The following is a 57671-nucleotide window of genomic DNA, read 5'->3' as shown; positions in this document are numbered from 1 at the left end:
TTATACTTTAAAATTTCGCTATACGGTACCGGTCCATAAATCATGTAAGGCTGATACACGCGGTTTTCTACATTAATCGGGGTAAATGTTGTTCCGGTAATGCTTGCTCCCTGGGCCACCTCGTTCAGGCTGGCATTCCACCTGCGCAGATCCCAGAAACGGAAGCCTTCAAAACACAGTTCCAGGCGGCGTTCGTTGCGGATCAGTTCTCTCATTTTAACCTGATCTGATTTGATCGATTCGAGGTAAGCATCGTTATTATTGGTACCTACACCTGCTCTCCTGCGGATAGCCTTAATTACATCATAAGCTGAATAAGCATTGGTGCCGCCATTTAAAGGACCCCAGGCTTCATTCGCAGCCTCAGCATAAGAAAGGTAAATTTCTGTATACCGGATCCGTGGGTTATAATGTTTCTGATTGGTGGTTGATGAAGGGTTCAGGTTCACATCCTGTCTGAGGAGTTTTCGCATGTAATATCCGGTACGGGTAGAAGTTTCTACTTTATTCAAAGCATCATTCGTAGGCCCGTTAAGCGTTGTATTAATAGCGCTACCAGCAGTTCCTGCTGTACCACCGTTCACCAGGATGTACAATTTCAACCTTGGATCACGGTTATCGTAAGGACTGGATGCCGAAAAACCGCTATTGGCGTCTGCTATCGGATAGCCGTTGGCCATTGGGAATGCATTCACCAGATTTTGTGTCGGATTGATCCGGCCGCTGCCAAAAAGTGTTGGAGGAAAGTTATTTCTTTCCAGGTCATTGCTATTGCCCACATCACTCCGCCATAAAATTTCAGAAGGGTTTACACCCGATGCCAATCCATCAATACCGGCATCTTTATCATACCATTTAATATCATTCGCAGTCAGGTTTACCAATCCACCCCTTAAATTGATTACAGCTGCAGCATCATTTGCTGCTTTTTCCCATTTGGCAAGCGTTGAAGGATTAAATGCCGGACTTGCAGCCAGCAACGAGGCTTTAGCGCGGATGGCTTTTGCTATACGTGCTGTTACACGTCCCCTGAAATAATAACCAAAAACCCGGTTATAGTTATCTTTTCCTACTCCCGAATATTTAGCAGGCACCTGTGCATCAGTGGCGATATCCTCAAAATCGGTAGGCAGCAGTTGCTCAGCCATATCCAGATCGCGATAAATTTGCTCCATAGTTGCATCAAATGTGGCTCTGGGTTTATTGAAATCGGCATCCTGGCCTTCTGGTTGCAATACAACAGGAACACCAAGTAATTGCCCGTTATTTCCTTTACCAGCATGCGCCTGCAGAAGGTAGTAATTAAACATGGCACGGAGTGCATAACCCTCTCCTTTCATACGATCGTTAAACATGCGGTTGATATTGGGTTCAACGGCCCATTTCACCTGGTCTGTTACCGAAAAAAACAGGTTAAGGTATTGTATAGCAGCACGCGAATTGGTCCACTGGGAAAGTGGATTGTTTATCGCCGTCCATTGCCCCGTAGCAATTTTCAGGTAAGCATTATTGCGGTCATTGCTTACGGCATCATCAGTCGCTACATCATTAAACGACCAGCTATTGGTGGGTATGCGGGCATAACCGTTCAGCAGTAAACCCTGTGCATAGGTTGCATTGTTGTAAGTGCTTTCCAGATCGAGATTGTTCTCGATTTCAGGTTTTAACATATCCTTGCAGCCAACAGAGAAAAGCAGTACTGCCAAACCGATCAGAAGTTGTATTTTTTTCATATCTATTTGTTATCAGGGTTAAAACAAAGCCTTTACACCGAGGTTATAAAACCGGGTTTGAGGTGAAGTATTGACATTGAGTTCCAGTATATCACGTTCCGGAGAAATGGTAAGCAGGTTCATACCACTGGCATAAATACCTAATTCCCTCACAAATCCGTTACGGAACAGGTTGGCCGGAAACTGGTAAGACAACTGCACTTTCGACAAATCAAAACGGTTCGTACTGTACAGCCAGAAGTCTGAAGAGCGGAAATTATTATCGCTGTTTGCTGTGGTTAACCGTGGATACGTCGCTGTAGCTTGCGTTTCAGGAGTCCAGCGGTCTCTAACCACTACGGAATATTTATCCTCGCCGTCTACCCAGAAATAACTACTGTTTTTCATGGCTTTGGCGCCATAACGGCCGGTACCCAATACAAACAGGGTTAAATTTTTCCATTTCGCAGTCAGGTTAACACCCAAAGTCATTGGTGCTCCCATCCATCCACCTTTACCCAGGTAAACTTCATCCCTCGTATCAATAATACCATCACCATTCTGGTCTTTGTACTTTAAATCTCCGGGTTTAACCTGGCCAAAAGACTGGGCAGGCGAAGCAGCGATATCAGCAGTGCTGGTAAAAAAGCCCATACTTTGCAGCCCCCAAAGCGCATCAAGTGGTTTTCCTGTACGGTTCAGGTAATCAAACTGGTAAGATTCAGCACGTTTGGTGGCTTTGGTATCGTAATAGGTACCGGTTACCCCCAGGGTCCAATCTATCTCGCCGGTTCTTTTATTCATCCTGATGCCAAAATCGAATCCTCTGCGCTGATCGTTATCGTAGTTTACAAACGGGATATCAGAATATACCGGAAATCCGGTAGTCAGGTAGGAAGGATAAAGTACACCTGGCTGTACTACATTGCCGCGCATTTGACTGAAAAATGCAGAAGCCGTAAAGTTGATCAGGTTTTTGTAGAACGATCCTTCCAGACCGATATTAATCTCTCTTCTCTGCGGAAACTTTAAATTAGGGTTATCTCCTCTTCGACGGTCAAAAGTATGTACCAATCCGCCATCACGCCAGCTGTACCAGGCCGCATCGTTATAGGTAAAGTAGCCCTGGTAAAGGTTATAGTTGTTGATGTCGAGGTCGGTATTCAGGATTCCTGCAGAAGCCGTAACCTTCAACTGATCAACGATTTCTGAATTTTTAAGAAACGCTTCTTCACTAAGACGCCATCCTAAAGATAATGTTGGCGAGAATGCGCCACGGTTAGCTATTGGCAATTTTGCCGAATATACATATGCACCGCTGAAATCGGCATAGTAACGATGATCATAGTTGTAACCCAACTGCAAACCCAGATTGGCGTTGTTGGTAGCATGATAAACCGAAGATTCGCTGATGTTAAAACCATAACCCAACAATGATCCGGTAACATTATGCTTTTGTTTAAAAGTACGTGCATAATTAAACTGACCTGAAAAAGAGATGGTTTGGCGATAGGCACTTCCGCTCACGTTCTGTACGCCCGATCTGGCATCAATACCATACTTTGTTAAACTCGAAATCTGGTCAATGCCTGCATAATTGTTCCATGTTGCTTCGTAAACCGAATAGGTATTATTATACGATTGATTAAAAGCACTTGAATAATCAACCGCTAGCATGGTTTTAAAGCTCAGTCCCTGCATCAGGCTGTTAAGGTCAAAATTTATCCCGGTATTAAACTGGAACTGGCGGGATACGTTACGGTTGTAACCTCCTGCATAAATACTGGCAAAAGTATTCGTCTGGTCCAGCTGGCTTCCGCCCAAAAGATAGCTACCATTGATGATATTATTGCTATTATTGGCCTGTGCCAGCGAAGCCACATCGCCAGGCTCGATCATACTGATGGGAATAAGCGGCGCAAAACGATACGGACGAACCGTAGCTGCGCTGCCCCAATAATCTGTATTTACACCTTTTCCGGTATAGAAACTGGCCGTAGCATCCACATTTAGGGAAATGATCTTATTCAGTTTTACATCAATATTTCCACGTACATTAAACCGGTTGGCACCACTGTTTTTTACGGCTTCACCAAAATTCAGCAGCGAACCAATCGACCAGTAACCGAGGTTGGTGTAATAACGCGTGCGGTTGTTTCCGCCCGAAATTTCTGCAGTAAGGTCGTTTCGTCCATAGCTGTTTCTCAGATAATCTGAAGAATAGTAATCTACATTCGGGTAGCGGTAAGGATTTGCCCCGGAGGCATAGTTGTATATGGTCTGCTGGGTATAAAGGTCTGGCAATCCGTCATTGCGGCGCGCTTCATTATATAAGGTCATATATTCTGCAGAACCCAGAAACTGTGGATAGCTTTTAGGAACATTTAAACCTGTATTGGCCCTTACATTTACTTTTTGTTCATAATTACCTCCTCTTTTAGTGGTAATGTACAATACGCCTTTAGCTGCACGGCTACCATACAATGCTACCGCATTAACACCTTTAAGTACGGTTACCTGGTCAATTTCCGTTGGCATAATATTGTTAATGTCTCTCGGAATTCCGTCTACCAATACGAGGTAGCCACCCATCCCCCAAATGTTACCGTTAAAACCCGGCAAAAGGGCATCAAGGCCTTCAAGGCTGGAGGTAGTATAGTTTTTTTCCAGCATTTGAGATAGATTTATGGCCGAAACATCACCTAAAAGGTCGCGTTTAGCCACTTTTCTGAATGCAACCTGTACAGAATCTACCTGAGGCATTACAAATATGGTATCTTGTGACTGGCGTTCTTCGCTTTTATTAACGGATTTATTATTTTTTCTGGCCTGCCTGTTGGTTTGCGCTGATCCTGCTGCCGGCAGTAAAAAGGCAACGGCAAGGCATAAGGCTGATATTATCTTGATCTGTTTCATTTCATTCGTTTGAATTAGTTTACGCCCTTACCAGCCTGGATTTTGTTTAAATTCCATATACATGTTTACATCGGCATTTTTGAGTGGCAGCCAATAATGTTTCTGACTAAACTTCCGCTCCAGAATAACCACTTCTTTCAGGTTAACAACCCGGTTAGCTGTAGGGTCGGTAGTGCTGAAAGTTCCGCTACGATCAAACTCAACCGATGTTTTCAACGTGTATGGTTTTTCAATCAATAGCAACCAGCGGCGCAGATCGTTAAAGCGGTGGCCCTCAAATGATAATTCTACGGCGCGTTCTCTTCGTACTTCACCCAAAAATCCATCTACCGAAGTCAGGAACTTAGCTGCCACATTAGCTACTCCGGCCCTGGTACGGATCACGTTGATGGCATCAACCGCTGTTTTGGAAAAACCAGGATCTTTACCTGTAGGCGAATTGTAGCCCATCAGCGCAGCCTCAGCATACATCAGGTAGATATCGGCCAAACGCATATAAGGAACATAAATGTGAAGGCTATTGCCATACGAATAACCATTATCATATTTGTTAGCCGTAATCGGAATAAATTTGCGCAAAACATAACCGGTTCTGCTTCCTGTACTTACATCGCGGTAACTTCCGCTGGTGTATAAATTGGCATACCTGTTTTTCTCATCACTGGCACCCATCGCACCTTGTACAAATTTTACACCGTCATAAACGATGTCATTATAAAACCTTGGATCTCTACCTTTCCATGGATATTCAGGATTGTAACCCGATTCACTGTCGGCCTTGGTAATATCCTGGATCGGCAAGCCGTTGGCCATACCGTAATAATCTACATAATTAGCCGTAGGCGTAAACTTAAGGTCGCCTTCTGAAATCACTACCGGTGTATATTGCTTACTGGTTCCCCAGTTGGAATTATTGGCACTGAAGAACGGACCACGGAATATAGCTTCGGTGCTTCCTGGTAAATCCCAGTTTTGCCCGCTGGTGTAAAAATTACGATAATAGTTTTTGAATTCTACCAGCGCATATTGCGTAGTACCGCTTTCGGTAAGGGTAAGCAGTTCGGCAAATGCAGCTGCTGCTTTTTTACAGTAGTCGGCATCGTAGGTCTTGCTACCGGTGGATTCGAAATTCATCAGCGGACTTCCTGCCCACAGGTAATTTTTACCCAGGTAACCCAAAGCCATGATTTTATTGATGCGCAATGCGTTTTTTCCCAGGCTACGTTTACCCGCTGTGGTATTGTCCCAGTTAACCGGTAAAATATCTGCAGCAGCCCTAAAATCTGCAGCAGCTTTGTCGGCACACGCTTTATAGCTTAGGCGTGGAAGGGTGAGTTTTGAATCGGTAGGCAAAACGGTATCTATATAAGGTAAGCCACCAAAATATTCCATCAGCCTGTGGTGAAACCAACCGCGGAAAAACAGCAGCTGCCCCTTGATCAGGTTTCTTTCCTCATCCGTAGCATCTGTCATCTTATCCATATTGGCCAGGCCCATGTTCACTTTACTGATCCCATACCAGGCCGCTTTCCAAAGGTCCTTGTTAAAACGATCGTTATTAGTGCTAAAATTATTATGGTTCATCCAACCTGAGCCCCAGCCATCAAACTCAGCTTGCCAGCCCCAGAAATTTCCATCGTCTATTTTATGGATAAAATGAAAGTTTCCGGCGGTTGAAGTAATCTCATCCTCTCCCCAATTCCAGGAGTTGGTCCAGTAGTTTGTGCTAAAATTTACAATACAGTTGTAGAGTTCTTCGGTATAGCCCTGAAAATTAACAAAATTCTTAAAAGCCTCTTTTTCCGAAATCACGGTTTCATCGGCTTTATCCAGGTATTTTTCACACGAAGAAAGGGATACTGTCGACCAGATAATGGTACAACATACTAAAGTTTTGATATATTTTTTCATGATTGTAGCATTAAAAAGTAATGTTAGCCCCAATGTTAAATCGCTTTACAGTTGGATAAGCACCTTGAGATGCCCAACCTGTTCCGGCAAAATTGGACTCCCGGTCATCAGGCATTTTGGTCCATACATACAGGTTATTTCCGTTTACATATACCCGCAGCGATTCCATGCCGATACGTTTGATGAAACTTTTACTTTTTTCGAAAGTGTAAGCCAATTCTGCATTTTTTAACCTGATGTAAGATCCGTCGTACATGTAGCGGTTACCGGAAGTATAGCCACTGGCCGTAGATAGCCACCGTGGTAGCGGTACATCGGCATTTGGGTTATCTTTGCTCCAGTAAGACCCCTCATTATATACCAAATGATTCTGGCCGGCTAAACTGCTAAATACCACCTGGCGGGTTACATTGTTTACGCCATAGAGCTGAACAAACAAACTGAAACCTTTCCAATCTACACCAAATGTAGCGTTGTAGGTATTTTGAGGGTTTGATGGAAAACCATAAGGAATATTATCTTTTGAATCGATAATACCATCACCGTTATAATCGATGATATAATAATTCCCCGGTAACTTTTGCCCGTCGTTATTGTCGTGGATAGTGCTGCCATAAAGTTCATCCCAGGTATTGTAATTTCCGGCACTCACGTAAGAATAACTCTGGCTGATTTGTTTATTGGCCCTTTTCTGATATTCGGGTAACAATTGGGCATCATCAGCTTCGATCACTTTATCTTTTGCATGGGTATAGTTCAGGTTGGCCCAAAGTCTCCAGTTCTGTCCCAATCTTTTGTTAAAGGCCAGTTCCAGCTCATAACCCTTGTTTTCTACAATACCGAGGTTGGCCACCGGTGCATCAACACCGAAATAAGAAGGGATGGCGCGGTTAGCACCGAGAATCAGGATGTCGGTACGGCGGTCGCGGAAAAAGTCAGCCTTTCCGGTAACCATACCTTTAAAGAAACTATAATCAATACCAAAATTGGTTTTCTTTACCTTTTCCCAATGTACATCAGGATTGCCAAGCGCTGATATTTTATACCAGGTGTACGGACTTAATTCAGAACCCTCGCCGGTTACGCCAAGTTTGGTCTGACCGCCGTACGCCCACTGTGTAAGATAAAGCCAGCGACCGCTTACATTATCATCACCAATGGCTCCGTACGAAGCACGCAATTTAAGCATATCAATGAACTTCAGCGGTTTCATAAATTTTTCCTCACTTAACATCCAGCCCAGTCCTCCTGATGAAAAGAATGCGAAACGGTTTTTCGTACTGAATTTCTCAGAACCATTGTACGCACCATTATATTCGATCATGTATTTATTGGCATAATTGTAGGTGGTACGGAAAACCCAGTCTTCGCGGTAGTTTGGAATCTCACTTCCTGTTGCTACTTCATTCCGGTTGAAAAGGCCCATAGCTGTAATGTTATGGTTGGTACCCAGTTTTACAGCATAATTGAGTTGGCCCTGGTAGAACAACCTGCGTTGGGTAGACCAATCCTGCACGGTACCTCCGCTTGTGGTCCAGTTGATCCCATTCTGAAAGTCGAAGCGGTTGGTTCCGTCAAATGCCTGCTCATAAGTAGTTAATCCGGTTTTTGGATCGATCCATTTGCTCTGAATACCATTGTACAAATCATTAATTCCCCTGTTTCCTTCTATAAAAGAATTATCCAGCGCAATGGTACCTTTGAAGTTTAAGCCCTTTACCAGCGATCCCAGGTCCTGGTCAAGTGTAAAATCGGTTGTAATCCTGCTTGTGGTGGTATAGCCTACCCCACTAACGGCCAGGTTTCGGGCAGAGTTTAAACCTTTTTGCACATTTGGTGCATAATAACCCCATGTACCATCCGAATATTGCGGCATAAATACATCAGGAGCGGTAGAATAAGCAGAAATCCAGTAAGAATAATCGCTGTTGGAATTGCCCCATGGACTTTTCTTCACCCCTCTGGAACCTGACAAATTCACTTTAAAAAGGGTGGATTTACTCAGTTGAAAATCGAGGTTACTTCTCACATTTAACCTGTTAAATCCGTAACCTGGCTCGTAACCACGATCGTTTTTAAAAGTGCGGAACAAATCTCCCTCATACAGGTAATCAGCATTGGCAAAATATTTCACTTTAGCGGTTCCGCCCGAAATGTTTAGGTTAACATTGTTGGACAGGGCATAATCTTTAAACAATACCTCGTCCCAGTTTACATTCGGATAGCGTTCTGATTCTGCTAAATTTGCAGGATAACGGTATTTATTAATCGTAGCCTGCGGCAGATAATCTGCCCAGCTTTCAGGCTTAAGGGAAAGTTCATTTTCTATAGCCTGGTTTTTTATGGTCAGGGCATCATAAGAATCATATTTCCCCGGTAAACGTGATGGAGATTTAATTACATTATTGATGGTACCCCTGATAGATGCCTGTCCTTCACGGCCACGTTTGGTGGTAATCAGGATTACGCCATTGGCTCCCCTTACCCCAAATACTGCTGTTGCAGAAGCGTCTTTCAACACCGATATGGTTTCTACAGAACCGATATCCACACTATTCATTGTCCGTTCAATACCATCTACCAGGATTAACGGACCGGTATTGTTCCATGTACTACGACCACGGATCAATATTTGAGGATCTTCCTCGCCGGGCATTCCTGTACTGGCAGTAGTGATCACCCCCGGCACATTACCGGTTAATGCAGCACCTATGCTCGATACCCCACCGGCACGTTCCAGTACCTTACCCGTAGTTTGCGCAATGGCGGCTACCACACTGGCTTTTTTCTGTGTACCGTAACCGATTACCACTACATCATTAAGGGCAGATTGATCTTCTGAAAGGACAATTTTGAGGTTGTTTTTCCCTTTTGTAGAAACTTCCTTAGTTACCATACCCACGTAACCAATTACCAGAATGGACTGATCGCCAGGTACATTAATCACAAACCGGCCATCGGTGTCCGTTTGGGTACGGATCTTTGTGCCTTTAACAGTAACTGTGGCACCTATTATTGGCGTTTGCTTATTATCGGAGATGGTTCCGGTCACCTTTGTCTGCTGTGCAAAAGTGATTTTAATCATCAGCATTAAGGTTAGCATTGTTAAACAACATCTTTTAAAGAGTTGTCTTTTCGGGCCCAGGTTATCCCCAGCAAAATGCAATAGTATAATTCTTTTCATTTTTCGAAATCATTTATTGAGCATGATGGGTAAAATTGATGACGTCTGTTTGATATGGCATTCCGGAACATTTTATTCCCGATAAGACGTTTCGAAAGGAAGTAGTTTTCCTAAATGGAATTTTAAGTAAATCTCTTAGCATTATTATTTGGTTAGGGTTTTTAAATAGGAAGAAAAGTTGATTTTAATTCTTTCTTCAATAATGATTAGCTTCACGATGTGGTAACGGTTACTCTTCAATTTAACTGATACGGATAGGCACGCTATCTTTTGAGCATGATTTTATCATTTGGCTATTAATTGTGTAATCAGTTAAGTGCATACCGAAGCCTTAAAAAAGTTACTATGTTGGTGGTTTCATCCAATTGCGTTTTAGCATACCTATTTTTGTAATCAGCATTTCCGGTCTGGGTAATCTAACTTCCGTTTGTATCTTGTGTGCAAATGCCACCTGGCATCTACCTCTCATCGTCGGTAATTTTTAACCAAAGCAATAGTGCATTTTAGCTTTGATGAATTTCAGGTCGACTTGTTATGGCTCAATACCTTCATGTAAATGAAAGTCATTTTTCAACTTATACAGCAAGCCATTGCTTAGCCATTACAGCGCTTGTTCTACCTATCGCTCAATGGAATTAAAAGTGTGTAAACCGAAGTTTTGGATTGGTATTGATTTGACATCGCCGGCAAATTTGTCCCTTTTTGCAGGGCCAGATTGCTTAAGCCTTCCTCATAGAAGTTGATCAGTTGATTAGTCATGGTTTATAAGTTTTATTTGGTTAATCCAAACATAGCCCAAAAACGAATTTAAAGGTTAGAAGATTTGTGCATAAATCAGATACAAATGTTCTATCAACTCAAATAGCTGAAATACAATCATTTAGATAAGTAAAAAACCGCTACTTATACTAATACTCGAAATATTATATTTGATAAAACGATTTTACCAGCGCAAAACAATCGATTGCATAATAGTAAATTTCAGCTAATTACCCGCATCAGGAGCATGATCATGCTTACGGTAAAGGTTCAAATATTCTGAAGGTTGCATACCAAATTTTGATTTAAAAGACTTGGCAAAATAGTTTGGTGTAGCAAAGCCTACCAGGTAAGCAATCTGCGAAATATTCAGGTCGCTTTTTATGAGTAAAGCCGCAGCTTTATCAAGCTTTACCGAGCGGATATACTCCACCGGCGAAAGCCCCGTTAATTCCAGCACTTTGTGGTAGAGCGAGCCACGGCTCATCCCTACATTTTTGCTTAAATCTTCTACAGATAATTGTGAATTATTGATGTTATCCTCAATGTACTTCAAGATATTCTTAAGTAACTTATCACCATGCGATTCAACCGAAATCTCCGCTGTTTCCATCTTGATCTGTTTGGTATAGGTATTTTTCAGGGTACGGTTAAGGAGCAAAAGGTTTTTGATTTTAATATTGAGGATATCAATATTAAAAGGCTTGGTGAGGTAATCGTTTGCGCCAATTTCGAGTCCCGTCAATTGTTCCTGTTCTCCTGTAAGCGCAGTTAACAGAATAACCGGAATATGTTTTGTTCTTTTATCTTCTTTTATCTTTTTACAAAGTTCAATACCCGACATATTTGGCATACTGATATCGCTTACGATAAGCTCAGGATGGTTTGCCAGTGTTTTTTGCCAGCCCTCCTTACCGTCGGCCGCTTCTACAATACGGTAATGCGCTTTCAAATTATCTTTCAGGTATTCCCGAAGGTCCTGATTATCCTCTACGAGCAGAATGGTGTGAATTTCTCCATCCGTTTCGCTCATGGCTTTAGCTGAAACTTCTTCTTCAGTCTGTATTGGGGTTTCGGGGCTGGAAAAATCAACGTTAAGTTTTTCGATATGGTCTAGCAGCGGTAAAGGCAGGGCAATCATAAATTGTGTGCCCTTTCCAACTTCGCTTTGCAAATCAATGGTCCCACCCTGAATTTTGACAAACTCTTTGATGATGGAAAGCCCGATTCCACTTCCCTGGTTCAGGATAGATACCTCGGTATCGGCCTGAAAAAATCGTTCGAATACTTTCTGCTGCTCTTCTTCGCTGATGCCAATGCCCGTATCGCTTACCGTGATCAGAACAGTCTCTTCCTGCCCGTTACGAGGTGTTCTTTTTAAATCAACGGTGATGGTACCACCTGATGGCGTAAACTTAAAGGCATTGGAAAGCAGGTTGAATAAAATACGTTCCAGCTTGTCATGGTCAAACTCCGTTGGATAGCTATCGAACTGGGTCTGGAAAGTAAGACTTATCGATTTCCGTTCGCTTAAATCGTTGAAAGATTCGATTACATCGGCAATAAAGGAAACCAGTTCACCCGGGGCATTATTGATCTTGAGTTCATTTTCTTCAATTTTACGAAAATCGAGGATTTGGTTCACCAGGTTGAGCAAGCGGCGGGCATTCCGTTTTACTATTTTAAGCGATGCGTTTTTGGTCTCATCGCCCTGTTGCGAAAGGAGTTTCTCGACCGGCCCCAGGATAAGCGAAAGTGGTGTACGGAACTCATGGCTCAGGTTGGTCAGGAATTTAATTTTTAGCGAATCCAGCTCATGCAATCGCTCGGCCTCTTTTCTATCCTGCAAAATCTGCTGTTCAATTTTTGTTTTTTCCTGCACCAGCGCGAACTTTCTCTCCAGGTTTTTGATGCCCCGGTGACGGATGTAAAGTAAAGTACCGGCAATAGCAACCAGGTAAAAAATATAAGCATAGATGGTTCTCCACCACGGTGGATGAACAATTATCTTTATCGAAGATTCGGTTGTATTCCAAACGCCATCATTGTTGCTTGCCCGTACATGGAAGATATATTCTCCCGGATCGAGATTGGTATAAGAAACCGTTTTAGCTGTACCGGCATCAATCCATTCCTTATTAAAACCTTCAAGCTTATAACTATAACGGTTTTGTTCCGGAGCCGTGTAGTTTACACTTACAAAGCTCAGTGAAAAATTCTGCTTATAATCCAGGTCGATTTTTTTGGCAACCGAAATATGGTCGGTTATGGGTCCGTCCTCGCTCGCCTCGATCACATTATTGGAAATTTTTAGCTCGGTAAAAAGTACAGCGGGAACATTTTTGTTTTTTCTGAATCCGGCCGGGTTGAAGTAATTCATCCCTTCTGCCCCACCAAAAAATATTTCACCGTCTTTACATTTTAAGGCTGCTCCCCTGATAAAGCTATTGTTTTGCACACCATTGTATATGCCGTAATTGCTAAATTTTTGTGTCTTTGGGTCGAAACGGCTGATCCCTTTGCTGGTACTCAACCAAATATTATGATTGTCGTCTTCAACAATGGCATCAATAACATCATTTGCCAAACCATTACGTTCGGTAAAATTGATGAACTTATTTGTCCTTTTATCCAATAGGTTTAAGCCGCCTCCAGCTGTACCGATCCAGATCCGCCCCTTTGAATCTTCCAGAAAGGCCTGAACAATATCGCCCTTAAGGCCTGAGTTAAGTTCGTTATAATGTTTAATACTGGTCTTATCAGCACTAATCATGGCTACACCAGAACCATGAGAGCCTACCCAAATGTTTGCAAAACGGTCTTCTTTAATAAAACGGATATAATTATTAAGTGGAAATTTGCGGTCTGTGGGCGACTGTACCTTATCAACATACCTAAAAACAACCTTATGGTTAGCATCCATCACATTAATTCCCCCTCCATTGGTGCCAACCCATATCAGCCCGTTTTTATCCTGGGTAATGCAAAATACATCATCAGAATTAAGACCGGAATCCGTATTGCTTTTCCGGTAAGAGGCCGCTTTGCTTAGCGTCGAATCCAGCACGATCAAACCATAGCCAAAAGTACCCAGATAGAGTTTCTTAGCTGAACTGACAAATAGCGACATCAGGGTTAAACGCGGCGGCAAACCCAACTTCTCTAAATTAACTTTGTGGAACAGACCAGTATTTCTGTTGAAAATACTCAGTCCGCCGCCCTCTGTAGCTACATATATCTCCGTAAGGTTTTTCGGTGCAAATGAAGTTACTACAGGTGCGTTTAACCCATATACATCGAACACATTGCTCTTAATGAGGTTAAAGAGGTTGAGGTTGCTATCAAATTTATTGATTCCCTCACGGTATAACCCTAACCAGTATATACCCTCTTTATCTATATACACATATTTTACACTGGTGCCCCTTAGGCTGTAGGGATTGCGGGGATTTGGCCGGTATACCCTCACTTTTTTGGTACGGAGATCAAAAACATTAAGGCCATCTTCGGTACCCAGCCATAACTGACCGTTTGGCGATACAGCAATACTTTGAACATTGTTATCACTTAGTGAATTGGGATCGCCAGGAACGTGTTGATAGTTTTCAAATCCCATACCATCCGATTTGAGCATACTTAAGCCTGAGGTAGTACCAACCCAGATATTGCCATCACCATCTTCGGCTAAAGACTTCACTATAGTTCCTGCCAGTTGTACAGGTTTATCTGCTGCAGATCCGATCCGGATAAAAGAAGCATTTTTCCGGTTAAAAAGAAATAATCCATCCTCTGTTCCTATCCACATCCGATGTTTGCTATCTTCCATCAGGATGTTGATTATGGTTGGCGGAAGTTTACCCAACTGGCCGGCTGCAATTGGGAATTTAGACACTTTTTTGGCATCCGGATCAAAAAGATCAAGTCCGGTAAAGGTGGCCACCCATATTTTACCCAAATAATCACTGGTAATATACCTGATCAGGCTGTGACTGAAACCTGTTGGGCCATTTGAAGCACGATAATTAATGAAAGAATTTTTTCTTCTATCAAAAAGGGCCAGTGAACCCCCACTGGTACCAAACCAAAGGTTTCCCCTGCGGTCTTCATGAATGGCCTTAACCTCATTAGCCTGAATACTTGTAGAATCGTTTGCCTGATATTTATAAGTGGTAAAGTTGGTACCGTCAAATTTATTTAATCCATCTTCTGTACCAAACCACATCAATCCGTACCGATCTTTAAAAATTACGGTTACATTGTTAGACGATAACCCGTTTTTAGAGGTCAGAGAGGTGAAACGCAATTCAGGCTGTTGCGTTTTAGGCTGTGCTATAATATCGCCCGCATTAAAAAGCAGGTAAACAAGTAGAATGAAGGATAGATAAGCAGAACCCCTGAGCATATTTAATGATTTTGCTGTATTAATAAAATTTCAACTTCAAAAGGTGTAGAAAAGCTAAACAATGCGCTAAAATCTAAGGAAGATTCAAAATTATCTGGATACATGATCTATTTGGCTTAGTGGCGGTAAGATAAAAAAACTAATTTAGTTCATTGCATCATTACCGCTTTCACAGTATTATTTTCTTTATTATCAGCTTAAAAAACTGATTATTTCCTGAAATCAACCACACTCCAATAGGCTTTTTTTCTTTGCAGGTTTTGATCAAAAAGCAAGGGATAGTTTTTTCTTCCGGGTACGGGGTATTGATCGAGCCATGTAGAACGATCAGAAAGATTCCAAAAAGTTACACTGCTGATTTCCTTTTTAAAACTTCTGAAAATAGAAAAAATCCGGGTGTATCGGTCAATTTGCTTTTTTTCGAGCGCTGCTGTGAAACGGTCTTGCTCATCTGGTTTCTTAGCCCTTAAGTTTTTCTCCCATGGATAGATGGACAGATCCAGTTCTGTGATCTGAATTTGCAGACCAAGAGATGCGTATAATTTTAATGATTCCCGTAATTCGGTATCATCAGGTTCAAAAACAGACCAATGCCCCTGCAGCCCTACCCCGTGAATAGGGACCTTGTTATCGACAAGTTTTTTCAGCATTTTATAAATCTTGGCTCTTTTTACAGGTCTCTCAGAATTATAGTCATTATAAAAAAGCAATGCATCAGGATCAGCCTCATGCGCATATTCGAAAGCCCTGGCAATAAACTCTTCTCCACAGATCTCATTCCATAAAGAAGGCCTCAAATATTGGTCATCTTCATCGCCGATCACTTCATTAACAACGTCCCATGCATATACCTTTCCCTTATAACGGCCCACCACGGTTTTAATATGATCTTTAAGCCTTTTGAGCAATAGGGCTTTATCTACCCGGCCTCCGGAACTGTTTTTAAAAATCCATGCCGGCACCTGCTCATGCCAGCATAAGGTATGCCCCCTTATTTTAAGTCGGTTATCATGTGCAAAATTAACCAGCGCATCGGCATCCGCCCAGTTATAAACATCTTCGCGCGGATGAATAGGTTGCATCTTCATGGCGTTCTCCGGCGTTATGCTATTGAATTCCTTTAAAAGCAATGCGCCCTGCTCCCCTTTAATGGTTTGGGGCGAAACCGCTACGCCAATGTTGAAGTAAGACTGATAATAATCTTTCAGGCCTTGATTACTTTTTTTAACTTTAGGGTAACTGCCGCAACTGGCAAAAACCGCGAAAACAGCAATAGTAAAAATGGCAATATGAAATTTAGTTGTACGCATTTATATTTGGTTGAATGGCAAGGTCGATTTTATCCTCATCAGGGTAGCGGAAAAATCCAGTAAATTTAGACCTAAGTAAATACACCGGCAGTCATATTTGTCAAAACAATAAGAACAGATGTTCAAAAAAGCATCAAATCGCTCAAAATTGGTTAAATTAATAACCCAATAAGCAGCGAGGCCATCATGTCATAAATTCATTACATGACATTTGTTTCCTTAAATTGACGATAAGAAGCTTGGTCAGCACAAAAAACCTGCGATTTTGCAACTTTATCGCTTACCTGATCAAATATGAGAAAACCGAAAATCTTCCCTTACCTGGCCGTTTTACTTTTGGTTACTGGCATCATGTTCAGTGCATATAAAAACAAGGAGTTTAACACCAAAGGATTAAAAGACTATTACCGAAAATATTTTCCCATAGGTGTGGCGGTTACCCCATGGGACCTTAGCGGTGATAAGCGGAATTTAATTCTTAACCAGTTCAACAGCATCACAGCTGAAAATGCAATGAAAATGGGCCCGATCCATCCTATGGAAAACACCTATAACTGGAAAATGGCAGATTCTATCGCATCGTTCGCCAGGATAAATGGACTGAAGCTGCGTGGGCATTGTTTGGTATGGCATAATCAAACCCCTCGCTGGTTATTTAAAAATGAAGATGGAAGTGTGGTATCCAAAGAAACTTTGTTAAAAAGAATTCAAACGCACATTAATACTGTTGTAAGCAGATATAAAAAAGATATATATGCCTGGGATGTGGTTAACGAGGTTATAGCAGATGATTCTGCCTATTTCCGCAAATCGCCGCTATACCAGATCGCAGGCGAGGATTTTGTAGAAATGGCTTTCAGGTATGCCCACCAGGCTGATCCCAATGCCCAGTTGTTTTACAACGACTATAACACAGAACAGCCATCTAAACGTGAGAAAATTTACAAAATGCTTAAAGGTTTGCTGGCTAAGGGTGTGCCAATCCATGGCGTTGGATTACAGGGCCATTGGTCTGTAAATAATCCAAGTCGTTCTGAACTGGAAAAATCCATCGCCCTATTTTCCTCATTAGGGCTTAAAATTCAGATTACAGAGCTGGATGTATCGGTTTATAGCGGCAATCAGGGCGGACGGTTAATCCAGGGCAATAAAAGTAGCAATACCGAACAGTTTACACCTGAAATGGAAGAAAAGCAGCGCCAGCAATATAAAATGATTTTTGAAGTGCTGCGTAAATATAAAGCTAACATCACGGGTGTAACTTTCTGGAATTTATCAGATCAATACAGCTGGCTGGACAACCGTGGCCGGAAAAATTTTCCGCTGTTATTTGATCAAAATCTGATGCCCAAAAAAGCATTTTATGAGGTGGTAAAATTTTAACTAACAGTCTTACCTTGAGTCGTTTGAACATATAAAAAAAATGACTTTTACAGTCATACTGAGGATATAAAATTTTAATTTAAAAACGCTTTACGTCTACATACAGGCACTATTAACCAGATCAATCTAAATCATCGAATCTTTTAATCTGCAATAACAAACAGATACAAAAAAATTCTTAGCAGTAAGCTTTTAGCAGCACAGTTATGAGAGAACACAACGACCTTAAAAAATTATTTCTTGCAATCTTGCTCTGCAGTTTCTGCGGTTTCGCCGGCGCCCAGGAGTATCCATTTCAAGACTACAAACTTCCTTTTGAAAAGCGGGTAGATGATCTGGTTTCAAGACTTAGCCTGGATGAAAAGGTTATGCAAATGCTTAACTCGGCACCGGCGATTCCCCGCTTTAAGATTCCGGCATACGACTGGTGGAACGAAACTTTACATGGAGTAGCCAGAACGCCTTTTAAAGTTACTGTTTTTCCTCAGGCCATTGCCATGGCTGCAACTTTTAATCCATCTGCACTTTATAAAATGGCCGATTATTCTGCTTTAGAAGGTAGGGCTATTTACAATAAAGCGTTAGCACTGGGAAGAACAAATGAACGTTATCTTGGCCTGACCTACTGGACTCCGAACATTAATATTTTCCGGGATCCGCGCTGGGGAAGAGGCCAGGAAACCTACGGTGAAGATCCTTACCTGACAGGCACGCTCGGCGACGCTTTTGTTAGAGGCCTGCAAGGTGATGATCCAAAATACCTTAAAGCTGCTGCTTGCGCCAAGCATTATGCGGTACACAGCGGTCCGGAACCACTTCGGCATGTTTTTAATACCACAGTAAGCGCTTTCGATTTATGGGACACCTACCTGCCCGCATTTGAAAAACTGGTTACACAATCTAAAGTTGCGGGTGTAATGTGCGCTTATAACGCCTTTCAAGGCCAGCCTTGTTGCGCCAATGATCTTTTAATGACCGATATTCTACGCAGAAAATGGAACTTTAAAGGTTATGTTACCTCTGATTGCTGGGCGATAGACGACTTTTATAAAAACCATAAAACCCATCCAAATGCAGCATCGGCGGCAGCCGACGCTGTTTTTCACGGAACGGATCTGGATTGCGGTACCGAGGCCTACAAGGCGTTGATCACTGCAGTAAAAACGGGCATCATTAAAGAAAAAGACATTGATGTTTCGGTGAAAAGACTATTTATGATCCGGTTCCGGTTGGGCATGTTTGACCCGCCTTCCATGGTTAAATATGCCAATACCCCTGCTACTGTGCTTGAAAATAGCGAGCATAAAGCACATGCCCTTAAAATGGCCCGCGAATCGATGGTGTTACTCCGGAATGAATCACATACCCTGCCATTAAAAAAGAACCTCAGAAAAATTGTTGTATTGGGCCCTAATGCTGATAATTCAATTTCAGTATTGGGTAATTATAACGGAATTCCTTCAAAAATTACCACAGTTTTAGCGGGCATCAGGGAAAAGGTTGGCCAGCAGACCAATGTAGTTTACCAGCAGGCCATTTCATTCACCAATGATACGTTATTAAGTTACCTTGATTTAGACAACGAATACAGAATAAACGGCGTTCAGGGATTTAAGTCAGAGTATTTTAACAACACTACGCTTGAAGGCGAACCAGTATTAACCCGTACAGAACCCAGAATTGAAAACAATTGGCAGGAAGGTGAAAAAATTGCCGATAAATTAACAGCCAACCATTTTTCTGCCAGATACAGTACCACATTTAAACCATCCGCCTCAGGTTCGATCACTTTTGAATTGAATGCTGATGACGGCTATCGTTTTATGATTAACGGTAAAAATGTAATTGATGCCTGGTCGAGGAACCGATGGGGCGCTAAAACCTATAAACTAGAGACCGTAAAAGACTCGGTTTACAATCTGGTTGTAGAATACTGGCAAGGAGAAGGAAGTGCAAACATCCGCTTTAAGGCTGGCACCTTTGTAAAAACCGATTTCAATGCGCTGACCAAAAGCCATGCAGATGCTGATGCCTTCGTATTTGTAGGCGGGATTTCTCCACAACTTGAAGGAGAGGAAATGAAAGTGGATTATCCTGGATTTAGCGGAGGGGACAGAACTTCTATCATGCTACCTGCCGTTCAAACGGCCTTAATGAAATCGCTTAAAGAGACTGGAAAACCAATTGTTTTCGTGATGATGACCGGTAGTGCCATCGCCATACCATGGGAAGCTGAAAACATTCCGGCTATTCTGAATGCGTGGTATGGTGGTCAGGCTACAGGCGAAGCCGTAGCGGATATTCTGTTTGGCGATTACAGCCCATCCGGGCGATTACCAGTTACCTTTTACGCAAGTGATCAGGACCTTGGTGATTTCAGCGATTACAGCATGAGCAACCGAACTTACCGTTATTTTAAAGGTAAACCACTCTATGGATTTGGCTATGGACTTAGCTATTCTTCTTTTTTATATGAAAAGTGTGTTGCTCCTGCGGTATTAAAAGCTGGAAAAGGCATGGAGATATCGGTTCAGGTTAGTAATAAAGGAAGTGTGAAGAGCGACGAAGTTGTTCAATTGTACCAGCTCAATAACCAAAAATCAATCAAATCAGCAGCTAAAGCTTTAAAAGGCTTCAAGCGAATCAGCCTTGAACCCGGAGAAAGTAAGCTGGTTAAATTCAGCTTAAAAGCCAATGATCTTGCTTATGTTGACCAGAATGGATCGAAACAATTTTACAAAGGCAGTATTACATTGGCAATCGGTGGTAGCCAACCAGATGAGTTAGCTGCCAACAGCGGAAATATCATCAAAAAAGTTATTCGAGTAAACTAATCTGTAACTAAGATAACTCATTAATTCTTGCAATAAACCATTAACAATCTACAACAATGATAATGAAACAAGCAAACCAAAAATACCCTAAACTCACGCTCCTATTTTGTCTATTATTCATGCTGGCTAAAAATTCTTATGCTGATGACCATATTGCCAGCCATCGTCACCTTGCAGACCCGGCCACGCTGGTTTATAACGGAAGGGTTTACCTGTATGCCTCAAACGATGATGACAATACCGATGATAAGGATAGTGGTTATAAAATGAAATCCATTGTTTGTATTTCCAGCAGTGATATGAAAAACTGGACCGACCATGGTGTGGTGTTTGAGGCGCCACGTGATGTAACCTGGGCCAGCAGAACCTGGGCGCCTTCAGTTATTGCAAGAAATGGTAAAATTTACCTGTATTTTGGTAATGGCGGCTCAGGAATTGGTGTAGCTACCTCCTCCTCTCCTATCGGACCATTTAAAGACCCATTGGGCAAAAAGTTAATTGATAATGAGACGCCTGGTGTACAGCCTGCAAAAAATATGTGGTTATTCGATCCGATGGCCTTTTTAGATGATGACGGACAGGCCTATTTATATTTCGGAGGCAATGGCGAAGACAATATGCGCGTAATTAAATTAAATGAAGATATGATCAGCGTGAATGGGCGCGCAACTTCATTTCATGTGCCTGCTTTTTTCGAAGCTTCATGGATGCACAAGCGAAACGGCAATTACTATTTTTCGTATTCCTCTAATCCTAAGGCAGAAATGAGGATTGATTATATGATGAGTACAAATCCGACCACCGGATTTGTTTACAAAGGTGTTATTGGCGCACAACCACCCAACAATAACAATAATAATCACCACGGCATATTTGAATTTAAAGGAAAATGGTACCATGCTTATCATAACAGAGTTGTGGCTATTAAAAAAGGTATTCCTCCGGTTTACAAAAGGAATCTGGCAATTGAAGAGTTAAATTATAAGCCGGACGGTTCGATTGTTCAGATTAATTATACTGTAAATGGCGTAACGCAAATTGGCGCAGTAAATCCTTACCAACGTAACGAAGCCGAAACCCTGCAGGATCAGGAGGGGATCATGACTAAAAATACGGCTGATGGCGGAATGCAGATTTCGGGCATGAAAAATAATAACTGGATCAAAGTTCAAGGTGTAGACTTTGGCAAAAAAGGTCCAAAGCTATTTAGCGCCCAAATCAGCGGCCTCTCACCGGGTATAAGCCTTGAGGTGCGCGCAGGCAGTTTAGATGGAAAACAGATTGCAAAACTGGTTTCGACCGGAAAACAGGCAGCTGGTTTACAACTGCATACCGGAAAAGCAGAACTTATCAAGGGGAAACAAGATCTGTATCTGGTAGTATCTGGGGTTGATTCGGCTAACGGAATTGATATAGACTGGTGGCGTTTTCAACAGCGTTAAACATTCCGGCATTTATCTCAATAAAAGAAAAAGATTCGGCCTGAGCAGCTGAAAATTAGATCAAATATATCATAGCATAATTGTAAAAGGAAAAATGGCATATATTAAAAGGATCATTATCGTTGCATTGCTGATGCTAAACCAGGCCACAGTATTAAAAGCGGAAGATGGCCACGCCCTATGGCTTAGAAACCATTCTGCTATAAAAGTTAATATTTCAAGCACAGTACGCTCCGCTACTGTAGATCTTGCCATAGCTGAACTCAGAAATGGCTGGTTGGGTAAGGAAAATATGACCATTAAACTTAATTTAACTAAAAATCCGTCGATCAAGCGTGATGGATTTCAATTGGAAGAAACAGCAATTAACGCCCGCACAGAACTGGGTTTATTATATGGCACCTACGAATTATTAAGGCGCCAATACCTTAACCTGCCGCAACGCAACGTCATTTCAAATCCATCCTACTCCAGAAGAATCCTGAACCATTGGGATAACCTGGATGGCAGCATTGAAAGAGGTTATGCCGGAAGTTCGATATTTTGGGGCAATACGGCGAATGGATTAAATATTACAAATCAGGACCGAGAAAAATGGAAAGCTTATGCCAGGGCAAATGCATCAATTGGCATTAACGGTGCGGTTTTAAACAATGTAAATGCTTCTGCAAAAATCCTGTCTCCGGCTTACCTGGAAAAGGTAAAAGCCATTGCAGAAAGTTTGCGTCCTTACGGAATAAAAACCTATTTATCTGTTAATTTTTCATCACCGGTGCTTATTGGCAAATTAAAGAAGGCAGATCCATTGGATCCTTTGGTTAAACAATGGTGGAAAGATAAAGCAGCAGAAATCTATAAACTCATTCCTGATTTTGGAGGATTTCTGGTTAAAGCCAACAGTGAGGGGCAACCTGGTCCGCAGGATTACGGAAGAACCCACGTGGATGGTGCGAATATGCTGGCCGACGCCCTGGCTCCTTTTAACGGAATCGTGATGTGGCGCGCCTTTGTTTACAACCCATCACCAGAAGACAGGACCAAACAGGCTTATAAAGAATTTTTACCGCTGGACGGAGCCTTTAAGAAAAATGTAATTTTGCAGGTAAAAAACGGACCGCTTGATTTTCAGCCCAGAGAACCCTTTAGCCCATTATTTGGCGCCATGTCGGACACGCCGGTGATGCCTGAATTCCAAATCACCCAGGAGTATCTGGGCGCTTCCAGGCAACTCGTTTTCCTCTCTACCTTATGGGAAGAATGTTTAAATAGCGACACTTACAAAAACGGAAAGGGCAGTACAGTAGCCGCCTGCACCGATGGCTCATTAAGCAAAACAGATTTTACCGCCATTGCTGGTGTGGCCAATATTGGCAACGATGTAAACTGGACCGGACATACTTTTGCCCAGGCAAACTGGTATGCTTTCGGACGCCTGGCCTGGAACAACAAACTCGAAAGCAAAACAATTGCTGAGGAATGGCTAAAACAGACTTTTCTGGATGATAAAGAAAAGAAAACCGACGCCAACTTCATTAAAACCATCCAGGAAATCATGCTTGACAGCAGAGAAGCAGCCGTTGATTATATGATGCCATTGGGTTTACACCATATTTTTGCGGAAGGTCATCATTATGGACCGGCACCTTGGTTTTCCAATGATAAAATCCGCCCCGACTGGACCTCTGTTTATTACCATAAGGCAGATACAGCAGGAATAGGTTTTGACAGGACCAGAAGCGGAAGTGATGCGGTTGATCAGTATCATGAGCCATTAAGCTCAACCTTTAATAGCCTTTCCAGCTGTCCGGAAATTTACCTGCTGTGGTTTCATCATGTACCCTGGTCTTACCGTTTAAAAAACGGCAGGGATTTGTGGACGGAACTATGCATCCGTTATGACCATGGCGTTCAACAGGTGAGGTCTTTTCAGAAAAACTGGGACAAAATAAAGGGATCGATAGATAGCGAACGTTTTGCAGAGGTGCAATCTAAACTCCGAACACAGAGCAGAGATGCCCAAATCTGGAAAGATGCCTGTTTACTTTATTTCCAGCAGTTTAGCAGAAGAGAAATTCCATTTGAAATTGAACGCCCGGTCCACGATCTTCAGTCGCTGAAGGAGCTGACCAAAAGCCGGGATTATGAGTAGGAATACAATGTTGAATCATGTCCCTAAAGATTTATTTCACACTTCGAGTTCGTCCTTTCGAGCGAAGTGCAACGTAGTCGAGAAATCTATTTCAATAGATCTCTCCACTTCGCGTTGCTTCAGTCGAGATGACGACTTTACTAATGGATTCTACCAATGAAAGTGCAACACAATCAATAACCCGAGTTTCAGCGAAGCTAAATCCATTCAGTAATTCCTCCAAGATATCGTCACCCTGAACTAGTTTCAGGGTCTTTAGCAAGTAAAGATCTCTTCCCGCCTGTACGGGCGGGCATTTTACTGCGTTTCAGTCGAGATGACGATTATTTCATTGTTATTAGAAGTGCAATTAATATACCCATAATCTTTACCTCCTTCGCGTCAAAAACTTTGCGAACTTTGCGGTAAAACAGAGATTTTTTATTTTTTATAAATCGTATAGGTTTTCCCAATAGCTGTTTTAATATCATACAATTGAGTTTCAGGCAAATCAATAGTTACAGCTGGCGCCAGCTTGGAAATTACCGGTTTTGGTGTCTTGTTAACGAAGAAAAAAGGATTTTCATTGTCACCAGTGGCCTTTTTAGCTTTGAGTTTGGATAAATTTAATTCATTAGGTACCCTGATCCTTAAATTTCCGCCTAAGTGCGATTTAATCACCAATTTGGTAACCATACCGTTCACCCATTCCAGTTCAACAATCTCAAATCCACCTTTCGCTCTTAAGCCGTTAACATGTCCGCTTGGTTTCCATACATCGGGCAGTGCAGGTAAAAGTTGAATGGCGCCGTTATCTGATTGCATCAGCATTTCTGCAATACCCGAAGTACAACCAAAATTACCATCAATCTGAAAAGGCGGGTGCGCATCAAAAAGATTATTGTAAGTACCACCGCTTGCACGGTTTCCTCCCACAGGTGTTAACTGGCTCTGAATAAGCTGGTAGGCATGGTTTCCATCCAGCAGCCTTGCCCACCAGTTCACTTTCCATCCCATGCTCCAGCCAGTAGAAACGTCGCCCCGTTGCAAGAGTGTTTTCCGGGCCGCTGCATACAAATCCGGTGTTAGGTATGGCGATATCTGAGCAGATGGGAATAAGCCATATAAATGAGATACATGCCGGTGATGATCATTTGGATCGTCGATATCATCAATCCATTCCTGCAACTGCCCATATTGTCCAACCTGCATTGGCGGGAGCTGGCTGCGCATCTTTTTCAACGTATCAACCAGGGCCTTATCTTCACCCAGAATCTCTCCCGCACGGATTACCGAACTAAAAACATCATATACAATTTGATTACTCATGGTTGTTCCGGCATCGAGCGAAGAGCCCTGATGCGCAGGAGGGGCATTTTCAGGAGACATATCCGGATTAATGACTAAAAACCCTCTTTTAGGGTCTTTAACCAGGAAATCAACATAAAACATAGCTGCCCCTTTTAAAGTTGGATAGGCTGATTTGAGAAATGACTGATCGCCACTGTAAAGATAGTGTTCCCAAAGGTGCTGACTCGCCCAACCACCACCATGAGTCCATGCGCCCCAGAATGCGCCATCAACAGCACCAGTTGTTCTCCAGATATCTGTATTGTGATGCGCCATCCATCCCCTCGCTCCGTACATATCATGGGCAGTCTGCTTTCCGGTTTCGCCCAGTTCCTGAACCATTTTTAAGAAAGGCTCATGCAACTCGGCCAGATTGGTTTTCTCTGCAGGCCAATAGTTCATTTCTGCATTAATATTGATCGTATACTTACTGTCCCATGGTGGATATAGTTTATTATTCCAGATGCCTTGCAGATTAGCAGGCTGTCCGCCCGGCTGAGAGCTCGAAATGAGCAGGTAGCGTCCATATTGAAAATAAAGAGCTGCAAACTGCGGATCATTAACCGAATTGAAGTTCTTCAGCCTGATATCAGTAGGTATATGTTCAAAATCACTTTTCCCTAACGATAAATCTACCCGATCAAAATATTTGTGATATTGTAATTGATGCGCTTTTAAAACAGCCTCAAATTTTTTAGGCAACGCGCGGTTTAGCATTTCCCTGGCCTTTAACTTTTCATCCCAGCTAATATCTTTGTAATTGATAAAGTTGGTGGCAATAGCCAAATAAATGGTTACCGCATTGGCATTTTCTACCACAATTGTACGCCCGGTACTGGAGATTTTACCGCCAATATGCTTAAATGCCGCGATCCCATCAAAGCGGACAAGCCCCGGTACGCCCTCATGAGAGGTAGCAGTTCCTGTAATTTCAATTTGCCCTGGCACCTGTGTATTCATTTTAGCACTGGGCTGCAGAGACGATAAGGAAGCCGTAAAGCTTAATGCACCCGGTTCACTCGAGCGAAGTTCAACCGCAATAACACCATCGGCCAGCGAGGCCAGCACACGCCGGGTGTAAACAACATCTTTTACCTGGTAAGTGGTGGTGCTCACCGCATTACTGATGTCTAATTCACGGTAAAAGTTGGTATAGGTTTCATGACCAGCAAAATCCAGGTGTAAATCTGCAACAGGTTGAAAAATCTGTCCCTGAGATTTTTTGCTGATGATCACCTTATTGGCAAGCAGTTCTGCCTGTTTTTGTTTGCCGTCAAAAATAAGCGCTCTAATGCGGGGCAATGAATCTAATGCCAAAGGATTATCATTTCTGTTGGGACTACCGCTCCAAAGGCTATGTTCATTTAGCTGAATAATTTCATTAACTACATTTCCATAAACCATTGCGCCAAGCCTGCCGTTACCCACAGGTAATGCATTTTCCCAAGTTTGGCCAGCCGGGCTATTATACCATATTTTTAACTTTGGTTTTTGCTGGGCAAGGCTTGATAAAACAACATTGGTGAACAGCAGCAGGGTTACAATTTTTTTCATGGAGCAGAATAATCAGTCGTTAAGGATTTAGGCTATACTTCTGAAAGGCAGCCTGATCAACAGGTTTAAATAACAACTGACTAAACAGGTAAAGATCATTTTTCCATACTTTGAAATCATGCACGCCCGGTTCAACATAATAAATATGAGGTACATTTTTTTCTACCAGGTATTCGTGGGTACGTTGAGAGAAATTAAGTAATCTATCGTTATCCCCGCAGGAGATCCAAAGCAACTTAAGCATGGTTTTAGCTTTGGCCGGATCTGGCAATAATTCAGCAGGCACTTTGGTATTTGGCGCAGAAGAAAAGCCGCCAACCCAGGCAAAAGTATCTAAATTACCCAATCCAAAATTTAAGGATTGACCACCGCCCATAGACAATCCGGCAAGCGCTCTGTGTTCCCTGTCTTTAAAAACAGGATAATTTTTTTCTACATATGGAATCAGATCCTGTAACAGATCCTTTTCAAAGGTTGCAAAAGCAGCAACTTTATCCGGAGCCATAATATTTCCGGTAGCACGGTCATCTTGCATCGCCCTTCCGTTCGGCATCACCACCAGCATCGGTGCAAGCTTTCCCGCAGCATACAGGTTATCAAAAATTACCTGAGGTTTACCGCCGTTCAGCCATTCCTTTTCATCGCCACCAATACCGTGGAGCAGATATAAAACAGGGTATTTTTTGGTTTTCAGGTAACCTGGCGGGAAATAAATAGTAGCTTTTCTGTTTGTCCCAACAGTTTTTGATGCATACTGGATCGTATCTATTTTACCATGTGGGATGTTTTCCTGATTAACATCGAAATCTGCAGGCGCCGCAGGAATCTGCTTTTGTGCGAAAACTGCAACCTGAATAAAAATAAGTGTGGCGAAGATGGAGATTAATCGTTTCATTTGAATTGGTTAGCGGTGATTGGCAGCAATAATTGATAGCCTGCCTGAAATTAATTATTAATACAAACTTAAGCGCATCGCACATCAGGGTAATGGAACCATTGATTATTTTGAGTGCAAAAATGTTCAAAAATGCCTTTAAGCAGAACAAATCATCATTTATTTAAAAATCTTTAATGAACTTCGGTTTAGAGATACTTCTCGGAAAAAGGTATCTTACCGGAAGCATCTCGTAATTAACAGACTTTAAACATCAACTAAGCTAAGAAAAAATTAGCATGGTTAAGCTTTTTAGCAATCGATTGCAGAAAAAAATCCAAATGGTTGCGGGCATAACATTTTACAGGACCAAACCTAAAAACCAAATATGAAAAACAACCTTAAAGAGCGGCGATGTATTACTGCTCAGCGTAAAAAGCAGACAGGAAATCCGATGATCTGCAATCATAAAATCTTTGAAAACAATACCGTGATGCTATGAAAATGATCCAAACCATGCGCTGGTATGGCCCTGATGATATTGTTACGCTTGCCGATATCCTGCAGGCAGGCTGCACTGGAGTAGTAACGGCTTTACATCATATCGCCGTTGGAGAAATCTGGACTGAAAAGGAAATAATGGCCCGGAAATCACTCATAGAATCTTCTGGTCTGGTTTGGGAAGTGGTAGAAAGTTTACCGGTACATGAAGACATAAAAAAGAGACAGGGCGAATATCAGCAGTGGATTGAAAATTATAAAATCAGTCTGAAAAATCTGGCCAGCTGCGGCATTAAAGTAATTACCTACAATTTCATGCCGGTGTTAGACTGGATGCGTACCGATTTAAAATTTAAAACCAGTACCGGCGCACTCGCCTTACGATTTGAGAAAACAGCGTTCATTGCGTTTGACCTTTATTTGCTAAACCGACCGGGTGCAAGTGCTGACTATACGGCGCAGGAACTGGAAGATGCCAAAAATTTCTTTATTAAACTCAATGCAAAAGAACAAAGCACTTTAATGAGCAACTGTTTGCAGGGCCTGCCGGGAAGTAAAGATCATTTTACCAAAGATCAGGTATTGAATTTATTAGAAGGATATCAAAACATTTCTGCAGAAATACTCAGCAATAATTTAATCAGTTTTTTAAAGGAAATTACGCCAACGGCGGATCAAAATGGATTACAACTCGCTATTCATCCGGATGATCCTCCCTACCCGATTTTGGGTCTGCCCAGAATTATGAGCACAGAAGAACATGCGCACAAAATATTACAGGCAGTACCTGCACCTTCCAATGGAATCTGTTTTTGTAGCGGGTCTTTCGGTGCCAGGCCGGATAATGATTTAAAAGGGATGATTGAACGTTTGGGCAACAAAATCTATTTTCTACATCTGCGCAGCGTTCAGCGAGAGGATAACGGCAACTTTTATGAAGCCAACCACCTGGAAGGAAATGCAGAGATGAGCATTTTGGTCAGGGCTATCCTAAAACTCATGTCCGAAGAAAACCGTGCGATCCCTATGCGCCCCGATCACGGGCACCAGATGCTCGATGATTTAGATAAAAATCCTTACCCTGGCTACTCTGCTATAGGAAGACTTAAAGGCCTTGCCGAACTACGCGGACTCGAACTGGGCATCAGCGAAACTTTAAATAGAGAGAATATACTTCACTAGATAATCGCAAAAATCCTATTTTAAAATTAACATCAAAAATCCGAGCATATTTCCTCAATAACCAAATACAATTATGAAAAAAATCCTTTATCTATTTTTATTATGCTTTACCACACAAGCATTTGCCCAAATAAAATTTACCAACCCCATTCTTGCCGGTTTTTATCCGGATCCAAGTATCACTAAAGTGGGATCTGATTATTACCTGGTTAATTCTACCTTTTCCTATTTTCCGGGCATTCCTGTTTTTCACAGCAAGGATTTAAAAAACTGGAAACAGATTGGAAATGTGATTGAGCGAAATTCGCAGATGACTTTTCTGGGCGACGGAACCTCACGCGGTCTGTTCGCGCCGTCTATCAATTACCATAACGGAACCTTTTATATGACTTGTACCAATATAGATAAGGGCGGAAATTTTGTGATGACGGCTAAAAATCCCGCAGGTCCATGGAGCGATCCGGTATGGCTTCGTGATGTACGCGGAATAGATCCATCTTTATTTTTTGATCAGGATAAGGCCTATATTGTTTACAACAGTGATGCTCCTGACAACAAACCCCTTTATAGCGGCCACCGTACCATCCGCACCTATGAATTTGATCCTGCAACACTCAAAGTTAAAGGGGAAGAGCATTTGCTCGTAAATGGTGGTGTGGATATTTCTAAAAAACCGGTTTGGATTGAAGGGCCACACATTTTTAAACGCGGTGATTGGTATTATATCTGCGCTGCTGAAGGTGGCACGAGTGTAAACCATTCGCAGGTTATCCTTAGAAGTCGCTCTGCTACCGGCCCATATGTACCTTATGAAAAAAATCCCATTCTCACGCAACGGGATTTAGACCCCAACCGTGCAAATCCGATTACCTCAACCGGCCATGCCGAACTGGTTGAAGGACCTGATGGAAAAACTTACGCCATTTTTCTTGCCGTGCGTCCATATGAAGGGAATTTTTACAACACCGGAAGAGAAACTTTCATCGCGCCGGTTAAATGGACGGATGGATGGCCGGTAATCAATCCCGATTTCAAAGAAGTACAATATCAATATGAGGCGAATTTTAAAGAAGTTAAACAAAAGGGAACGCCACCACAAAGTGGTAATTTTTCTTATCGCACCACATTTGATAAAGTTTTAGATCCATCCCTGTTATTTTTAAGAAAAAACGACAGTTCATGGTACAAACTGGACAAGAAAAATGGGCTAACGATGAAACTTAAGCCAGAAACCTGCATGGAAAAAGGAAATCCAGCTTTTTTAGGCAAAAGGCAGCAACACATGTTCTGTTCAGCCAGTACATCACTACATTTTTTACCGAGATCTGAAAATGAAAAAGCAGGATTTATGATCTTTCAGGGGGAGTTTAATTTTTACTTCATGTGTAAATCCATTAAAGAAAATAGAGACGTCATTCAGCTTTTTAAAGGCGATCAGGCTACAAAACAAATGGTGTTAATTACGGAATTGCCTTTGCCTGAGTCATCAGCCAATCTACAGCTCGCGATTGAAGCTAAAGGCGGCTTGTACGATTTCAAATATCGTCATGGAAATAGCGACTGGCTGATTCTGAAAAAAGACGTTGATGGCAAATATTTAAGTACGCAGGCTGCTGGTGGATTTATCGGGTCTCTTTTCGCACTCTATGCTACCTCATCTGGTCAGCCAAGTGATAATACGGCCAGCTTTAAATGGATTGATTATAGCGGAAATGATAAAATTTATAATTCTAAATAACTTAAACTCACGATAGTGAGTAAACGAGCGTTGATAATAATGAATTTTGCACAAAAAACGATAAAATCGTTGAGCTACCTACGCACTCGTTAAAAACGAGCGCGGGCTTTGAAATAACAATCTATAGATTTTCGTAAAAAATTCGTCATTGCGAGGAGGAACGACGAAGCAATCTTATTATTGAATAGATTGCTTCGCCTTTCGTCACCCTGAATTCATTTTAGGGTCTTTATGCAAAAATTGATCTTGTGCAGGAATTTCAGAGTGTGCGGTCAGTTTGAAAAATCTTCGCGTAACTACGATCATTCTTCCCGTTCGTCACCCTGAACTTATTTCAGGGTCTTTTATGCAAAAATTGATCTTGTGCAGGAATTTCAGAATATGCGGTCAGTTTTAAAGATCTTCGCGTAACTACGTTCATTCTTACCGTTCGTCACCCTGAACTTGTTTCAGGGTCTTTTATACAAAGATAGGTCTTCATACCAAAGATTTCGAAAAAGACGACTCGCTACTAAAAAGCCTTTGCACAATTACGCCTCTTTAGTGTTTGATGTAAAGATAGAATTGTCAATCCTGAGGATAGGGAGTATTTTAATTAAATAATTATCGAGTTTAGGTTAACAGATAAATAGGGCAGATAATATCCCTCAGGGAATCGTCATTCCCAACTTGATTGGGAATCTTAAAACACTTGCTTGAAGATTTCCACCTGCGCGGGAATGACGAATGTATTGATGGATTTAGTATCTGAATTGCCGCCGGTATTAACCCTTATTTGGTTTTATCAGCTCAATCGTGCCATCTTCAAGATGCTTCAGCTCGGTTACTTTCACATTTCTTAAATGTGTTTTTCCGGAAAGCTGGGTATCATGATAAAAAATATACCACTTACCTTTAATTTCAACAATGGAGTGATGAGTAGTCCAGCCCTCTACAGGCGTCATAAAAGTGCCCTGGTATTTAAAAGGTCCCCAGGGGCTATCTGAAATGGCTGATGCCAGGTAATGGGTATCGCCTGTTGAATAGGTAAAATAATATTTACCATTATACTTATGCATCCAGGCACCTTCAAAAAACCTGCGATCGTGATCCTTTGTCAGAAGTGGTTTACCTTGCTGATCTAAAATAACCACATCTTTCACTTTACCGTCAAAAGCCATCATATCCTTACTTAGTTTCGCAACTTTTGCGGTTAAGGCAGGTTCGTTTTCTTTTTGAGAATCGGTTTTAGAACCATTCGGATCATATTTCCCATCTTTCCAGCGCTGAAGCTGTCCACCCCAGATCCCACCGAAATACATGTAGCTGCTGCCATCGGTATCGGTAAACACCGCCGGGTCAATACTAAAACTGCCTTCAATCGGTTCTTTAGCTGCTTTAAAAGGCCCGGCCGGATTTTTAGAGGTGGCCACCCCGATCCTGAAAACATCATTTTTATCCTTAACAGGAAAATAAAGATAATACGTACCATTTTTATAGGCTGCATCTGGCGCCCATAATTGCCTTCCTGCCCATGGAATATCACTTACAGATAGTGCAGTATCATGAATGGTAACCTTGCCACCAATGCTGTCCATACTCAGAATCCGATAATCTTTCATATCAAAATGATCGCCATTGTCATTTTCTTTTACGCCTGATTCGATATCATGCGACGGATAGATATAAATTTTACCGTTAAATACGTGTGCAGAAGGATCTGCAGTATAAATTTCTCTCACCAATGGCTCAGAAAGATATTGTTTCTTCTCTGTTTTTGAGGTTTCTTTTTCCTCAGCATCTTTCTTTTTTTCCTGGCAGGAACTCCCTAAGGCAACCATCAGGGCAATGGCCAATGCAGATTGGCTCTTAAATTTTAGATTCATTTTTATTCATTTTAGGTTAATAAGATTCCTGAAAATTTCATTCAAATCAGGATACAATCATTTACTTCGTTTTAAAATCCTATGGAATTACCTCCATCAACAAGCAAAACAACATTAGTTACATAAGAAGAACTGTCTGTGATACGGCTTCCATTTACCTGAATTATTTTAATTGCTAATTATTTATCGCTCTCTTGATCATAAACTTTATGGATGAATAGTGACAGATCATTTTTTGACATGCTTATTTGATCTTTAATATTTATTTGGTTAAAATTTTGCCCCTGTTTTCAGATAAAATACATTTAAAAACTAAAGGTGAGGCAAAAGATAAAACTATGCTAAAAGAAGATTTTAGTATAGAAACTTTGAATAATATGTTAGCAGAAATGTTGATTTAATAAAAAAAAATCTACCTGACAATTACATATTATCATCTGCCAACAATATAAACCTATATTGAGGAAATGAAGCTGGTTGGCAACCAGCAATAGAATAATTCGGATCGATTTTAATCATATGAGCGTTTTTTATGACGAAAAATGCTACTGCTAATCTGTGGCATTTAATACTTTAGCGAGAGGTATAAATGATGAATGAGTATGAAAAAATTAACCGCAGACAGACTAAAACAGGCCATAAGCTATTTAAAAAAACTGAGCTTAAGATTAGGAGTTATTGTGTTACTTGCATTAACGTTTTGCAATAGTGAAAAATCCTATGGTCAGGATCAGAAATTATATGTTTTTCTGAGCTTTGGTCAATCCAATATGGAAGGTAATGCGCCTTTCGAGCCTCAGGATACAACAGTAAACAATAGATTCAGGGTGCTACAGGCGGTTGACTGTCCGGAATCAGGCCGTAAAAAAGACAATTGGTATACGGCTAAACCACCTTTGTGCCGATGCAAAACCGGCTTAACACCGATGGACTATTTTGGCAGAACGCTTTTAGATTCACTTCCTAAAGATGTGCGGATCGGCGTGATCAATGTAGCAGTTGGTGGTTGCAAAATTGAGTTATTTGATAAAGATTCTTATCAAACCTATACCGCTACCGCACCAGATTGGATGAAGTCGGCCTTAAACGCCTACGGCGGAAATCCATACGGTCGTTTGGTAGAATTAGCCAAAATTGCACAACAATCAGGCGTAATAAAGGGCATTATGATGCACCAGGGCGAATCTAATACCGGAGATCAGGAGTGGCCAAAAAAAGTGAAGGCGGTTTATGAACACCTCATCAAGGACTTAAATTTAAATCCGTCAACCACACCCCTTCTTGCCGGTGAAGTGGTTAACGCAGATCAGGGAGGAACATGCGCATCAATGAATAAAATTATTGCAACCTTGCCAACCATAATTCCCAATGCACACATCATCTCATCAGCTGGCTGTACCGCAGCTGCTGATCACCTCCATTTCAATGCACAGGGCTATCGGATGCTTGGCGAACGTTATGCAAAAACAATGCTGTCCCTGTTAAAATAACATCAGAATAATGCAGAAAAAAATATTTGGAATAGCGCTGTTAACCTGTATATTATCAGCGCTGTACAGCTTCGCCCAAAACCCGATCATTCAGACTTATTATACCGCCGATCCGGCGCCAATGGTACACAATGGTACCGTTTACCTATACACTTCTCACGATGAAGATGTTACCGTAAAAAACTTTTTTACGATGAACGATTGGCGGTGTTATTCTTCAAAGGATATGGTTAACTGGACTGATCACGGTGCTATTTTATCCTACAAAGATTTTAGCTGGTCGCGCGGTGATGCATGGGCGGGTCAGTGTATCTTCAGAAACGGAAAATTTTACTATTACTTACCTGTAAACCAAAAAAATGGCGGCAATGCAATTGGCGTTGCGGTCTCCGACAGTCCGACATCGGGCTTTAAAGATGCCATTGGTAAACCATTACTTACAGGATTTGGGTATATTGATCCTACTGTTTTTATTGATGATGACGGACAGGCTTATTTATATTGGGGCAATCCAGAATTGTATTACGTAAAACTGAATAAGGACATGATCTCTTATGATGAAAAAGTTGGAATCGTAAAAGTGCCGCTAACCAAACAAGGCTTTAGTGTGAGGAAAAAAGATGCAGACAAGAGACCATCAGAATACGAAGAAGGACCATGGTTTTTTAAACGAAAAAGCAAATATTACCTGCTTTATCCGGCTGGTGGCGTACCAGAACATCTGGCTTATTCTACCAGCGATGGGCCTACCGGGCCCTGGTTGTATGGAGATACGATTATGAAAGTGATTGAAGATCGTGGTGCATTCACCAATCACCCCGGATACATCGATTTTAAAGGTCAGTCTTATTTGTTTTATCATGACGGGTCTTTACCGGGTGGTGGTGGTTTCAAACGTTCCGTTTGCATTGAACCGTTTAGTTTTAATGCCGATGGTTCGATTCCAAGAATTAACCGCACCAGATCAGGCGTATTGAAAAGCGCTGCAAATCTGGATCCTTTTAAACGTGTTGAAGCCGAAACCATTGCATGGTCTGAAGGTATAAAAACGTTCAAAGATAGCTTAACAGGTAATATTTATGTATCCAACATTGATAATGGGGATTACATCAAAATCCGCAGTGTAGATTTTGGCAAAGGTGCAAGTAAGTTTGAAGCTACTGTTGCTGCACAATCTTCAAAAGGGAATATAGAATTAAGGGCAGACAGTTTAAATGGAAAACTGTTGGGTAACCTGGAGGTAAAATCAACCAACAGCGCTCACGATTGGAAAGCCCAGCTTTGTAAAATCAATCAGATCGCTGGTGTACACGATCTGTATCTGGTATTTAAGGGCGAAGGTAGCAACCTCTTTAATTTTGACTCCTGGCGTTTGATCCGTTGATAGATAAGTGTTTTTATCGTCTGCAGTTCACCAATATCAAAAGCAGCTGTAACCTGCTTACAAATAAGGTTTTTAATAAATTGCTAACCTTTAATTGGGGTACATCATATCTGTATCTGGTAAAATAGATTTTGAAAAAACAATAAACGTTATCATAACATTTAAAATTTTTTCCTAATTTTCGGTTTTCAAATACTGATCCGATCAATCTAAACCAAATAAACTTATCCTGTTGTGATGAATATCCCCAAATCTTTAACCACGAATTATTGTAAAGGCATCTTATTAGCAATGGCGTTAGTTGCCCTCCACATTTTATCTTTCGCCCAGGACATGAACGTGACCAGCCCGGATCAAAAATTAATGGTTAAGCTTTATTTAAATGAGGGTAAACTTTATTATAATGTAACATTACAGGGAAAAGAAATGATTGAGCGGTCTCCTTTGGGACTTCGTGGAAGCCAGATGGATTTGTCAACAGGGCTAAAATTGACCGGTCAGCAATTACGAAAAATAGATGAGCGGTACAGTGAACCCAAAATTAAGATCAGCAGTGTAAACTACCAGGCAAACGAGCTCACCTGCAAGTTTGAAAATGCTTCAAAAAACCAGCTTGAAGTGGTATTCCGGGTGAGCAATAACGACATTGCCTTCAGGTATCAGGTTCCGCAAACCGGTGAGCCCGCAACCTTTGTTATTGAAGAAGAATTGAGCGGATATAAATTTCCTGCAAATACCACTACATTTTTAACCCCGCAAGCTACCCCGATGATTGGCTGGATGAAAAGTAAGCCCAGCTACGAGGAAGAATACAATCCTGATCAGGCCATGGGGATCCCCTCAAAATATGGTGTAGGTTATACTTTTCCTGCGCTTTTCCATCTGGGGAACGATGGCTGGGTACTGCTTTCTGAAACAGGGGTTAATTCGCTATACTGTGGATCAAAGCTGAGTGAAGGAACTAAAGATGGCCATTACAAAATTGCTTTTCCGGAGAAGGGTGAGAATAATGGCATTGGTAGTGCAAACCCAACCATATCCTTACCAGGGAATACCCCTTGGCGTACCATTACCATAGGGCGTACACTCAAACCCATTGTTGAAACGACTGTGCCATTCGATGTTGTAGAGCCACAATATCCGGCATCAAAAAATTATACCTTTGGCCGGTCTACCTGGAGCTGGCTGTTATGGCAAGATGAAAGCATCAATTTCGAAGACCAGAAAAAATTCATCGATCTTTCTTCAGCTATGGGTTATGAATTGGTACTGATCGATAACTGGTGGGACAGCCGGATCGGACGAAAAAAAATAGAGGAACTGGTTACGTATGGCAAAGAGAAAAATGTTGGTATTGCCTTATGGTATAATTCTAATGGATTTTGGAACGATGCGCCGCAAACTCCTAAGTATAAAATGAATACGGCCCCTGCAAGAAAACAGGAAATGGCCTGGATGCAAAAAATCGGCATAAAAGGGATCAAAGTAGATTTTTTTGGTGGCGACAAACAGGAAACCATGAAACTTTATGAAGATATTTTAGCTGACGCCAATACTTTTGGCTTAACGGTGATTTTCCATGGCTGTACAATACCTCGAGGTTGGGAAAAAATGTATCCCAACTATGCGGGCAGTGAGGCCGTACTGGCATCAGAGAATCTGATATTTGGGCAACATGCCAATGATAAGGAAGCCTTCAATGCCAGTCTTCATCCCTTTATCCGCAATGCGGTAGGTGCAATGGATTTTGGTCCGGTTCTTTTAAATAAACGCCATAACAGAAAAAACGACGGGGGAACCATTAGAAAAACAACAGAAACTTTCCAGGTGGCCACTGCTATCCTTTTTCAGAATCCTGTACAAAATTTTGGCATTACGCCTAATAACCTTAGCGATGCTGCGCCTCATATCATCGACTTTATGAAAAAAGTGCCTACCACCTGGGACAATACGGTCTTTATTGACGGATATCCCGGGAAATATTGCGTATTGGCACGCCGCCATGGCGATACCTGGTATATTGCAGCGATAAACGCTGAAACGACTGAGAAAACGATAGACATTTCGCTCCCGATGTTATCGGGTACTGAAGCGACTTTGTACAATGATGCTGAGGACCGTTCGCCTCAGATAAAACAGGTGAAATTAAATAATTCAAAAAAACTGAAAGTAAAACTGTTACCGGGCGGGGCAAATGTAATCGTGGCAAAATAAGATAGTTCCACAGGAGGGGATGGTTATGAAATTGGGACTGAGGGTATTATTAACGCTTTTTTTATACAGCACTGCACTGGTGGCGCAAACCAATCAGGCTAAGTTTTTATCGCTTCAGGAAGGATTGTCGAGCGAGCAGGTAATAGATGTTGTACATGATAAGTATGGATTTATCTGGATTGCAACTGAATTGGGCCTTAACCGTTTTGCCAGCAATTCTTTTAAACAGTTTTATAAATCAGAAAAGGCAGACGGCTCTTCGGTAAACAGTAATGAAATCAATACCTTATTATATGATAACGATCAGGTTTTTATAGGTACACGCGCAAACGGCTTAAATGTTTATGATTTAAAAACCAATCGTTTTTCATATTACGTTCATGACGATAAAAATCCACAATCGCTAGCCACTAACGATATTACCGATATTATTAAATCGCAGAGTGGCCACCTCTGGTTGGCCACCTATCACCAGGGCGTACAACGTTTCAACACCTCAACCAAAACATTTAAGCGTTTTAACAAAAAGAACCTTCCTAACCTGCCGGAAAACAGTACCTGGACACTCATTGAAGACAAAGACGGAACGCTTTACATTGGCCATGTAAATAAAGGAATTTCTATTCTGAACCCCAAAAACCGTAGCGTAACGGTTATCAATGTGAGTAATAGCAAGGGTTTGCTACCAGACAATGAGGTTAAATCGCTGTTTTGTGATCCATTTAACAACATCTGGATCGGAACCAGAAAAGGCCTGGCCATCTTTGACCCGAAAACAAAAAGCCTGAAAAAAATAAATCTCTTTTCAAAAAGCATTAATGGAAAGGAGCCATTTATCTACTCCATTAAAGCTATTAACGGCTCCATATGGCTCGGCACCGAGTCATCACAGCTATTTATGCTCAATCCCGAATACCTGGCTGATGGCACAATTTCGCAGATAAAAAACATAAGCTCTGCTAATTTAAACCGTGGCAAAACCTCATCGGTCCAAAGCATTGATCAAGACCAGTTTGGCAATGTGTGGATGGGGATTTACGGTGGTGGTATTGCCTTTACAAGCCATATTAAACCCTTTTTCTCTATCCTTTCCACACAGGCATTATTTCCCGGACAAGGAAAACCGGCAACCGTCATCAGCATTTTAAACGACCGCGATAATAGCATATGGCTGGGTACTGTTGGCGATGGGGTATTACATGTTCAACCTAATGGAAAGGTAAATAAAATTAACACGGGCAACAGCGCGATAGGTGACGATTTTCTTCTGTCGGGGTTACAGGACAGAGACAACAATAAATGGTTCGGTCTTCAAAATGGTGGGGTATCGTTTTTTAATGCACGCACACAGGCCTGGAAAAAGGTAGAAACCGGCGAAAAAATGTCGTCTGTTAGAGCAATCGTTGAAGATAAAGCAGGCAACATCGCTTTCGCTGCCCAGGAAGGGGTATTTATCCGTTCCAAAACCGGGGCATTCAGCAAATTAACCACCCATAGCCCTGCACTCGGAGACTATGCGCCACGTACCATAGCAGAAGACCAAAATGGCAACAGATGGATAGGCACCTACGGTCAGGGTATTTATATTTTTAACTCTACCGGAAAGCTAATAAAAAAAATAATAAAAGGACAGGGAATCAACAGCAATACCATCAACCATTTATTTGCTGATCGTCAGCACAACATCTGGATTGCGACCAACGAAGGTTTAAGCCTCCAGCCGGCCACAAAAAAAACAGGTGAGCTGGAAACCATTGTTCCGCCGGGTGGTAAAGCCTGGTTAACCATCAATGCTATTGCTGAAGACAAAAGTGGAAACATTTGGTGCTCTACACGTCAGGGCTTGTTGCGCTACCTGATCAAACAGAAAAAATTTTTCAGATACGATCAGGCTTTCGGAATACCCCTTGGCGGTTTTACCATCAATAGTGTCGGTACTGATGCGCAGGGTTCTCTGTTTTTCGGGATGCCATCGGGAGCTGTATATTTTAATCCCCTGCAGGTTCCTCTGGTATTACCTAAATCGCCCGTCAGGATTAGCAGTTTTGTGGTATTCAATGCTGGAGAAACAAATACACAAAGTGAAAAACAACCCGGCATTGCTGAAAAAATAGAACTTGAACATCAGGAAAACAGTTTTCGCGTAGAGCTTGCGGTAATGGATTATGCACTGAACGACATGGTGGAGTTTAGTTATCAGCTTCATGGACTGGATGATAAATGGGTTTTCCTGGGCGATAAAAAAAATGTTGATTTCAGAAATATCCCTCACGGCAACTATGAGCTTCGTATCCGTACCCGCCAGAAGAATGAAAACTGGTCTGATAGTGCTCAGCAAATGCGCATTGAAATTTCTCCTCCTTTTTACCTGAGTACATTTGCCTGGTTTTGTTATGTATTGGTGTTTGCCGGAATTATTGTTACACTGATCTTTTTTCACATCAGGAAAGTATATGCAGAGGCAGAACTCCGCGTAAAAAAACTCCAAATGGTGCAGCATGAAAAACTAAACCTGGAGCGAATGAATTTTTACACCAATATTACCCATGAACTTCGCACTCCGCTCACGCTCATACTGGGGCCTTTGGAAGACCTCTTACAAGAAGAAAAACTTGCGTCTAAATATAAAAATGGCATATTGATGGTGCAAAAGAATGCCAACAGGCTTTTCTCGCTTGTGAATCAGTTACTCGAATTTCGTAAGGTAGAATCGCAGTACAAACCCCTGGTTTTGGGCGAAGATTATCTGGGTGAACTGGTAAAACAAATTGTACAGAAATATGCTGACGCTAATACCAATACCGACCTGCAGATTAGCTGTACAATTGAACAACCAGACATTAAAACCACCTTTGATGGCGAAATTGTTCAATTAATTTTAGATAACCTGTTATCAAATTCCTGCAAACATACCGCTGAAGGAAAAATAGAGGTTCATCTTACCTACGAGCAAGACAACTTAACTACTTCTGCCCTGATTTGTGTTAAAGATACCGGATGTGGAATCGAGGCAGAACATCTTAATAAAATCTTTGAACGGTATTATCAGGTATCGAAAACAGTTAGCCATGGAACTGGTATTGGCCTGGCACTTGTAAAAGAACTGGTAGCCATACACCAGGGAAAAATTTCAGTAAAAAGCCAGCCGGGTAAAGGGAGTGAATTCTGCGTACGGTTGTTAACCAATGCGGTACCTGCTACACCACAAAATAATCTCCACATTTCTTCATCTAATCCCGTAGAAACCGCTAACGATTTACGTGCAGTTGTGCTTCTTATAGAAGATGAAAAAGATTTGAGGGAGTATCTAGCTACCGTGCTATCAGTAAATTATGAAGTAATTACTGCCGCCAACGGTTTGGAAGGATTTGAACTGGCTAAAAACCGCATTCCAGATTTAGTGGTAAGCGATGTAATGATGCCCGATATGGATGGTTTTACCATGCTCAAAAAGCTGAAAGAACTGCGCGAAACCAGCCACATTCCCAGCATATTCTTAACGGCAAAAGATACCAATACTGATAAAGAAATGGGATATGTTCTTGGTGTTGACTCATACCTCACCAAACCCATAAGTCCAAAGCTTCTCAACAGCCGCATCGAAAACCTGCTGCTAAAGCGAAAAACCTTATATACCGCAATGTTAAATCAGCTTTCTGGCGATAGAGGTGACACGAAAGTTAATCCACCGGAAAACAACCCCGAGCTATGGCAGGAGAATGCTCTTGTACAGGAATTTGTAATGCTGGTGGAAGCATGTATCCAGGACGAGGTACTTGACGCAGCTACCCTTGCCGACAAAATGAACATGAGCCAATCTACACTGTACAGAAAATTAAAGGGGCTTACAGGCAAAAACATCAACCAGCTGGTACGTAAAATCAGGATACAAAAAGCAGCCAGACTTCTCCGTTCAGGGCAGTATAATATCACAGAAGTTTCTTTAATGGTAGGTATAAACAGTGCTATTTATTTTCGTCAGTGCTTTAAGGAAGAATTCGGCGAGCTCCCGTCCGAATATCAGAAAAAAGCAGCCCTGAAAACCAAAATAGCACCATTTTGACGAAAATACAAATCAAAATTGACGGTTTTGTATACTGCCCCACCTGTTTGAAACCTGTAGGTTTGGAACCAACTATTTATAGATCCAGCAACAGGTGAGTTCACCGACTCATTTTTCAATGAAGCTAACCAGGCAGATTTGAGGGGTACTACCTAAACGGGTATTCCATCATATGACTATGGTGTTTACGCACCAGGCCAGGTTTTAACCCATCGGTAGTGTGGATCTATAACACTGGGCAAAAACACTTTTAAACAAAACCAAATATAACATGAGAATCCTGAAAATTTTCTTCTTATGCCTTGTGGTATGGGGAATCCCCTATTACTCATTTGCGCAACGCAAGATTTCCGGACAAGTACTGAGTGAACTCAATGATCCGCTGGTAGGCGTAACCATTGTAGTTGAAGGTACTTTACCCAAAGAAATCACCACTACCGACGCCCAGGGACGTTTTACGCTCACCACGAGCAAAGGCGCATTTCTGGTTACTTACATCGGTTACAAAAACCAAACCATTGCCATTGGCGATAAAACGCAATTCACAATCAAAATGGAACCCGATAATCAGGGATTGGAAGATGTGGTGGTAGTAGGTTACGGTAAACAATCTAAACGAAACATTACAGGTGCGGTAAGTAACCTGAAAGCCGAAGATGTGGTACGTACTTCTTCTACCAGTACAGCAGGTGCATTAGCGGGTAAAGTACAGGGGGTTTCTGTACGCGCTAAAGATGCCCGTCCGGGACGTGGAGCCAGTATCGAAATCCGTAACATGGGGAACCCTTTATTTGTAATTGATGGGGTAGCTTATGGCGGTCAAACCGGAACCGACTGGGTGGGTACACAAAATGCATCAGGTGCTGATATTTTTAACTCACTGAACCTGGAAGATATTGAAAGTATATCTATTCTTAAAGATGCAGCTGCAGCAGTTTATGGTTTCAGAGCTTCAAAAGGGGTAGTTTTAATTACAACCAAAAAAGGTTCAAAAGACGAAAAGGTAAAAATTAATGTTAATGGTTATCTGGGCTGGCAAAACCTTACCCGTTTCCCTGAAATGGCAAACGCGGCACAATACACACGGGGTTTGGTAGAAGCAGCACAAAATGAAGGCCGCGACCCAAGCTCGGTATATACCCGAACAGAACTTGCCAAATGGCAGGCAGGTACTGAACCCGGTTATAAAAGTTATGATTATGCCGACATGGTGATCCGCAAGGATATTCCCCAGCAGTACATCAATGCCAACATTACCGGTGGCGGAAAAAACTCAAACTACTTCCTCTCGGTTGGTAACCTGAAACAGGATGCCATGATTAAGGATTTCAATTATAAACGCACCAACCTACAGGCCAACCTGGAAGCAACGGTACTTGAAGGACTTACCGTTGGCACCCAGATTTCTGCCCGTCAGGAAAAAACACAGGATGTGGGGTTACCGGGTGGAGACGGTTATTTTTCTTCCATTCTGGCCATTTTCAAAAACAGGCCAACCGTTGGGCCATATGCCAATGATAATCCTTTATATCCGAATCAAACCAACGAGTTTGCCTATAATCCTGCAATCTTTAGCCGGGACATTGCTGGTTATAAAGACAACAGCTTTATGAGTGGTAATATTAATTTAACCGCCTCGTATAAAACAAAGTTTGGCCTCTCAGCAAAAGGTCTCGTTTCTTATAATTATACCAATAATAAGTTTGATGGATTTCAGTATACCTACGATGTTTACCGTTATGACAATGGCAACTACGTCCGCAGTAACGGAACCAATTCAAGATGGCGCTATAAAACCGACCGTGTAGCGGTAGCGAGGTCGGCACAATTCCAGTTAGATTATACCAAACAAATCGGAGACCATAATTTCTCGGTAATGGGCGGTTATGAGCGTTCAGACTGGGACAGGACACTGACCACAATAGGCTCAAACCCTACCAATAACTATATTCCGCTGGTAAATACCATTTCCGAATTGAGTGGTATAGGCGATGAATGGCTTTACGAAGCAAGAGCAGGTTTCATTGGTCGTTTCAATTATAATTACAAAGGGAAATATTTACTGGAAATATTAGGCCGTTATGATGGTTCTTACCTGTATTATTCGGGTAAAGAATGGGGACTTTTCCCAGGCGGGAGTTTAGGATGGCGGATCTCTGATGAGCCATTTTTCAAGCCATTAAAAGGGGTCGTAAATGATATGAAACTTCGTGTCTCTGTTGGTCAAACCGGATTGGAAGAAGGCGTAGGCATGCATGGTTACTTATCAGGTTATAACTGGAATTCAGGAAATGCTGTATTAAACGGAGCATATTATCCGGGCATTCAACCTAAGGGGCTTCCTGTACGCAACCTTTCATGGGTAAAAAATACCAACTATAACGTAGGTATTGATGTTGGGATGTTTGATAATAAATTAACCCTTACAGCCGATGCGTTTAAAATTATTCGCACGGGCTATCCGGGTACAAAATACGACGTACTCCTACCATCTGAAATCGGTTATACGTTACCGAATGAGAACTTAAACAGCAATGGTTACTACGGAGCAGAAGGTATTATTACTTATGCCAGTAAAGTTGGCGAATTGAACTACACAGTGAGCGGAAACTTTACCTTTTCAAGATATAAAGTACTTGATTCATATAAGCCACGTTTTAGCAATTCGTATAACGAATATACCAATTCATCTGAAAACCGTTGGGGCGGCATTTGGTGGGGCTACGAGGTTGTAGGCCGTTTCCAGTCTGAAGAAGAAATCCGTAATTACCCGATTAACAACGATGGCAACAATAACAGAAATCAATTACCGGGAGATTTCATCTACAAAGATGTAAATGGCGATGGCGTGATCAATGACCTTGATCAGCGTCCGATTGGTTATCCTACCGGTTGGGCACCAATGATGTCTTTCGGAGGTCGCATTGGTTTATCATATAAAGGTATCGATCTGAACATTGATTTAGCCGGTGGTGCCATGCAGTCATGGAATCAGGACTATGAATTGAGAAATGCCTTTCATGGTGGTGGAAACTCACCTGCTTATCTACTGGAAGACAGGTGGCACAGGGCTGATCCTTACGACCCGACAAGTGCCTGGATTCCGGGCTATTACCCGGCAATCCGTAATGGTAATTCGGGGCCAAACAGCAGAAATAACAGTTTCTGGCTTAAAAATGTAAGATACTTACGTGTAAGAAATATGGAACTGGCTTATACCCTGCCTAAAACAATTGCCGACAAAATCAAAGCGCAAAAAATCCGCTTTTATGTAAACGGATCGAATATGATTTCTTTCGATAACGTAAAAGATTTCCAGATCGATCCGGAGATTGAAGCAGCAGCAGCAGTAGTGTATCCGCAGCAAAGGGTTTTTCTGGCAGGATTTAACATAACATTTTAAACAAAGGTAAATTCATATCAGGCTGCATCAGGCTGATCAATACCTTTAAAAATTGATTAAGATGAAAAAAATTTATATAGCGATTGCATTGTTGACGGGTTTAACCATGAACAGCTGCAAACACGATGACTGGTTTTACCGCGAATCTAAAACCACCATTACCGATGAACAATTGTGGAACGATCCAAATCTGATCACTTCACTTTTGGCAAATTACTATAACCGCCTGCCTTCTTTACATGGTGTTTTTAATACGGGCGGAATGACCGAGCTGGACGATGCCATGTGGTCGGGAACGCGCGATCAGAACGGCAAAAATGACTTTCAATATGGCAACGATTATGGTCGTTACTGGGATTATGGATTGATCAGGGACCTTAACCTTTCCATTGAAAACATCACTGCTCAGGGCGCAAAACTTACACCCGCTCAAAAAAGCCTCTATATAGGCGAAATGCGTTTTATGCGTGCCTTCGTTTACTTCGAAATGGTAAAACGCATGGGTGGCGTACCATTAGTAACAAAACAACTCATCTACGATTTTAGTGGCGACCCCAGTCCGCTACAGGTTCCGAGAGCAAAGGAATCAGAAGTTTACGATTTCATTTATAAAGAACTGGAAGAAATTAAAGCTGACCTGTCAGGCAATAACGGTATACCCACACGTGCCAATAAGTATACAGCTTTAGCATTGGAAAGCAGGGCTATGCTTTATGCCGCTTCCATCGCTAAATACAATAGTTTAATGGCGGCTCCAATCAGCACCACTGGTGGCGAGGTGGGTATCCCAGCTTCAATGGCTACAGATTATTACAACAAATCGCTTGCAGCTTCGAAAGAAGTAATCGCTGGTCCGTATGCATTATACAATACCAATCCTGATAAAGGGGCGAACTTCTATGATATGCTGAACAAAAAACCTGTGAGTGAAGTCATCTTTGCAAAAGATTTTGCCCTTGGCACCAAGGTACATCGTTTTACTTATGATAACATCATAAAAAGCATGACGGAGGACAACGAAGCTTCATCAGCAATTTCACCTTCCTTAAGCCTGGTAGAGAGCTTCGATTATTTAGACGGAACAAAAGGTACTTTAAAAGATAAGGATGCCAGTGGCAATTACATTGCTTATGCTAACCCTGCTGATATTTTTGCCAACAAGGATGGTCGTTTATATGGAACTGTTATTTATCCCGGAACAACATTCAAAAACAATGCAGTAAGAATACAAGCCGGAGTAGCCGTATGGAATAACGGTAGTTATCAGTTAACTACCTCATCAGTACTCGGTGGAAATTACACGGATAATCAGGTTTGGACAGGTTTTGATGGACCTAAAGATGATGCCGTAGATGTAAGCAATACGGGTTTCTACATCCGTAAAATGGTGAGTGACGCCGCTGCGGCCAGTACACGTGGTACATCGGCTGTAAACTGGTGGCCTTGGTTCCGCCTTGGCGAAATCTACCTGAATGCTGCCGAAGCCGCTTTTGAGTTAGGACGTCCGGAAGCTTTAGGATATGTTAATACAATTCGTGCACGTGCCGGCTTTCCGGCAAATAGTTTAAGTGCCCTTACAAATGATATCATCCGAAATGAGCGCCGTATTGAGCTGGCTTTTGAAGATCACCGTTATTTCGACCTGAAAAGATGGCGCATTGCACACATCGTATGGGATGGTTCAGAAACCGACCCCAATGCAGTAGTAATGGGTTTATATTCTTACCGCGTAGTCAGACCTGGACATCCGGATAATGGCAAATACATTTACGCACGCGTTCGCCCAACCCGCTTCCGCCGTGCCAGGTTCTTCCGTATGGCGAACTATTACTCTTCAATTGATCAAACGGTATTGAACAATAACCCTAAAATTGTTCGCAATCCATTCCATTAATTATTCAGATGATGAAATTTAGATTTTTAACAATCATAACAGCAGCCAGTATCTTTCTGGCCGGCTGCAGCGAATACGACAATTTCGACGCTCCGGAATTAACCTTATCCGGAAAAGTGGTTTATCAGGGAAAAGCAGTGAGTGTTCGTAACAATGGCCCCCAGTTAGAATTATGGCAGAATGGTTATCCGCTCAAATCACCTATTTATGTGTACATGAATCAGGATGGTAGTTTTTCCTCAAAATTATTTGCCGGCCAGTACAAATTGGTACGTCGTGCTGATGCGCCCTGGTTGCAACAGGCCACTGACACGATCAGGGTAAATCTTACAGAAAACACCAATATTGATGTGCCAGTAACGCCTTACTTTACCATCACCAATGAAACCTTTCAAAAGTCCGGAAACACCATCAATGCAAATTTTGTTGTGAATAAGGTGGTTGCCACTGCCAATGTTGAACTGGTACGCCTCTACCTGGGAAAATCGGTTTTAACCGATCAGGTTCAGCGGGAAGTTCGGGTAGACGGAAGTGTTCCTTCACTTGTATTTGGCGCACAAACAACATTGTCGGCTGATATTCCCGACAACCTTAAATCGCTTGACTTTATTTACGCAAGAATTGGTGTAAAAACCACAATTGCCGGTGAGTATGTTTACTCACCTGTGCAAAAAATAGCTTTAAAATAATATAAACAGGGTGTGGTTTTAATTCACTACACCCTGTTTATTAAATACCAGTAATCAACTCAATCCTTTAAATATGAAAAGACTTCCATGTAAACGCCTGATCCTATTTTCTTTTTTACATTTTGCTTTTATTGGAAATTTATTCAGTCAGGAATATAAATCAGGGCCGGCGGAAAAAGATTTTGCAGGATATCTATTTACCTATTTTAAAGGAAATGCAGTAAAAGACGAAGCCCTTTGCTTTGCCATCAGCACCGATGGTTACAATTACCGTGCATTGAATAACAATGAACCTGTTCTCGATTCGAAACAGATCAGTTCTACCGGTGGCATCCGCGATCCCCATATCTTACGTTCGGCAGATGGTCGTTCTTTTTATATGGTGGTAACTGATATGACATCATCAAAAGGCTGGGATTCTAACCGGGCGATGACTTTATTAAAGTCAGAAGACCTCATTAACTGGAAACACAGCATCATCAATATCCAGAAACGCTTTAAAGGCCACGACGACCTTAAACGCGTATGGGCACCCCAAACCATATTTGATCCCGCTAAAGGAAAGTACATGGTTTACTTCTCGATGCAGCATGGCACCGGCCCTGATATTATTTATTATGCCTATGCCAATAAAGACTTCACCGATTTTGAAGAGGAACTTAAAGTGTTGTTTAGTCCAAAAAATGGCAAATCGTGTATTGATGGCGATATCATCAACAAAAACGGAATCTTCCACCTGTTCTATAAAACTGAGGGCAATGGAAACGGAATTAAACTCGCCCTTACCGACTCCCTAACTTCAGGAAGATGGATTGAACAACCAGGCTATAAACAACAAACCCGCGATGCTGTTGAAGGTTCGGCAGTATTTAAGCTCAACAGATCAGATAAATATATTCTGATGTATGATGTGTATGGCAAGGGTAAATACCAGTTTTGTGAGAGTACAGATTTAGACCGCTTTAAAGTGATTGATCATGAGGTGAAAATGGATTTCCATCCCCGTCATGGTACCATAATTCCAATTTCGCGCAGTGAATTGCGAAACCTAACCGCTAAATGGGGAATTCCGTCAGGCATGGAACTAAAACTCGCTAAAAACCCGGTGCTCGACGGTTTTTATGCCGACCCGGATGTACTTTATGCCAACAAGACTAAAAAATACTACATCTACCCTACCAGCGACGGTTTCGACGGCTGGGGCGGATATTATTTCAAAACGTTCTCCTCTACCGACCTTATAAACTGGAAGGATGAAGGCGTTATCCTCGACTTGAAAAAAGATGTAAAATGGGGTAACCGCAATGCCTGGGCACCCACTATTGCCGAAAAAAAGGTAGGAAAAGACTATCAATACTTTTACTATTTTACTGCAGCCCAAAAAATTGGTGTAGCTTCATCAGATCTCCCTACAGGCCCTTTTAAAGACTCCGGGAGGCCGCTGATTAACTTTAAACCTGAAGGAATTAAAGGCGGGCAAGAAATCGATCCAGCCGTATTTACTGATCCCAAAACAGGAAAAAGCTACCTCTACTGGGGGAACGGTTACCTGGCGGTAGCTGAACTAAATAAGGATATGATTTCTTTAAAACCTAATTCGACCAAGGTTTTAAAAACAGATGAAACTTTCAGAGAGGGTTGTTATGTATTTTATAGAAAAGGTACCTATTATTTTATGTGGTCAGAAGATGATACCCGAAGTGAGAATTACCGTGTACGTTATGGAACGTCAAAATCTCCATTAGGTCCAATCAGCATTCAGCAAAATAACCTCGTACTGCAGAAAAATCCCGAATCCGGTATTTTTGGAACGGGCCATAATTCTGTGCTGCAGATTCCGGGTAAAGACGAATGGTATATCATTTACCACAGATTCAATTATCCTGACGGCATAAACATGGGCGATGCAGCAGGGTTTAACCGTGAAGTTTGCATGGACCGCATGTATTTCGATAACGCAGGGAACATTATCCCCATAAAACCCACGCACTAAACAATATATTAGCTCAAATGGTGCTATTGCTGTAAAAGCTACTCACGTAATGACAGGCGCTCCACCTCAAATCAGGGTAGCCAGTTATTTTGGTATTGCTAACAAACTGAAACCTATTCAAACCCGAAGGACTGAAAGAAGGCAAAAAATGGAGTTGCTTTACGGCATCAGCTGATTCCGAAATTTTAAGCCGGATTTAAGATGATTTTAAGGAATTGCATAGTGCCGGATATCGTCAACTCCACAGCGTAAACGCGCGAAGGCTCTGCGAAGCAATCTTTTAAATTCAATTTAGATAATTTGGTCTAAAACGCTGTGCTTCGTGTTGCTCCGTCGAGATCAAGACCATCCGATCTGAGTCTTCAATAGCAGCCCGTTTAAGAATCTTTTAGCCAACCAATCTGGTCAAGAAAAGTAAATTAATGCTAGCACAAGTAGCAATCGCTGTAATTTGTCTACACCCATTACATCGCAAAACTGGTTAAATACTTAATCAATTCCTATTTGGAAACCAAACAAGCCACTCCTTTTAGGAGTATTTTTATGTAACAAAACCGAAACATTCATATTGTCCCTCTGTTATTCCATCTATAAAAATGAACAGTATGAATAATAATTTTACAAAATTTACGATGTTAATCACCTTGATAAGTTTATCAACTCAGCTGCTTGCGCTGGAAACGCCAACAACTTCAAAAAGATTTGCAAACAATCTCTAAGAACCTGGAGTCATTGAGGCAACAGGTTATGGTCCATGTCAACCGATGGCAAGCAATAAAACTGCTACGGGCCGTCAGGAAAAACGTCGAGTAGAATTCACCTTATATTAATCAATAATAAATTATCAATCATGAAAAAATTTTTAGCAACAGCAATTATCTCTGCAACTACCATTTTTGCGGCAAATGCCCAAATCCAAAAAGGCAATGTAATGGTTGGAGGCAACTTAACCAACATCAACCTTGGTTTAGATGATCCAAAAATATTCAGTGTAGACATCACTCCAAAAGCAGCCTGGTTTATACAGGATAATGTAGCGGTGGGTGGTTATGTAAATTTCGGTTTAAAAACGGCTAAAAACTCCAGCACAACCACCAGTTACGGAGTTGGTGCATTAGGCCGCTATTATACCGGAAAAGATGTTGAAGTGTTACGCCATGGCCGTTTATTTGCAGAAGCTACTGTTGGTATTGGCGGTGTTAATGTAAGCAATGGCGGTGGCAACACAAATGGCTTAAATTTAAGCGTTGGGCCGGGTTTTGCCTATTTCATTACACCAAACATTGGCCTCGAAACCTTATTAAAATACAATGGGCTGGTTGGTTTTGGAAGTGCAACAACCCAAAATAACCTGAACCTGTCTTTCGGATTTCAGATTTATTTGCCGGGACAGAGAACGGCAAACAAAGTTAAAAGAGACGTTGCAAATTAAGTCTAAAAATCAGAAGCTGCTTTCTATAGGAAGCAGTTTCTTTTTTAAAGTAAAGACGATGGTCTCAGGGTTTTCTAAATCCACTATACGCTCTTTACATGAGAACAACTTAACAAAATGATTTAAGCAATGACTACAGGAAAAAAAATCGGAACCATTGCAGCAGTAGTTGGCATTGTGCTGGTTTCCGGCCTGATTTATTATCATTACTTCTTTGTATTTGGTGAAGGAGTGAAAGCCGGAGAGCTGAATTACATCGTTAAAAAAGGATATATTTTCAAAACCAATGAGGGAAAACTGATTCAAAGTGGCGTTCGTTCCAGACAAATGGGGACGTTGGAAAACAATGAGTTCGAATTTTCTGTAACCGATGAAAATATTGCGAAACAAATGATGGGAAACAGTGGCAAGTTTTATGAACTGCATTACAAGGAATATAAGAGTAGCCTACCCTGGAGGGGATTTAGCAGATATTTGGTAGATAGCATATATGCCGCTAAAGATGTTCACAGCAAGTAAGCAACAGCCAATTTTCAAAAAAAATAAACTGAAATACTAAATCTTAAATAAAAAAAATGGACAAATTAGAACTTAAAGGTACCTGGAATGAACTTAAAGGAAAAGTTAAACAGGCCTATGCAGATTTAACCGAAGATGATTTAAAGTATGAGGAGGGAAAAGATGATGAACTTTATGGCAAACTACAGCAAAAAACAGGCAAAACCCGCGAACAGGTTATAGATTGGCTAAAATCTTTGTAGTTAACAATCATACACATCTTCATTTCAACCAAAGTGAGGTAATATGATTATTGGTATAAATGTCATCCAGAAGAATCATTTATTCTGAAAAAATCAAAAGGAATGGTAGATAAATTTAAGTGAATAGTATCCGCCAAGAGGTCGTCATTCCAGCTTGATCCAATAGTCATCGTACGGGAATCTTAAAAGGCTTGCATTAAGATTCCCGCATGCGCGAGAATGACGACCTTACCAGTGGATCCTCTAAATGGTCGTTTTCCGCAAATTTTGGGCAAGCAGTCAAATCCAAAATCAACCGATTAATACGAAATAAGTTAGAAGCAGTATCATTCTTTTTTCTTTTGGATAACCTTAAAATCACTAAATGATGCATAACCGGAAATGTCTCCGTAAGTAGCATGATAAGCACCAACCTCTAAAACACTGCTCATATCATCCCTTTTTATCGGACTGCCGGGAAGATCTACCCATGCCTTTCCATCATGGCTGCCACGCAAAAAGAATAGATTTCCCTGCCGCTGTATCTGCAAATGGCGATAAAAGTTCCATCCTGCCAGGTTATTCACTTGTTTGCGTTCGCCGGCAATTAAATTCGTTATAATGTTCCCAATTCCCCAGCCAGGCATTACCCCATTTTGTAAAAGTTTTTTGGCATTAGATGGCTCTTTAACCATTAAACCGGCTTCGTTTGCGCCATAAGCTTTCTTCTGGTTGAATCCTAACATATCAGACAGCAACACTTCTGCAACAAAATCGCCTTCCACCTGATGGTAGGCAAAAGGTCCGGCCGGCATTGATCCATCCCAGAATGTATGGTGCGACACCAATTTTAACACGCCGGCTTGCTGGGCTACAGTGTCAGCATTTCCGGTAAAACCATCCCAGGAAGTACCCTTTAAAGCATCCGCTCCTGCCGGAATTGATATGGCCGATCCGCGTTGTTTTCTGATGATAAAAAGTGTAGAATCTGTTGTAACCATAGCCGGCAAGGAATTCAGGCTAATATTGCCAAAATTATCTCTAACTTTTACGGTATAAGCGTAGCGCATTTGAGGTGAAACAGAGAAATCTGTATAAGCTGAAGATTTTAGCCATTTCGGGGTGTTTTTATCTCCATCTTGTTGAAAAAGATACTCAAAACTGGTACCTGGTAATGTTGGTTTATTCGCAGCCATATAAACCATATTGGGTGTAACCGCTGCTGGTTTTGAAGCAAATGACGCATTAACGAGCTTGCTGTTTTGTGTGCGTTTCCAAAAATCAAACTCCTGCTTACAGGCATTATAATCAAGCGCATAATTAAATGCAGCCATAGCAGATATGGCTACCGGATCCCCTGTAGTTGCTGCCCCCATTAAAACACGCTGATTTTTTGGTGGGCCTGGCAAATCGATATTTTCAATCCTTTCACCATTGATGACAACCTTAAATTTTCCTTTATTGTAGGTGCAGATTACCTGCTGCCATTTTCCGGTGCTTACGATGCTTGTCGTTTTATGGCCAAAAAATAAATCCGTTTTTGCACCAGCCTGCGCGTACAGTGAAAAAATAGCACTAAAAGGTTTTGAAAAATCTAGTTTTTTCACCAGTTCACTTCCTAAAAGTAACTGTCCTCCATGATCTAACTTCACCGCTATTTTTCCGTTTACATCCGCAACTTCTGCTTTACCCTCAATTACGAGTTGTCCTAAAGCAGCTCCGTGATTGGTCCACTGATCTAACCTGCCATAGTCGAGATTTTTAGCTTCAACATACAGCGGGGTATTATTCGGCAGTCCTTTTTTATAGGCAGTTTTAACCTGCTCATGGCTTAGCGGAATATCATAAATTTTTAAAGACGCCAATGCCCCAGAAAATCCTGCACTTCCATCTTCATTTCCACCGATCAGAAAATGTTTAAGGTTATTGATAAAAAGCATTCTTCTCTCGGTTCTGTCCAATTCCCCATCTACATAAATCCGTTCCATTGTCCCATCAAAAACAACGCTGATCAAGTGCCATTCGTTGGCTTTTGGCACATGTTTATAGCCTAAATCTGCCCAACCTAAATGGTTGATGGCACCGGCAATTTTACTGTTCCCATAACCAACCGCTGCATTACTTAAATCAACACCGCCCCGCCCTGTCCAGGATACAATGGTTTCTTCTTTACCAATTTCCGGATTTAAAACCCACATACTCACACTATAGCTGCTGTTTCCAAGCAGCGATTTTGGTGCAGGTGCTGTTGAGGATAAGCGCTCACGGCCAGTAAAAAACAACGCTTTTTTACCACCAATCATCGAGGTAAGGGGTTTAATTGGTCCGACAGCCGAAAAATCCCCACCCAACTTCCCGGTATTTTGAACATTGGTTACCACGGCGTTTGCCCGGAGATGATCTAATGACAGATCCACTAACAAACCTTTGGGTTCAAAAGCATTTAAAGGTTCCCATTTTTTAATTTTGGTATGCATTACAGGTTGGTATTCTGCATGATCAAAAACCTTGATATTCCATATGGCTTTATTCAATCCCGGATATTCTGTGTGTAAAACCATTGTACGGAGGTATCGTGCCTTAACATCGCCAAAATCAATCATCGGGCTTCCATGCCGGGTATTTTTGCTGCGATCGGCATAAACTTTCCAGTTTTTTCCATCAGCCGAATACATGATTTTATATTGATAATACCAGGTCGCATATTCAAACTGTGTATGAACGCTTTTAACAGGATATACTTTTCCCAAATCTACCTGCACCCAGGCAGGCCCTACATTGCTTTTACCTTTCCATAAGGTTCCGTTATTATCATCAAAGGCAAATTCCGCTTTAAAATTCTCATCATAGCTGGAAGATGCAGAGACCTTTTTACCTAGAGCTAAATTTGGATGTGGATTGACATCTTTGGCGAGGTAGCCGATTCCGGTATGGGTAGGCACAATCTTAAGTATATTTCCTTCCTCATCAAACTGTATTTGATCTGCAGCTACCTGCCTGTGGTAACCGCCGTCATTATGCGGGTTATTATGCCGGTGGTACACCAGGTAAAAATCATCACCCTGCTGCAATACAGATTGGTGGCCCGGCCCATGCACCGTTCCATCTTGATTTGTAGCTAAAATAGGATTGTTTTTACCATATTTAAACGGGCCCATCGGATTAGTTGCTGTGGCATACTGAACCCGGTACGTACCATCTTCACAATATCCTGATGAATAAGTCAGATAATAAATCCCTTTTCTTTTAAACACAAACGGAGCTTCAAAAAATTCTTTTGCATCAGTATTGGGAATCTGGCCCAGCTTGGCAAATGACTTCATGTCTGCGTTCAACAGGCCAACACCACAGCCGTGGTTAGGATAAATCCCCCAGGTACCCCAGTACATATAATATTGGCCATCGTCATCTTTGAAAATCTGTCCATCAAGTGTAATCACATTTGGCACCATATAATTAGACACAATCGGTTTGCCTGTAGGCAACAGCGAGGTCCACGGCCCAACGGGGCTCAGAGATGAGGCACCGAAAATCTCTACGGGTTGACAGTAATACAGGTAAAATTTGCCATCGGCCCCCTGTGTTACATCCGGCGCCCAATAGTGGTGCGTGGTTGGCCAGTTCATATCCTGCATGGTCCAGTTTACAAAGTCTTTGGATGTCCATACCTGAGAGGGACCAAAACCACCGCCATTTCCATCGGTTGTGGCATATATATAATAGGTATCTCCGAATTTTTTAACAGTTGGGTCTGCAAAATACCCTGGTATAATCGGATTTCCATGCACCATAGCCTCGCTCGCATATTGAGCCATTGCAGCCTGAACAGTAAAGCATAAGTGCAATAAAATGAATAACTTTATGTATTTTTTCTTCATTGATTAAAGATTATACCGGGGCCGTATAAACCAGCCATTATAAAATATGCCTGTAAATATAACTGATGTACAAACTAAATTTCCGTTGCATATTAATACATTGTATCAATATTTTAACCATTCATTCTCCGAATGCAGATTTTAAACATCATCTTAAACGATAGCTTACCATCGATAAGCCTACTAAGTGCGGTTCAGGTTGACGACGGCTTTAAATCAAAAGCAGATAATAGTTATTTCACCTATTCATCCTCTAATAAGGTTAAAATATGCATAATACCTGCAACTTATAAGGCTTTACCACTCATACTTTTTGTCTAATTTTACCTGTTATGAAGAGTCTGCTAAATATTAAAATTCATAAATTAAGCCGTTACACTATTCCATGTCTTGCTATTTTTATATTTGCAAGCAACATCGCGCTGGCCCAAAACGGCGATCAGATCCTGGATGGTATTGGAGAAACGGCCATGAGTGCCAGGTATGAACTTAAAGGCGATTTAAAAGATTGGTCAAGAAATCGCTTTAATGCAAACCTCATTGGAGGTGAACCCGAATTTGTACAAGACAGTCGCTTCGGAAAAGTGCTTTCTCTGCAGGGAACTAACGGAACTTATGTAAGTATACCTGACGGAGCATTAACCGATGTTGAATCCATCAGCGTAACCGCTTGGGTTTTGCTTAAAAGTGAGCGTGCGGAACAGTGCTTTTTCGACTTCGGTCAAAATTCGGAAAGGCATTTTGCCTCACAATTTAATCTTAAACAGAATGACCAGGGTTTTCTTGCTGTTATCCAAAATGGAAAACAATCGAATATCACAAAGGCGGCTGCTCCTGCTCTTAACCAATGGGCACATCTGGCCATTGTTGTCGATATTGCTTCAAAATCGATGACTAGTTACCTTAACGGTAAAAAAGTTGCTGAAGAAAAAGATATCAATTTTGACCTGACATCAATTTTGGGTGAGCACAAACCAGATAAGAAATCACTGGTCCTTGGCAATGCCTTGTCAGCCAAAAATAAAGCGCTGAATGCTTTAATCCATGATTTCAGGATTTATAGGGTCGCCTTAAATGCAAAACAAATTGTTTCGGTTTATCAGCACGGACAAAACCAAACTAATGAAACGGCAGTTAACACATCGGCAAAAACGGATGATGACCTGCAACATTTCCCTGCAGATGCCGCTCAGTTATACACCAAATACCTCACTGGGGTAGATCATATTGAAGTGACAACAAGTGTTGGTGATCTTCCCCGGTTACCCGGGGCCATTGCCGGAACTTATCAAACCGGTAAAACCGGCCCAATGGTAAAAGTAATCTGGCCCAATCCAACAGATAATTCAGATGTTAGCCAACCGGGAAATTATACCATTACCGGTTATGTACCAGGAACAAACTTTAAGCCAAAAGCACTGGTAACCGTAACTGGCAGCGACAAAA

General features: G+C 41.7%; 29 protein-coding genes (2 of these 29 running past the window's edge). 18 read left to right on the top strand and 11 right to left on the bottom strand.

Going from position 1 to position 57671, the window contains the following annotated elements; all coding sequences use genetic code 11:
- The 7 genes from BM107_RS07150 to BM107_RS07125 form a co-directional block, all read right to left on the bottom strand.
- Positions 1-1733 carry the 5' portion of a RagB/SusD family nutrient uptake outer membrane protein gene (locus BM107_RS07150; protein WP_090981723.1) on the bottom strand. The gene continues 28 nt to the left of window position 1, outside the view, so the window shows 1733 of its 1761 coding nt (coding positions 1-1733); it begins with the start codon at positions 1731-1733; its stop codon lies beyond the left edge, outside the window.
- Between the two features lie 18 nt (positions 1734-1751).
- Positions 1752-4628 carry a SusC/RagA family TonB-linked outer membrane protein gene (locus tag BM107_RS07145; RefSeq protein WP_090981721.1) on the bottom strand — a complete coding sequence of 959 codons (2877 nt, stop codon included), beginning with the start codon at positions 4626-4628 and terminating at the stop codon, positions 1752-1754.
- 27 nt (positions 4629-4655) lie between these two features.
- Entirely contained in the window at positions 4656-6539 is a 1884-nt protein-coding gene (locus BM107_RS07140; protein WP_090981719.1) for a RagB/SusD family nutrient uptake outer membrane protein, read from the bottom strand.
- 10 nt (positions 6540-6549) lie between these two features.
- Entirely contained in the window at positions 6550-9624 is a 3075-nt protein-coding gene (locus tag BM107_RS07135) for a SusC/RagA family TonB-linked outer membrane protein (RefSeq protein WP_244278753.1), read from the bottom strand.
- A 714-nt stretch (positions 9625-10338) separates the two neighbouring features.
- On the bottom strand, positions 10339-10482 hold the full coding sequence (locus BM107_RS24625; RefSeq protein WP_159435208.1) for a hypothetical protein: 144 nt from the start codon (positions 10480-10482) through the stop codon (positions 10339-10341).
- 226 nt (positions 10483-10708) lie between these two features.
- Positions 10709-14884, bottom strand: a complete 4176-nt coding sequence (locus BM107_RS07130; RefSeq protein WP_090981715.1) for a hybrid sensor histidine kinase/response regulator transcription factor — start codon at positions 14882-14884, stop codon at positions 10709-10711.
- Positions 14885-15093: 209 nt separating this feature from the next.
- Positions 15094-16194 (bottom strand): endo-1,4-beta-xylanase, encoded by a 1101-nt coding sequence (locus tag BM107_RS07125; RefSeq protein ID WP_090981713.1) that lies wholly within the window; start codon positions 16192-16194, stop codon positions 15094-15096.
- Between the two features lie 294 nt (positions 16195-16488).
- Here BM107_RS07125 and BM107_RS07120 point away from each other — a divergent pair, with 294 nt between their 5' ends.
- The 4 genes from BM107_RS07120 (at position 16489) to BM107_RS07105 (ending at position 24002) form a co-directional block, all read left to right on the top strand.
- Positions 16489-17577 carry an endo-1,4-beta-xylanase gene (locus tag BM107_RS07120; RefSeq protein WP_090981711.1) on the top strand — a complete coding sequence of 363 codons (1089 nt, stop codon included), beginning with the start codon at positions 16489-16491 and terminating at the stop codon, positions 17575-17577.
- 206 nt (positions 17578-17783) lie between these two features.
- Complete coding sequence (locus tag BM107_RS07115) at positions 17784-20411, top strand: glycoside hydrolase family 3 protein (RefSeq protein ID WP_090981709.1); 2628 nt, start codon at positions 17784-17786, stop codon at positions 20409-20411.
- A gap of 62 nt (positions 20412-20473) precedes the next feature.
- Positions 20474-21853, top strand: coding sequence for a glycoside hydrolase family 43 protein (locus BM107_RS07110; RefSeq protein WP_208864349.1), 1380 nt, complete (start codon positions 20474-20476; stop codon positions 21851-21853).
- Positions 21854-21947: 94 nt separating this feature from the next.
- Complete coding sequence (locus BM107_RS07105; protein WP_090981704.1) at positions 21948-24002, top strand: alpha-glucuronidase; 2055 nt, start codon at positions 21948-21950, stop codon at positions 24000-24002.
- Positions 24003-24422: 420 nt separating this feature from the next.
- Here BM107_RS07105 and BM107_RS07100 read toward each other — a convergent pair whose 3' ends face one another.
- Both BM107_RS07100 and BM107_RS07095 read right to left on the bottom strand, forming a co-directional pair.
- Positions 24423-26885, bottom strand: a complete 2463-nt coding sequence (locus tag BM107_RS07100) for a glycoside hydrolase family 95 protein (protein WP_090981702.1) — start codon at positions 26883-26885, stop codon at positions 24423-24425.
- Positions 26886-26904: 19 nt separating this feature from the next.
- Positions 26905-27780, bottom strand: a complete 876-nt coding sequence (locus tag BM107_RS07095; RefSeq protein ID WP_090981701.1) for an alpha/beta hydrolase — start codon at positions 27778-27780, stop codon at positions 26905-26907.
- A gap of 477 nt (positions 27781-28257) precedes the next feature.
- Here BM107_RS07095 and uxuA point away from each other — a divergent pair, with 477 nt between their 5' ends.
- Both uxuA and BM107_RS07085 read left to right on the top strand, forming a co-directional pair.
- On the top strand, positions 28258-29442 hold the full coding sequence (uxuA, locus tag BM107_RS07090) for a mannonate dehydratase (protein ID WP_090981699.1): 1185 nt from the start codon (positions 28258-28260) through the stop codon (positions 29440-29442).
- 73 nt (positions 29443-29515) lie between these two features.
- A complete protein-coding gene (locus BM107_RS07085) occupies positions 29516-31180 on the top strand; it encodes a glycoside hydrolase family 43 protein (RefSeq protein WP_090981696.1) in 1665 nt (554 codons plus the stop codon).
- A gap of 764 nt (positions 31181-31944) precedes the next feature.
- Here BM107_RS07085 and BM107_RS07080 read toward each other — a convergent pair.
- Complete coding sequence (locus BM107_RS07080; protein ID WP_090981695.1) at positions 31945-33045, bottom strand: glycoside hydrolase family 43 protein; 1101 nt, start codon at positions 33043-33045, stop codon at positions 31945-31947.
- A 602-nt stretch (positions 33046-33647) separates the two neighbouring features.
- On the opposite strand from BM107_RS07080, the gene BM107_RS07075 reads away from it, so the two are divergent.
- From BM107_RS07075 to BM107_RS07020, 11 genes are all read left to right on the top strand, one after another.
- Positions 33648-34535: a sialate O-acetylesterase gene (locus BM107_RS07075; protein WP_090981694.1), complete on the top strand. Its 888-nt coding sequence runs from the start codon at positions 33648-33650 to the stop codon at positions 34533-34535.
- Positions 34536-34545: 10 nt separating this feature from the next.
- On the top strand, positions 34546-35919 hold the full coding sequence (locus BM107_RS07070; protein ID WP_090981692.1) for a glycoside hydrolase family 43 protein: 1374 nt from the start codon (positions 34546-34548) through the stop codon (positions 35917-35919).
- Positions 35920-36156: 237 nt separating this feature from the next.
- Positions 36157-38133, top strand: a complete 1977-nt coding sequence (locus BM107_RS07060) for a glycoside hydrolase family 97 protein (RefSeq protein ID WP_166672324.1) — start codon at positions 36157-36159, stop codon at positions 38131-38133.
- Positions 38134-38158: 25 nt separating this feature from the next.
- Complete coding sequence (locus tag BM107_RS07055; RefSeq protein ID WP_159435207.1) at positions 38159-42196, top strand: hybrid sensor histidine kinase/response regulator transcription factor; 4038 nt, start codon at positions 38159-38161, stop codon at positions 42194-42196.
- 271 nt (positions 42197-42467) lie between these two features.
- A complete protein-coding gene (locus BM107_RS07050; protein ID WP_090981684.1) occupies positions 42468-45599 on the top strand; it encodes a SusC/RagA family TonB-linked outer membrane protein in 3132 nt (1043 codons plus the stop codon).
- Positions 45600-45660: 61 nt separating this feature from the next.
- Positions 45661-47493 (top strand): RagB/SusD family nutrient uptake outer membrane protein, encoded by a 1833-nt coding sequence (locus tag BM107_RS07045; RefSeq protein ID WP_208864348.1) that lies wholly within the window; start codon positions 45661-45663, stop codon positions 47491-47493.
- 8 nt (positions 47494-47501) lie between these two features.
- Complete coding sequence (locus BM107_RS07040) at positions 47502-48182, top strand: DUF3823 domain-containing protein (RefSeq protein ID WP_090981682.1); 681 nt, start codon at positions 47502-47504, stop codon at positions 48180-48182.
- A gap of 73 nt (positions 48183-48255) precedes the next feature.
- On the top strand, positions 48256-50175 hold the full coding sequence (locus BM107_RS07035; protein WP_090981680.1) for a glycoside hydrolase family 43 protein: 1920 nt from the start codon (positions 48256-48258) through the stop codon (positions 50173-50175).
- Between the two features lie 850 nt (positions 50176-51025).
- Positions 51026-51607, top strand: coding sequence for a hypothetical protein (locus BM107_RS07030; RefSeq protein WP_090981678.1), 582 nt, complete (start codon positions 51026-51028; stop codon positions 51605-51607).
- Positions 51608-51736: 129 nt separating this feature from the next.
- Positions 51737-52126, top strand: coding sequence for a hypothetical protein (locus tag BM107_RS07025; RefSeq protein ID WP_090981676.1), 390 nt, complete (start codon positions 51737-51739; stop codon positions 52124-52126).
- A 56-nt stretch (positions 52127-52182) separates the two neighbouring features.
- On the top strand, positions 52183-52368 hold the full coding sequence (locus BM107_RS07020; RefSeq protein ID WP_090981674.1) for a CsbD family protein: 186 nt from the start codon (positions 52183-52185) through the stop codon (positions 52366-52368).
- A gap of 326 nt (positions 52369-52694) precedes the next feature.
- Here the strand turns inward: BM107_RS07020 and BM107_RS07015 are convergent, their stop codons facing one another.
- Positions 52695-56225, bottom strand: a complete 3531-nt coding sequence (locus BM107_RS07015; RefSeq protein WP_090981673.1) for a family 43 glycosylhydrolase — start codon at positions 56223-56225, stop codon at positions 52695-52697.
- Between the two features lie 332 nt (positions 56226-56557).
- Here BM107_RS07015 and BM107_RS07010 point away from each other — a divergent pair, with 332 nt between their 5' ends.
- Positions 56558-57671 carry the 5' portion of a beta-L-arabinofuranosidase domain-containing protein gene (locus BM107_RS07010; protein ID WP_090981670.1) on the top strand. 1970 nt of this gene lie beyond the right edge of the window, so the window shows 1114 of its 3084 coding nt (coding positions 1-1114); the start codon lies at positions 56558-56560; the stop codon falls past the right edge of the window.

It is taken from the genome of Pedobacter suwonensis, assembly GCF_900111825.1.
GTDB classification, from domain to species: domain Bacteria; phylum Bacteroidota; class Bacteroidia; order Sphingobacteriales; family Sphingobacteriaceae; genus Pedobacter; species Pedobacter suwonensis.
Note: the sequence above shows the minus strand (reverse complement) of the source record. Positions and strands in the feature narration are given on the sequence as shown.

Bases quoted from the DNA above. Each gene is read 5' to 3' on its own strand.
- BM107_RS07045 (WP_208864348.1), top strand. From the start codon at position 45,661: ATGAAAAAAATTTATATAGCGATTGCATTGTTGACGGGTTTAACCATG.
- BM107_RS07070 (WP_090981692.1), top strand. From the start codon at position 34,546: ATGCAGAAAAAAATATTTGGAATAGCGCTGTTAACCTGTATATTATCA.
- BM107_RS07140 (WP_090981719.1), bottom strand. From the start codon at position 6,539: ATGAAAAAATATATCAAAACTTTAGTATGTTGTACCATTATCTGGTCG.
- BM107_RS07020 (WP_090981674.1), top strand. From the start codon at position 52,183: ATGGACAAATTAGAACTTAAAGGTACCTGGAATGAACTTAAAGGAAAA.
- BM107_RS07135 (WP_244278753.1), bottom strand. From the start codon at position 9,624: ATGATTAAAATCACTTTTGCACAGCAGACAAAGGTGACCGGAACCATC.
- BM107_RS07040 (WP_090981682.1), top strand. From the start codon at position 47,502: ATGATGAAATTTAGATTTTTAACAATCATAACAGCAGCCAGTATCTTT.
- BM107_RS07050 (WP_090981684.1), top strand. From the start codon at position 42,468: ATGAGAATCCTGAAAATTTTCTTCTTATGCCTTGTGGTATGGGGAATC.
- BM107_RS07115 (WP_090981709.1), top strand. From the start codon at position 17,784: ATGAGAGAACACAACGACCTTAAAAAATTATTTCTTGCAATCTTGCTC.
- BM107_RS07060 (WP_166672324.1), top strand. From the start codon at position 36,157: ATGAATATCCCCAAATCTTTAACCACGAATTATTGTAAAGGCATCTTA.
- BM107_RS07035 (WP_090981680.1), top strand. From the start codon at position 48,256: ATGAAAAGACTTCCATGTAAACGCCTGATCCTATTTTCTTTTTTACAT.
- BM107_RS07025 (WP_090981676.1), top strand. From the start codon at position 51,737: ATGACTACAGGAAAAAAAATCGGAACCATTGCAGCAGTAGTTGGCATT.
- BM107_RS07120 (WP_090981711.1), top strand. From the start codon at position 16,489: ATGAGAAAACCGAAAATCTTCCCTTACCTGGCCGTTTTACTTTTGGTT.
- uxuA (WP_090981699.1), top strand. From the start codon at position 28,258: ATGAAAATGATCCAAACCATGCGCTGGTATGGCCCTGATGATATTGTT.
- BM107_RS07015 (WP_090981673.1), bottom strand. From the start codon at position 56,225: ATGAAGAAAAAATACATAAAGTTATTCATTTTATTGCACTTATGCTTT.
- BM107_RS24625 (WP_159435208.1), bottom strand. From the start codon at position 10,482: ATGACTAATCAACTGATCAACTTCTATGAGGAAGGCTTAAGCAATCTG.
- BM107_RS07080 (WP_090981695.1), bottom strand. From the start codon at position 33,045: ATGAATCTAAAATTTAAGAGCCAATCTGCATTGGCCATTGCCCTGATG.
- BM107_RS07055 (WP_159435207.1), top strand. From the start codon at position 38,159: ATGAAATTGGGACTGAGGGTATTATTAACGCTTTTTTTATACAGCACT.
- BM107_RS07110 (WP_208864349.1), top strand. From the start codon at position 20,474: ATGAAACAAGCAAACCAAAAATACCCTAAACTCACGCTCCTATTTTGT.
- BM107_RS07075 (WP_090981694.1), top strand. From the start codon at position 33,648: ATGAAAAAATTAACCGCAGACAGACTAAAACAGGCCATAAGCTATTTA.
- BM107_RS07105 (WP_090981704.1), top strand. From the start codon at position 21,948: ATGGCATATATTAAAAGGATCATTATCGTTGCATTGCTGATGCTAAAC.
- BM107_RS07145 (WP_090981721.1), bottom strand. From the start codon at position 4,628: ATGAAACAGATCAAGATAATATCAGCCTTATGCCTTGCCGTTGCCTTT.
- BM107_RS07125 (WP_090981713.1), bottom strand. From the start codon at position 16,194: ATGCGTACAACTAAATTTCATATTGCCATTTTTACTATTGCTGTTTTC.
- BM107_RS07130 (WP_090981715.1), bottom strand. From the start codon at position 14,884: ATGCTCAGGGGTTCTGCTTATCTATCCTTCATTCTACTTGTTTACCTG.
- BM107_RS07100 (WP_090981702.1), bottom strand. From the start codon at position 26,885: ATGAAAAAAATTGTAACCCTGCTGCTGTTCACCAATGTTGTTTTATCA.
- BM107_RS07085 (WP_090981696.1), top strand. From the start codon at position 29,516: ATGAAAAAAATCCTTTATCTATTTTTATTATGCTTTACCACACAAGCA.
- BM107_RS07030 (WP_090981678.1), top strand. From the start codon at position 51,026: ATGAAAAAATTTTTAGCAACAGCAATTATCTCTGCAACTACCATTTTT.
- BM107_RS07095 (WP_090981701.1), bottom strand. From the start codon at position 27,780: ATGAAACGATTAATCTCCATCTTCGCCACACTTATTTTTATTCAGGTT.